Genomic DNA, 54,371 nt, shown 5'->3' on the forward strand with positions numbered 1-54,371 from the left:
GGGCGGTGGTCAGGGCCACGACGCTGGCGGTGGTCAGCGCACCGATATCCGCGGTTTCCATGGCCGCCACTTGTGTGGTGGTCAGCGCTGCGACTTGCGTGGTTTTCAGCCCGGCCACCTGAGCGGTGGTCAATGCCACGACCTGGGCGGTGGTCAGTGCGGCGGTCTGGGCCGTGGTCAGGCTAACGAGCGAGGCGACAGGCAGCACAGCAATATCCGCTGTTTCGAAGGCAGCGACTTGCGTCGTAGTCAGCGCAGCGATCTGCGTGGTTTGCAGTGCGGTGACCTGAGCGGTGGTCAGGGCTACCACCTGCGCGGTCGTCAGTGCCGGTACCTGCACGGTCGTAAACGCGGCAATGTTGGGCGCGGTGATGACCGCGATCTGCGCAACGGTCATCTGGGCGATCTGAGCGGTGCTCAAGGCAACAATGTCCTGGGTCGCAAGCCCGGCAATGGTGGTTGTACTCAAGGCAGCGACTTGCGCTGGGGTCAACGAAGAAATGAAGCTCATGGACGCATCCTGTATAGGGGTCATTTACGGCGCTGCCAGCGTTGTCGCCGTAGCCTTGGGCGAAAATTTGGTAGCCCTCGTGTCATTAGCGACACATTCGGTAAAAACATTAAGAATCTTTTTTGATGGCTTTTTGCCTTTTATAAAATTTTAGTTATAAAAAAATCTGGCTTTATAGGCTTAGATAGTAAAGCGACAATATCATATAGCCACTACTCGTGGATTACGCCACTCCTTGCGAGCGACCAAGCGGCACGCCATTGTGCTGCCATGACCTTGACCCTTGCCCAACACTTCCCCTAGTGTGCGCGGGCGTCCGTTGGCAGGCATTGGTCAGCGGAACATGCCCCCATTTCCCCTTTTGCCATCCGGCAAGGGCCTTGATCGAGTAACTGATTGTGAAAACCTTCCTCCATGTAGGTTGCGGTCCAAAGAGCAAGAACAGCACGACCAAGGGCTTCGCCTCAGAGCAGTGGCAGGAGCTGCGCTTCGATATCGATGAGAGTGTCAACCCGGACATCGTCGGCACCATGACCGACATGTCCCAGGTCAAGGACGCTTCGGTGGATGCGCTGTTCTCCAGCCACAACATCGAGCATCTCTATCCCCATGAAGTGCCGGTAGCCCTGGCAGAGTTCAAGCGCGTCCTCAAGCCTGGCGGCTTCGTGATCATCACCTGCCCGGACCTGCAATCGGTGTGCGCCCTGGTGGCCGAAGACAAACTGACCGATGAGGCCTACCTTTCGCCGGCGGGCCCGATCGCGCCCATCGACATCCTCTACGGCCATCGCCCGGCCATGGCCAACGGCAACGTGTTCATGGCGCACCGTTGCGGTTTCACCAAGAAGGTCCTGACCGGCTCCCTGCAAGCGGCCGGCTTCGACATGGTCCTGCCGATCCAGCGTGCCCATCCGGCCTATGACCTGTGGGCGGTGGCGGCACTTGCGCCGATCTCCGAGCAAGAAGTAGTGGCGATCGCCAACCAGCATTTCCCTGCCTGACCCCTGCTGAACCACGGGCCTGGCATGCCGGGCCCGCCTCGTCTCAGAGCTCCGGCAGCCTGCGCCCCTCCCCCCTCCATCAGCGGCCTTGGTGACTTTGGCGGCAATCAGGTGTTGCTGCCTGCCACCCAGGTTGTACGTAATAGACTTCATTCTCGAGCTGCGTGATGGATCTGTATCTACAATCACAAGCGGATAAACATCGCCCTTGGTGGCATCCCCCCAAAAAAGAAACCGCACGTAACTGTTAACAGGGTTCCGGAAAAAATGAGTGAACCGATCGAGCCCGACGCAGCAAGGCATGTCGCTCAACAACGCCAGCGTGCCGGCCATCTGGCCCAGGCCGTACGCAAAGAATTGCAAAAAGCCGTGATTGGCCAGGACAGCGTGATCGACGACGTGCTGACCGCGCTGATCGCTGGCGGCCACGTATTACTCGAAGGCGTGCCGGGTTTGGGCAAGACCCTGTTGGTACGCGCCCTCGCCCGTTGCTTCGGCGGTGAGTTCGCGCGCATCCAGTTCACTCCGGACCTGATGCCCAGCGACGTCACCGGGCACGCGGTGTATGACTTGCAGACCGAGCAATTCAAGCTGCGCAAGGGGCCGCTTTTCACCAACCTGCTACTGGCCGACGAGATCAACCGCGCCCCGGCGAAGACCCAGGCGGCGCTGCTCGAAGCCATGCAGGAACGGCAAGTCACCCTCGAAGGCCAGCCATTGCCGATCGCGCAACCCTTCATGGTGCTCGCCACGCAAAACCCGATCGAACAGGAAGGCACTTACCCGCTGCCGGAAGCCGAACTGGATCGCTTCATGCTCAAGGTGCGCATGGATTATCCGGACGCCGAGCAAGAGCTGAACATGGTCCGTCAGGTCAGCCGCTCGACCCGGGCCGACATGCTCGATGTCCAACCCATGCGCACCTTGTTGCAGGCCAGGGATGTGCTGGCCCTGCAACGCATTGCCAGCGACCTGGCGCTGGACGATCAGGTGCTCGATTACGCCGTGCGCCTGGCCCGCTCCACCCGCAGCTGGCCAGGCCTGACCCTCGGCGCCGGCCCGCGCGCGTCCATCGCGCTGGTGCGGTGTGCCCGTGCCCGTGCGCTCCTGCGCGGCGGGGAGTTCGTGATTCCGGACGACATCAAGGGTTGCGCCCTGGCCGTGTTGCGTCATCGTGTGCGCATCGCACCGGAGTTGGACATCGAAGGGCTGGATGTCGATCAGGTGCTCCGGCAGATGCTTGACCAAGTACCGGCGCCGCGGCAGTGAAACCCTCGCGCCTGCTATTGATCTGGTTAACCTCGCTACTGGCCATCGGCATCGTGCTCGGCAGTCTGCAGGCACTGGAGCTGGCGATGCCAACGACTGTCACGCAGATCAATTGGGGACTGCTGCTGGCATTGCTGCTCCTGGCCCTGCTCGATGCCTTTCGGCTGAAGCGACTGCCCTCGCCCCGGCTGAGCCGTGAGATACCCGGCAGTCTGGCCCTCGGTCGCTGGAGCGATGTGCAACTGATCCTTGAGCACGACTTTTCACAACCGCTGAGCGTACAGATCTTCGACCATGTCCCCTCGGGCCTGGACTTCGAACACCTGCCGCTGATTGTCGAATTGCAACCGGGCCAGCACAGCCGAATCGACTACCGGCTACGTCCGCTCAAACGCGGGTACTTCAGTTTTGAGCACTGCGAAATCAACCTGCCGAGCCCATTGGGTTTGTGGTCCGACAAACGCATTCTCGATGTCGCGGACCACACCCGCGTCTATCCCGACTTCGCCCGCCTCTATGGCGGTCAGCTACTGGCTGTGGATAACTGGCTCAGCCAGCTCGGCGTACGTCAACGCCAGCGTCGTGGCCTGGGTCTGGAGTTTCATCAGCTACGGGAATTTCGCGAAGGCGACAGCCTGCGCCAGATCGACTGGAAAGCCACCGCCCGCCAGCGCTCGCCCATTGCCCGGGAGTATCAGGACGAACGCGACCAGCAGATCATCTTCATGCTCGACTGCGGCCGGCACATGCGCAGCCAGGACGGCGAGCTGTCGCACTTCGACCATGCACTCAATGCCTGCTTGCTGCTCAGCTACGTCGCGCTACGCCAGGGCGACGCGGTGGGCCTGAGTACCTTTGCCAGCGAGCAGCCGCGCTACCTTGCGCCGGTAAAAGGCACCAGCCACCTGAACACACTGCTCAATAGCGTCTATGACTTGAACAGCAGTCAACGCAGCGCCGACTACCAAGCCGCTGCTACCCAATTGCTGGCACGACAAAAACGCCGGGCGCTGGTGGTGCTGGTGACCAACCTGCGCGAAGAGGACGACGATGAGTTGCTCCCGGCGGTCAAGCGCCTGAGCCAGCAGCACCAGGTGCTGGTCGCGAGCCTGCGCGAGGACGTGCTCGACACCCTGCGTCACTCACCGGTACAGACCTTGCCCGAGGCACTGGCCTATTGCGGAACCGTGGACTACCTCAATGCACGCGCCGAACTCCATGAGCGCTTGAACGCTCATGGAGTATTGGTGATGGATGTGCGGCCCGGGGATCTGGGGGCCGAGTTGGTGACAAGGTACCTGCAGTGGAAGCGTGCCGGTGCGGCATAACTGACGCCTTGCAGGAACCGGCAAGCCGGGCTCCTGCGAAAAGCGATGTGTACACCTAGCCGACATAGACCCTGTCATCAACCTGGACACAGCGTGTCCGCAACGGGGCAAGATGCAGTTGTACGTCAATGTCAGTTATCCGTAAGCCGCTTGATCCTAACAAACTTGAACCATGCAGCTGGACCTCAACGTCCATATCAGCCTCCACGACCCCAAACTTATAAGGATCTAAGGGATTCCAATCTGCTTGAGGCTGATCCGGAATTTTGCCGCTAAGATCAATTTCATCTTGTAAGCCGGTGGTGGTCTTGATGATCACCTTTGAGTTGAGACCGTCATTATAGTTTTCATATTGAAAACTCAGTCGATACTCGACGTTTGTCAGTTGAGCCGTGGTCAGCGGAGCCGTATAGAATGTCTGAGTCACGGCCGCTTCGCCATTCATTATCAGATAAAAACCATAGTCCGGATCCGCATTTACCCGGGCAATTCCCTTGCCATTGAAATGCGTCCAGTGGGTCTTCCAGTTGGAGGAAAACCTGCCGTCCTTGATCAGGTTGCGTCCTTGAATTTCATCTAAGTTCATAATGCGTTCACACCTCTGTTTATCGATGACACCTGAGCAGACACACCGTCCCCCAGGCACTCCACGCCCATAACCGTCCCGGGCGGCCTTACCTCAATCATCCAACCTGGCGATCACCGCGTCCGTGTAAGCCGTGCCACCAGCCTTGGCCAGATAACGCACTTGCACGATGATGTCCGTGAGGCTGTCAATCAGGGCTTTTTGTTGTTCTGACGTATGCCGCGGGAAATGCAGTTGCCATCTCGAAACGGCCCCTGTGCCTTCAAACGGCAGGTAGCGTTCATCGCCGAACATCAACTGATGCAGGCCGGCATCATCCAGGCCGCTGCTGATGCCCACTTGCTGATGACTACGCAGGTTGAGCAGGATGTCGACCGGCGGCATCTGGTTGCCATCGCCATACAAGTAATCAAGCGAGTCCACATTGGCCTTGAGCACCGTGGTACTGCCGGTTTGCGTCAGGGTTGCGCGTACATCCTGGTAAGGCCCCAACACCACGGGCAAGGACAGGGCCACCGTGGTGATCTGGCGGCAGTAATGGCCGGGGTAATCGCTGTCGAACAGCTTCTGCGACAACTCGAAATCAAGCTTGCCCTTGTCGAGTTCGATTAATACCTCCGTCCAGGTTTTAGCGGGCGTGAACTGTCCCTTCTCGAACAGCTGGCGCAGGGAAATGGTCTTGGTGAGTTCCAGGCGTCGCTCGTTGCGATTGAGGAAGTCCCGTTCGAGACGCATCAGGTCGAGCAGCATCGATTCACCGGCGCTCAAGCCATGACGGTTGTCCATCCAGACATTGGGGCGAATGACGCGAGTGTCGAAGTCGCCCATTTCGTACTGCCAACTGGCTTCGGCGCTCAGGCACAAACCGACCACGGCGTCATAGGCCTGGAAGTACAGCGTGGCCATCTGGCTGAGCAGCCAGCGGTAGAGCTCGACGTTGGTGGCGCGGGTTTTGTAGAAGGAATAGAGCTCTTGGGCCTGTTCGTTGGCTTTTTGGGTTTGTTCAAGGCTGGCTCGTGCGGCCTTGAGTGTGTAATCGTGGGCTTTGAGCTGTTCGTCGATGACCCGTAGCTCACTATTGGCCTGGGCTTCGGCGAAGCTCCATTCCTCGACTCGGCGCAGGTAAGAAGAAGCTCGCTGGCTCATCTCGCTCGCCTGTAACAGAACGTCCCCGGCGAAGTTCGCGATCGTCGATACATTCTCAAGTGTGCTCCCAGGTTCCCCACCACCATTTGCCATGCCAATAATACGGGGAAGAATATTCGCAACTGCGGAAGCGACTAATGGAACCCCCGCCGCCAAATGTAGGCCTTTGCCCGCCAATGCAAGCGAGTCCCCCAGAATTTCCGGAAGCAGCATCCCGTTGTCGTTAAGATCTTGGTAATATTTGGCGCGTTCTTGAATTATTTTCTGACTTTCTTTCAACGCCGCTTCCGACGCCTCCAACTGCTTGATCGTCTCCTCCTGAATGATCTTGGCATGCCCGCCCAAGGCGATCACATGACTTTGCTGCAATTCTTCCAGTTGCCCGCGGTCACGGGATTCCATCAACTGACGAACCTCGCGACCAAAGCCGATAAGCGTCTGCACCGCGTTCTGTGCGGTGGACAGCATGGTGCGGAACCGATAGTGCGGAATGTTCAACCAGCCACCGGCACTGCGCGCCGCCCCCGAAGATCCCCCCGCCTGGGCCCGCAGCAAATCCAGCGGGTTGGTCGGTGGCGCATACAACGCCAGTGACATGGGTTTACCGTCGATGGTCAGGTTATGCCGCATGTTCCACAGGCACTCCTCGATGTACTTCCAGATGCCCAGCAACTGGTCGTTGGTGGGCGGACGGAACTCATCCAGCTTCAGAATTTCGAAGTCCGGCTCGCCCTCTACCCTGGCGGGCAGGTTCGCGACATTGACCTCCAGAGACTGAGCGAACGTCACGAGTGACGAACTGCCGGACGCCGCCCTGGATGTGATGATCCCGTCGGCAGATTTCGGCACCCAATGGCTCATCGCCTTGGCGGTGGGAGCATTGCCCATCAGTGACAGCGCACGCACGTATTGCAGTTTCGCCGCGGTCAGGCTGTCACGGGTCAGGCGCCGATAGAGTGAATCGGCATGGGCAATGATGCAGCGCACATAGGCGACAAAAATGGTTTTGCGGTAGTGGATGCGATTGGAAAAGGCGATCGCGTCGGGGTCCACCAACCCCATCGCTTCAAAACCAATATCGCCTTTTTCCCGCAACGGTCGGCACAACCAATAGCGATCAGCGTCATCGTGCGGTTCACGAATATGCGGGTTGAAAATGTACTGATACCAGCGCTGGGATTCATGGTACTCGCGCGTCTCGCACAGTCGATGGGCGATCAGGAACGGCAGATGGAAGAACAACTCCCAGTAAAAGGTGCCGTGAGCGCTGTTGAAGTCGATGGGGGCCGTCGCTGGTGTAACACCCGGTGGTGAAGGCTCATGAGTGTTTTGAGTATTCCAGGACAGTATCTCGTCGATGGACAGGGCGGCTTTAGCTACCAGTTCGGGGCCAAACAAGGAGTTGAGACGTATATAATTGAATTGCACTCCCAAAGAAGTAATATTCAGAAACTGCGCGCCGGTGGGTTGTTTGCTGATCAGCGGTACGTTGCTTACATTGGGAGTTTGTTTGATGGTGATGTCATAACGGTCCCGACCCAACTTACCGTCCGGATTTTCGCCCCATACAACACTCAGTTTTTTACCGACGGGGTTACCCGTCCAGGTATATTCTATCCATGGAGTTTGGAACCAGCCGTTTAATGTGCTCTGTGACTCCCAGCGGCCTGGTAAAACTGAATTGCCATCCATAATCTTAAGAGCCAACGCCGCTATTTCTTTGTATCTCGACAATACAAGTCTGTTTTCAGCACCATTAAATTGAAAATACTTTCCTTTCGCCAACAAAGTAAAGCCTGCCCCCGTAGCTACAGAGGAGCGCGCACGCAACCAAAGCGCCGCTAGCTGCTCGCTTGAAAGAACAATTTGTTTAGCAATATAAAACTCACCACTATCTTCTGGAATCTCATCTTCCGTAAATGAAACTATCACTACAGGCTTGCCACCTGCATCATCCAAACATACTTCGAACCCATGAAAATCCCCAAAATCCGCATAAGCCTCAACACGAACATCAATACCCCTCGCACTTTCTTTTGTCACTTTAAAAGTATATCTCGCACCCGGCGAAGCAATTATCTCTTTAACAAAAGACAGCTCATCCAATAAAAAAGCATTTAACGAAAGATCACAGACACCCTGCACCCGCAAAACATTGACAACTTCAAGCGCATTCGAAGTCAAATTTTGCCGACTGCTTAGATTTACATTCAAAGAAATGAACTTACTTAACTCACCGTCCCGCGTCTGATCAATTGCAGCAACGCCCGTAGGCGGCAACCGCTCCTGAGTCAACACCACCCGCTCGGTGGACAAAAGCTTATGCTGCAATCCGTAATGATTGGCAAAACGCCCATTGGCCAACACTTTAAGCGTGACAATGTTGGGCGGCTGCGGCTCAAACAAGGCATTGCACGCGGCAAAGATCCAGCCATGTTCGTAATCATCCGCTGCGGTTGCGGCTTGCTGACTCGTGGGCAAATCCGTGGTGGTGAAACACACCGCCAACAGATCATCGACATCCGGTTTAGCGCCAGCGTAGGTCACGGCAACCAAACGCGCGGACTCCACCGAAACTTTGGCGAACTCCTTTTTCCCAAGGAGGGATGGCGTCGACCAGATTCCGTTAACGGCAAGGTAAGAGAGCTTGACTTCAACTTGCCAAGTCCCCTCGACAACCACTTCATTGCCGTCGTTGTCCTTCTCCTTGGTGTCCTGGGCTTTGATCCCCTCAACCTGAACCACCATCAAGCGACCGGCGAAAAACACCGGCCGGATCGCCAGTACGGTCGGCGCACCGGGAATACCGATGGGTTTCCACTCAGTCCAGGCCGCCGGGTTCAGAAACTCACTTCCGGCATTTAACTCAACGTGAGCCTTGCGCCAGAAATAACCAAAGGGCTGAACCCGTTGCCGGCCGATGAAGTAGTAATCGGCATTTTTGAAGTTCGTACCCTTTGCAGTCCCAGCGCCATCGAAACTGTTGATGTAAGCCGAGATCAAATCGAGGTTGCACACTTCTTCAAACTGTTTCAGGTGCTCGTAAAGCGCCATTTGCACCGATGCTTCGTTGAGGCTCGCTTGGCCGAGGTTGTTTTCCAGTTCCTGGAAGGATTCCGACTTATTGAGGCGTAGTGTTGGGTTGATGTAATTTTCCGGGTAATCCAGAAGCATCTGGTATCCGGCCCAGTCACTGATGTTGCAATAACGCTGGTGCCAGGCTTGCAGTTCTTCCTTTGAAAACAACTCTGTGTAGCCCGGTTCCATTCCGCTGTAGATGGCACCGATGTATTGCTGCGCACAAGCGATCGCCTCTGCCAGCCGCGCCGTTTCCAACTCCTGACCGACCTGGCTGTCCATCAACAGGTAACGATACAGGTCATCGGGCGATGTCAGTTTCAGCTTATCCTCTTCTTCTCGAGCTTCGTCTTCTTTGGGCGCCACTTGTCCCAGGTAGAAGTCTGCCAGTGCCATACAACGAGTTTCTTCTAACGTGCCGATAATTGACTTGTTCATTGTTTTCTCCTGTGCACGGAAACCAGAACACTTAAGGAACGAATACTAAAATAATCGAGATGCGCAGCATTGCCCTGCAGCAAAGACCAGCTACCAAAGCAAACCAGCAAAACTTTAAAGAATTAAAACAAACCAAATAAATCTCAGTCGACTACATTCAACTTAAACGGATTTGAAGCACCATCATACAACCATGGAGATTTCAATACCCCATCTTGAAAAAAGCCCGCATTTATATTGTATGTACCGACCCCTACATTCGGCTTCAACTGTATCCGCCAGCGTCCGTCCTTATCCACCATTCCTTGGGCATAAATAGTTGTCGAGTCTCCCGTTTTTACCACTCGAACTTCCAAACCGGGTAAACCCACGCCTTCAAACCAGGAACTACGTTTAAAGTTGACAGCTACATTACGGATAAGAACAGGTCTGATAATCGGCACTTTGCCAACATAGTCGTCCCTCACGGTAATCCGCACATCCGTCGCCCATGCTTCGGTCGTATCAATATGCCGCTGCTTCACCGAAATCACATGTGGCCCTACCGATAGCGGCTCAGAAACTCTGACGGACCACTTCCCGTCATCCCCCACACTGGTACGTGCCAACAAGGATCCTTCGCGGCCTTCGAATACATAAATTTGTGCCGAAGAGCTGCCTATACCAGCAAGCCAGGACTGAGTTTCAATTACGTCGTTTTCAGCGGGGTACAACACCACCGGCGGCGGTGCATCCAGCCGCCCTGGCAACACCAGGCGCTGATCGAGGCGATTGCAGTAGAAGGTCAAATCGAATGCACCGTTGCGCAGGTCCCTGCAGTCGATTTCCCAGACAAGCGACTGTTTATCCCCGATCAAGACGTAGGCCCCGGTGGCCGGCTTAAAGATCATACCCAGGCCTTTGGCGGAGAAGTCGCCCGTCCAGGCCAGCATCGCCCGGGCATCCTTGAGGTCTACCGATGCTGGCAGGTCGATTTCGAGCCTGTAGGTCCGACCGCGGATAAATTGCAGAGGCAACGTTGCTGCAACGACATTGGAACCGGTATCGGTCAATGTGTAGCTCCACTGAATGGCCGGAACAACTTTGAGATCGAACGTTTGTGGTTGCTCCGGGTCACTCTTAAGTGTGGCAGTCACCACATAATCACCTTTTGCATCTGCCTCGAATGGAAAAGTCGAACGCCCCAGCGCATCGGTGGAAATGTCGACCTTAGTCAGGAATTCGCCAGACTTTTCCACCTTCCACTCAATCGGACTATTGGCTATCACTCGTGACTGGTTGTTCGCTTCCTCCCGGACGGTGACCCAGAGCAAGGTCGGCGTACCCGAGCCTGCTACCGGGTACGTGTAGTCGGTAGACTTGCCGTGGATCACTGCCGCGCGAGCCACGTAAACATCAAGTTGTTGTTCGTTCATGGGAACCAGGACAGGTTTATTGTTTTCACTTCGTGGGACGCCCTTGGCGGAGTACTTCTGATTTCCGGCAATTGCTGGGGTCAGAGTGAACTCGGCGATGCCTTCTGCCGACGTCATACGTGTTCCGAGTGCTGTCTCCCCCTCGAAGAAGGTGACTTCCACGTCCTTCGACGGCTGTTTACCCAAACCTACAACAAGGCATCTGAGTACCAATGGTTGCCCGACAACAGCCATCGAAGCCACCTCCAGAAGCTTGATCGAAGGGCTGTCGACAAACGTAATGTTGTTGATGAGCAGTGATTCCTTGTTGCTGTAACTCGCCATTAGGCTCGCGTTCTCCACTGGCTCCATGCTCCTGACCCTGGTATGGGCAATGCCTTGTTCGTCGGTCATGACCACCAGTGGATCGGCAACCACACCTTTGCCGGCGAACGTCACGGAACGACCTCTGCCTGGGTTCAAGCGCTCGTCGAGAAGCTGCACATGCACAGGGAAGTACGCTTGTCCGCCCGCCAGGAAGGCATCGTCGGGATCCTGCGTACTGTCGAGGCTGAACTGCAGTGTTAACTCGTCGCAATCGATCAGAATCTTCGGCGCATAGACCGTTTGCGCCAGACCATAGGTACCTTTCACCTGCACGGCCCCCATCCATGGCCCTTTCTCAGGCTTGAAGCGGATCACTGCGCGCCCCTCATGATCAGTGACGGAAACCGAATCCATCAGCCCTGGGCGATCACTGCTCCAGGTCACGGTGACGTTCGGCAGCACCTGGTTGGTCAGGTCGCGCAACGTCAACTCAATCAGTGCGACCTGATCCGGCGCATTGGCGATCAGGGTGTCGTTGATGCACCTGATGTCGTGGGTCACGCTCTGGCCAATTTCGCCGAATGTCTGCGACTGGCCCTGTACGGCGGACTCGGACAGGCATTCCACGACATGCTCGGCCGCACTTCGACAGGCAAACTTGTCGCTGTCCGGGGTGAGCGCGCCCAGGCCGATAATGGCCTTGGCATCCAGCCCGCTATTGGCCGCCAGCCCGCGGATGCGAATCACGGCGTCGAGGGTGACCAGGTCGCACACCACCGGCATCGATGGGTTAAGGTAGAGAATGCACTCCAGCACTTCCCGTACGCCCCACTTCACCACCTCTGCCAGTTTGCTCGCTGCCGAATCGCGAATCAGGCGCAGATCCTCCGGCGTCAGATAGGTCGGCAAGGCGTTTACCAGCTCCAGATACTGCAACAGCTTTTCGGCAGGCTGCCCGGTGTAAGTCACTACCCGCTGGAACAGGGTCAGGTAATACAACGAACCGAGGGACAGGTCTTGCGCGTGCCGCAGGCCAAGCCATTGCCAGTTCCGGCGGGTGGTCAGGGCGACCAGCATCGCTGAACTGAGCGCCAGTTTTTGCACAATGTCTGCGCGCCGTACCAGGTGTGCCAGCAGGTTCAGCACCTCATCGCCGACATTGACCTTGTCCGACCCTGAAGTCACCGCTTCCAGCGCACGCGTGGTTTCCAGGAGCAAAATGTGGACGCCGCCGTTGTCAACCCATTTGAGCAACGGCAGCACCAGATCCTGAGACAGGCTCAGGTACACCGACAAGCTCTCCTGAACCACCGCGCTCTGGGCGTCCCGGGCCTGTAGCAGCAAGGCCAGAATCACCTCGCAAGTTCGCTCGAAGTCCTTCTGCGCAATATTCGCCGAGGTGACTGCCGCCTCGACTTCCCCCCGTGCCCAGCGCTCGTATTCGTCCGTTTCGCCGGTCGGAGTCAACACCAGGCCATCCAGATCGACCACCTCTTCGAGCAGTTCCAGCCACCCTGAGTAATCACTGTTATGGGCGGGCACACCCGCCGCCCGTAGCGCCTCTTCAGAGAGGCGCACCGGTTGCAGACGCTTGTGCAACTCCTGCAATAGCGTCGCGTCCGCTGGCGTTGCCATCGGCGGTGCAATCAACGGGGTCACATGCTGGATCAGCCAGGACACGCTCAGTTCATTTTCCCGGCACCATAGAACACAGGATTGCGCGGCATGCATCACACTCAAAATGTCGCCGTTACTGCTGGCGCCACTGACCCGCAAGTAGGATTCGCCCAGCACTCGCTGCAACAGTTCGCTGCCACCCTTGTCACTGAATGCCTCCAGCAACGCCCCCAACTCGATAGCGCTGATACCGAGAAAGGAGGCCAGCAGCACATGACGATACAGGGACGACAGAATGGGCAGGCTGCAGGTTAACTGGTCCTCCAGGTTGTGACTCTTGGCCACGAACCGCGCGAGGTACCGCCACGATTCCTGATTGATACCCAGACTGGTGCAGATATGGTCGATGATGCGTTTGTCGGCGCGGGTCTGCGGGTCGATCGAGAAGGGCGCGTCATCCACTTGCAAAGGCGTATCGAAGAGTGCCTGGGCATTGAAGATCCGGTCGAACTGCGAAGGCTCTTCACCTCGCCCATAGGGGGAAATTTCGTCGATCAACGCCGCAAATTGCTCGGCCGAGCACTTGAAGCGCAGGCGAAATTCCTGGAACAGACCGATGGCTCGCAGGCTGTTGTTGGTGATCCTCAAAGGTGTTGTCGTTAACGACTGCCCAGAGCGTTGAGAATCCTTTATATCGGACCTTCGCTCTGCACGGATCGCGGCGATGACCAGGCGATCGGTTTGATCCGGCGGCAATTTCAACCAGCGGCTCAGGCGCAGCATCCGGTTCATGCGTTCAAAGCGGTTGTGGGTGCTGTTGGTGAATTGGCGTGTACCAGTGACCGGCACGCTCAGGTCCATCGCAGCGGTTTCACCGTCATTGATGAACACTGAGCCGAATATTTTGGCTGAGGCGGTGGGGGCTACGTGCGCCGTAACGTTGCTTGAGCGCTTGGGCAGACAATCTTCGATCGACAAAAAAGACGTGAGCGTTTGTGCGTCGATCGAGGTCTGGGCGCAGAAGTGCACCGAGTCCTGCAATGCCTCATTGGTTGAGCCAAAGTTTTTTCTGTAGAACGCCAGAAGGTCCTCGGGTTTGGGGGTTCCGGGGCCGGCAAACAAAAAATTCTCCAGCAAAATCCCCTGGCCTTGCGGCCCGAAATTGCACGACTGTCGCAGCGCAATGTCCGAAAGACTTCCGTGAACGCCTGTTTGCTTGAAATACGGCGCCGTCAGGTCGATGGCCCGCACCACCTCACCCAGCGAAAGCTTGTTTTCTTCCAACACTTGCTTCCACTGTTCGGCATACCATTCGAACGGCATGCTGCGAAATGGAAAACGCGTTTCCAGCAAGCGGTCATCGACCACTGTGTCATCCGCATCCGCGGAGACAGGATTTCTGGAGATAAATTTTTTGATGATGTCTTCCAGCACCTCATTGACCAGAGTCACTGTCGGCTTGATCTGGAACATGCTCACGGAGTCGATGATGAGATCGTCGAGGTCTGGCCGCCGATCATTCAAACTGATGCGCCCATTTCCAGCGCGCGCCTCCAGCTCCCGCGCCATGAGCACCAGCCTTACAAAATAAGCCGCTGGCGAGATGGTCGAATCCGGGCTGTGCGAGGGACTGGCCCCCTCCCAGTCAGGGTCGAACAGGTCGTCGAAAGTAGGCGCATCCCCGGAGAGTGCCTGGACGCCGGTGCGATGCAATGGATTGCGCGGCGAATGATTCACCAGACGCTGCTCACGAAACTCGCGAGCGGTATACACCGCCAGGCTCTGGGCCCTGTCCATCAACATTTGCGCGGTACGACTGTGCAGCCCGAACGTCTGTACCACCTCTTGACGCCCCAGTTTCAACAGGTCGAAAACCGAACCGCCATCGGCGACGAATTTCTCGAAGTTGCTTTGTACGGCCGGCTCATCGGTGTTGGGCGTCAACGCCAGAAGCTGTTTGAGTGGCGAGGTTGAGTCATTGCTCATCATTGGATCTCCTGCAAGCCAGGGAGTAGCGTTGAGGGCGGCACGCAACGTAGGAAACAATGCAATCGCCTGTTGCCGGTTTTTGTACGCTAACGAGGCGCAAGCTGACACCTGTCAGTATTGACAGCTCCGACGAACGGCAAATGCGGAGTAACATCTCAGGTTGACTGTGCTGCGGATATCCAGCTCGCGAGGACCGCGGCTCCGCCAGATCGGGGGAGGACGGATTCAAGGGGTGAGTGCTTTGTTTTGCCGATGAATTATCAAGATTTTTCAGAATACGGATGCTGTAGCACCACCGCATGCCGACGATGGCATCAAGGAAATCACCATCACCAGCAGCGGTGCTCCTGCAAAATATTTATGCCGAAGCCGGCAACGACTGAAAACTGAAGTACTGCTTCAACGCCTTCACCAATTGCCCATACTCCGGCGGTGCCCGTTGCAGGCTGAAACCGGCGTCGTAATGTTGGGGAGTCGCGTCTTCGTGGCACCACAGGCAACAGGCCTGCAGGTCGATGATCCGCTGGCCGCCTTCGGTGGCTGGAATTTTCAGGCGCAGGTTGAAGTCCGCGCCGATCATCATCGGCAGCTGGCTGATCAGCATCAGCCCGTCTTCGGAGACATTGCCCAGGTAGCCGATGGGTTTGCCGGTGATGCCGTTGAACACTTTGAGGAAATACGGCAGTTGATGCCGCTCGATTCGGCGGTCGGTGAACATGTGCGTTTTCGCTATGCAAGGCTCTTAAGCAGAGCCGCACTACTGCTTCGGAACGGGTGCGCATTGAATAGTGGCCCGCTCTCCCCGTTTCCGGTGCGCCAGTCCTTACGGCGCTGAGTCCCGCTAATGCCGGTCACAGGTGTTGCCCCGGTTCAGAGGCAAGGCTCTAAAACCGGTTCATTGGACTATAGCTCACCGCCGCCGGGGAGCCAGCGATAGACTGCTCGCCGGCCATCAGAACTGTGTCGGTTTTACCGCCGCGGCACTGCGTAACGGGTAGTGGCCCAGGCTCTGCAAGGTTTCCAGGCGGGCGCGGGCGCGGTAGGCGTATTCGCTTTGCGGATAGGAGGCAATAATGAACTGGTAGGTCTGGGCCGCGTCGATAAACATCTTCTGCCGCTCCAGGCACTGGCCGCGCATCATTGACACTTCCGGCCACACGTAAGGCCGCGCACGGCTGTCGCGTTCGACTTTGGACAGCTCGAGCATCACCTGCTCGCAATTGCCCCGGTCATAGGCGCTGTAGGCATTGTTCAAGTGATGGTTCATTGCCCAACGGGTGCAGCCCGTGGCACTGAGGACGCCGACGGCAAGGGCAGCAATGAGTACGAATCGCATGGGGATCTCCTGTCTTGAACGCTGTATCGACCCGTGGGCGGAAATCTTCAGGCGGCCTGGCGCAAAGTTGTCAGGTTCAATAAAGAAAGAAAAAAGTAGTGCATACGAACAATGACTACACCTTCGGAGCATAGTAGCCTCACTCAGCGCTTGAACTCAGGAGTCTTTGCATGTCCGTCCGTCGTACCAAAATCGTCGCCACCCTTGGCCCGGCCAGTAACTCGCCGGAAGTTCTCGAACAGCTGATTCTGGCTGGCCTGGACGTCGCCCGCCTGAACTTCTCCCACGGCACCCCCGACGAGCACAAGGCTCGCGCGAAGCTGGTGCGTGACCTCGCTGCCAAGCACGGCCGCTTCGTCGCCCTGCTGGGTGACCTGCAAGGCCCGAAAATCCGTATCGCCAAGTTCGCCAACAAGAAGATCGAGCTGAAGATCGGTGATCAATTCACCTTCTCCACCAGCCATCCCCTGACCGAAGGCAACCAGCAAGTGGTCGGCATCGACTACCCGGACCTGGTCAAGGACTGCGGTGTGGGCGACGAGCTGCTGCTCGACGACGGTCGCGTGGTGATGCGCGTCGATACCGCCACCGCCACCGAACTGAACTGCACCGTGACCATCGGCGGCCCGCTGTCCGACCACAAAGGCATCAACCGTCGCGGTGGCGGCCTGACCGCTCCGGCCCTGACTGAAAAAGACAAGGCCGACATCAAGCTCGCTGCGGAAATGGAAGTCGACTACCTCGCGGTGTCCTTCCCGCGTGACGCCGCCGACATGGAATACGCCCGTCAACTGCGCGACGAAGCCGGCGGCACTGCCTGGCTGGTGGCGAAGATCGAACGCGCCGAAGCCGTGGCCGATGACGAAACCCTCGACGGCCTGATCAAGGCCTCCGACGCGGTGATGGTTGCCCGTGGTGACCTGGGTGTGGAAATCGGCGACGCCGAACTGGTGGGCATCCAGAAGAAGATCATTCTGCACGCACGCCGCCACAACAAAGCAGTGATCGTCGCGACCCAGATGATGGAGTCGATGATCCAGAACCCGATGCCGACCCGCGCCGAAGTGTCCGACGTGGCCAACGCCGTGCTCGACTACACCGACGCCGTGATGCTCTCGGCCGAAAGCGCCGCTGGCCTGTACCCGCTGGAAGCCGTTCAGGCCATGGCGCGGATCTGTGTCGGTGCCGAAAAGCACCCGACCAGCAAGACCTCCAGCCACCGCATCGGCAAGGAGTTCCAGCGCTGTGACGAGAGCATTGCGCTGGCGACCATGTACACCGCCAACCACTTCCCGGGCGTGAAGGCGATCATCGCCCTGACCGAAAGTGGCTACACCCCGCTGATCATGTCGCGTATCCGTTCCTCGGTGCCGATCTACGCGTTCACCCCGCACCGCGAAGCCCAGGCTCGCGCGGCGATGTTCCGTGGCGTGTACACCATCCCGTTCGACCCGGCTTCGCTGGCGCCGAACGAAGTCAGCCAGAAGGCGATCGACGAGCTGGTCAAGCGCGGCGTAGTACAGAAAGGCGATTGGGTCATCCTGACCAAGGGCGACAGCTACCACACCACCGGCGGCACCAACGGCATGAAGATCCTGCACGTTGGCGATCCGATGGTCTGAGTGACCGGTTGCTGAAAAACAAAAGCCCCGCCATGTGAATGGCGGGGCTTTTTGCTTTCTGATCCATTTTTTGTTTTGCCTGATCCGTCCCCTTCGCGGGCAAGCCCGCTCCCACAGGGTTTTCCGTTGGACACAGGTTTTGTGAACAATACCGAATACTGTGGGAGCGGGCTTGCCCGCGAAGGGGCCGGCCCTGACACCGCAAGTTCAATGCCGCTTGATGAACCCGGTCAACGCCGCCAAGGCTTCCGGCGAACGCAACCGCTGGGTGAACAATGCACCTTCTTCTTCGATCACCTTGCGCAACAGCGCCCGATCCGGCGCTTTCATCAGTTGCTTGCTGATCCGCACCGCTTCCGGCGGCAGCGACTCAAAGCGCAAGGCCATCTCCCGTCCCTTGGCCAGGGCCTCTTCGCCACTGCCCAAGGCCTCATTGGCAATGCCCCAGGCCGCCGCCTGTTCACCGCTGAAACCTTCACCCAGCAGCAACAACTCCGCCGCTTTGGCCTGCCCGAGCAAGCGCGGCAGGATCAGGCTGGAACCGAACTCAGGGCATAACCCGAGATTGACGAACGGCATGCGCAGGCGCGCATCGCGGCTGACGTAGACCAGATCGCAGTGCAGCAGCATCGTCGTGCCAATGCCCACCGCCGCCCCGGCCACGGCGGCGACCACTGGTTTGCGGCATTCGAGCAGGTTGAGCATGAACTGGAACACCGGGCTGTCGAGGCCGGTCGGCGGTTGCTGGATGAAGTCGGCGATGTCGTTGCCGGCGGTGAAGCATTCGGCGGAACCGCTGATCAGTACGGCATTGATCCCGGGGTCGTTGTCGGCCTGTTTCAGCGCCTCGGCCAGGTGACTGTACATGGCGCGGGTCAGGGCGTTTTTCTTGTCCGGGCGATTCAGGCGCAGGGTCAACAGGCCGCGTTCGCGTTCAACTTGGATGGCATCGGTCATGGCAGGTCTCGCGTCTGAAAAGTCAGCGCTCAACCACGGGGCAGGAACACATCGGCCAGCAGTTGATTGCGCGGCAATCCCGCCAGGTACAGGCGCCGGGCAAAGGCATCGACACTGTCGGGGGCTCCGCAGAGTAAGGCCAGGGTTTGCCGGGAAACAAGCCGCAGTTGCGCCAAAGCCGCTGGCAACTCGGCCGGGGTCCAGAGTTCGACACTCAGGTTCGGGCGGCTGGCCACCATGGCCTGCAGAGGCTTGGCCAGGTAGTGCTCATCGGCATCATGGGCCAGGTGAATGACACGGATGGCGCCCTGGTGATCCTGGCGCAGCGCTTCGCGCAACACACCAAACAATGGCCCCAACCCGGTGCCGGCCGCCAGCAACCACAACGGCCGGGTGTGCCAGTCCGGATCGTAATGCAAGGCGCCGCCGCGCAATTCACCGAGTCGGATCGGATCGCCGATCTGCATTTGCCTGGCTACATTGCTGAACTCCCCGGGCTGGCGGCAATCGAGATGAAACTCCAGAAAACGGTCTTCCTGCGGCAGGCTGGCGAGGGAATACGGCCGCGCCACGTTGCCCGCCCACAACACCAGGTGCTGGCCGGCGCTGTAGCGCAACGGTCGCTGCGCGATCACCCGCAAGCGCAGCACCGTGCTGCTCAGCCAATCGACGGCGGCAACTTCGGCCGGTTGACCATCGACCTGCGGGTCGAAAGCATGCACCTGCAAGTCCTCGACCACCTGGCACTGGCACGCCAGGCGCCAACCCTGTTCGCGCTGCTGCGCACTCAGGGCATCCGGCCGGCAGTCGCTCGGCAGGCCCCGCACACACTGCACCAGGCACGCATGGCAACTGCCGGCGCGGCAACTGTAAGGCACCGGTACGCCGTTCTGATTCAGCGCGTCGAGCAGATTGCTGCCCGCCGCTACCGACCAGTGGCGCTCGCCAACCCGCAACTCAGGCATCGACGTTCTCCCACGCCGCCGCGCATCGGTTACGGCCGTCACGCTTGGCCCGATAGAGCGCCTGATCGGCCCGTTGCAGCGCGTCATCGAGGTCGTCGCCCAACTCCAACAGGGTCATGCCGGCGGACAGGCTGAGGTTGCGCACATTCAGACCGATCAACTCGACATCGGTGAAGGCGATGCGCAGCCGTTCGCAGCACGAAGTCAGACTGTCGGCATCGCAATCGGGCAGCAGCACCACGAATTCTTCGCCGCCGTAGCGAGCCAGCACATCGCTGTCACGCAGGCATGCGGTGGCAACGCCGGCAAAGGCCTGCAGCACCTGATCGCCGGCGGCATGCCCGTGCAGATCGTTGATGCGTTTGAAATGGTCGAGGTCGATCAGCGCCAGGCCATGGACGACACCGGCTTCCATGGCATTCAACTCGCGGGAAGCCAGGCGCAGGAAATGCCGGCGATTGAACAGGCCTGTGAGCTCGTCGGTGGCCACCAGGTCTTCGAGCTGGCGCATCATCCCGCGCAAGGTGTCCTGGTGCGCCTGCAAGGCAAAACGCCGCTGACGCATGCGTTGTCGTGAAGCCTGGACGTAGCGGGCATACAACACCAGCCACACCAGCACGATGAACAGCACGCAGACCTGCAACACCGCCATGGCCGGGTCGGGCAACTGGAAGTGGTAGCCCTCCCACAGGGTAATCGCACTAAAGCTGAAGAACACCAGCAAGGCGCATCGCACAAAGGACCGGCGTGACAGATGGAACAGGCCGAACAGCAAGACAAGGACATAAAACACCAGGAACGCACCCCGGGCTTCGTCCAAATGGGCGATCAGCCAGGTTTGCCAGCCAAGCCCCAACAACACTTGCGCCTCGGTCAGGCTGGGGTCGGCGAAACGCAGGTTGCAGCCGCTGTAGAACACCGCGAACAGGATGGCCTGGCTGGTCACGACCAGTGCGCTGCCGATGGCGACACTGGCCAGCGGCGCGTCGTAGTGACCGGTAAAAAACGCCAGCCACAGCAACAGCAATGCCAGGGCATAGGTGCCGGCCGCGAGGGCGAAACGTTTGAGCAACAGGCGCTGGATGGCGTTATGGGTCAATCGTTGACTCACCAAATGAAAGGAGACTGACAGAGCGTCCTACTCTACAGACCGTATGTCACTTTAGTGGCGTGGCCGATAAATGACCATTCAATTTTCGGCATGACCCGATTCCCCTGGAGCTGCCGCAGGCTGCGATCTTTTGATCTTGATCTTAAAGGATCGCAGCCTTCGGCAGCGCCTACAGGGACCGGGTGCGAAGATGCGACCAAGGTTTGACCACCGGCGGGTGTTTACGGAACCGAGGCGCGGTATACTGCCGCGCCTTTTTAGCGTCGCGCCAGCATGCCCGGCGTGCCTTGAAAGGTGCTTGCAACCGACCGATGCACCCAAGCTGCAAGCACCTTATTGAATGTTCCCGTCTTTTAGAGGAGCGCGACTCATGACCGTGATCAAGCAAGACGACCTGATTCAGAGCGTTGCCGACGCCCTGCAGTTCATTTCCTACTACCACCCCGTGGATTTCATCCAGGCGATGCACGAAGCCTACCTGCGCGAAGAATCGCCAGCGGCCCGTGACTCCATGGCGCAGATCCTGATCAACTCGCGCATGTGCGCCACCGGCCACCGCCCGATCTGCCAGGACACCGGCATCGTCACCGTGTTTGTCCGTGTCGGCATGGACGTGCGCTGGGATGGCGCCACCATGGGCCTGGACGACATGATCAACGAAGGCGTGCGTCGCGCCTACAACCTGCCGGAAAACGTCCTGCGTGCTTCGATCCTCGCCGACCCGGCGGGCGCTCGCAAGAACACCAAGGACAACACCCCGGCCGTCATCCACTACTCCATCGTTCCGGGTAACACCGTGGAAGTGGACGTGGCGGCCAAGGGCGGCGGTTCCGAGAACAAGTCGAAGATGGCCATGCTCAACCCGTCCGACTCGATCGTCGATTGGGTGCTGAAGACCGTCCCGGAAATGGGCGCCGGCTGGTGCCCACCGGGCATGCTCGGCATCGGCATCGGCGGTACCGCCGAGAAAGCCGCCGTCATGGCGAAGGAAGTGTTGATGGAATCCATCGACATTCACGAGCTGAAAGCTCGCGGCCCACAGAACCGCATCGAAGAAATGCGCCTGGAGCTGTTCGAGAAGGTCAACCAGCTGGGCATCGGCGCCCAGGGCCTCGGTGGCCTGACCACCGTGCTCGACGTGAAGATCATGGACTACCCGACCCACGCCGCTTCGCTGCCGGTGTGCATGATCCCGAACTGCGCCGCCACCCGTCACGCACACTTCGTGCTCGACGGTTCCGGCCCGGCCTCGCTGGAAGCGCCACCGCTGGACGCCTACCCGGAAATCGTCTGGGAAGCCGGCCCGTCGGCCCGTCGCGTCAACCTCGACACCCTGACCCCGGAAGACGTGCAGAGCTGGAAGCCGGGCGAAACCGTCCTGCTCAACGGCAAGATGCTCACCGGTCGCGACGCTGCGCACAAGCGCATGGTCGAGATGCTGAACAAGGGCGAAACCCTGCCGGTGGACCTCAAGGGTCGCTTCATCTACTACGTCGGCCCGGTCGATCCGGTCGGTGACGAAGTGGTTGGCCCGGCAGGTCCTACCACCGCGACGCGGATGGACAAGTTCACCCGCCAGATCCTCGAGCAGACCGGCTTGCTGGGCATGATCGGCAAATCCGAGCGCGGCCCGACCGCGATCGAAGCGATCAAGGACAGCAAGGCCGTGTACCTGATGGCCGTCGGCGGCGCCGCTTACCTGGTCGCCCAGGCGATCAAGAAGTCCAAGGTGCTGGCGTTTGCCGAACTGGGCATGGAAGCGATCTACGAGTTCGAGGTCAAGGACATGCCGGTGACCGTAGCGGTCGACAGCAAGGGCGAGTCCGTACACATCACAGGTCCTGCCATCTGGCAGAAAAAGATCAGTGACAGCCTGGCGGTGGAAGTGCAGTAAGCACTTGACCGCTGATTAAAAAAAACCGCGCTGTTTGTATGACAGCGCGGTTTTTTTTTACCTTCTAATCACCAACCCCCGGGGACTGGCCTACCATCACTTGCAGTGAGTGGTTTTAAGCGCACGAAGCCCCTATCGTGCCTCGCCAAAGGCCTAGTTTTGAATGTCCGTTACCTACCTGCCGCTGGAAGCCTGGAATAAGCATTGGACGCTCGACGGCCCGCTGGTGCGCTGTCGGTTGTGCGGGAGCGTTCAGGACCTCATGGACGCCGGAGCCTTTCAACATGCACTCGGCTGTAAAGCATGGGAGCTGCAAGCCCAATACCCCTGCCGTGAACTCGCTGCGCTGCTGCAGCAGAAAATCCAAGCGGGGTTATTTTGATACGCGCCATTCTCGATGGCGGTACCATGTGTGAGTGCTGGTCAGTCGAAGCGTTTCGCAGTGAAACTGCTTGGGAATGTACTCGGGATAACGCCGTACAAGGCGACTCATAAGCAGCCATTTACCCACCGAACTTCCCCCTGTGCATGTAAAACGTTTCTCCGTGAAACACTCATGCGTTTTCACCGGTTCACCCTCTAGCGAACCCGTGGAGCCAATCAGGATACTGGTGACCAACCGTCTGACCAGACCGGGCTAGCCAACAGAATGCATGAAGCACACCTGAACTATGATGATCTGAGCAACTCCAGGAGCTCGGTAGTTTCGTTGGGGAAACTGACAGATGAACTGGAACAGATAAGACCAAACATAAATCGTTGAAAGCTCAAGGTATCCACTCGGGCGCAGTGAGATGAGATCTGGCGCAAGATAGTCCGCATGCTATCTTGCGCCTCCTATCTTTTCTTTTGTCCGATTTACGTTCGATGCTCCCGACCTCCAGATCCCTGCGCCTGGCGCTCTATACCTTGCTGATCATCGCCGGCGCCGCCATCGCCGCGACCCTGGCCATGCGCCACGCCGTCCGTCAGTCAATGGTCGAAGACGCCGCCCGAGCCAATCAGCAACTGGCGCTCTATGCCACGTCGCTGCATACCCTGATCGAACGTTACCGCGCCCTGCCCGCCGTGCTGGCGCTGGACCCGGAGTTGCGCTCGGCGCTCAAGGGGGCGGTGAGCCCAGGGCAGCAGGATGCGTTGAACCGCAAACTGGAAAAGATCAACGGCGCCGCCGAATCCTCGACCCTGGAACTGCTCGATCGCACCGGCCTCGCCGTGGCGGCGAGCAACTGGCGTTTGCCCAGCAGTTATGTCGGCCATAACTACGGTTTCCGCCCCTATTTCAACCAGACCCGCACCCAGGGCACCGGGCGTTTTTACGCGGTCGGCGTGACCAGCGGGATTCCCGGCTACTTCCTCTCCAGCGCGGTCAGCGATGACGACGGGCAGTTCCTCGGCGCCATGGTGGTGAAACTGGAATTTCCCGAGCTGGAACGCGAGTGGCGCCAGGGCAGCGATACGCTGTTGGTCAGCGACGCGCGCGGGATCATCTTCATCGCCAACCAGCCGGGCTGGCGCTATCGCCTGCTCAAGCCGCTGAGCGACAGCGATCACGCCGAACTCAAGGCCACCCGCCAGTACGACAAGCAGCCGCTGACGCCGCTGGAGTTTCAATCGTTGCGGCGTTTCGACGACAACAGTGACCTGGCTCGGGTCGATGGCCCGGACGGCAAGGCGGACTACCTGTGGGAGTCCCTGCCGCTGACTGCCGAGGGCTGGACCCTGCATCTGCTGCGGCGCCCGCAAGTCGCCTTCGAAGACAGCCGCAATGCCGCCCTCGCTGCGGCCGGATTGTGGCTGACCCTGGTGTTCCTGCTGCTGTTTCTCAATCAGCGCTGGCGCCTGGCCAGGCTGCGCCAGCGCAGTCGTGAAGAACTCGAACAACTGGTGGAAGAGCGTACCCGCGACCTGCGCACCGCCCAGGAGGGCCTGGTGCAGTCGGCCAAACTCGCGGCGCTGGGGCAGATGTCCGCCGCCCTGGCCCATGAGATCAACCAGCCGCTCACCGCCCAGCGCATGCAGTTGGCGACCTTGCGCCTGCTGCTCGACCACGGCCGGGTCGACGACGCCTACAAGGCGCTCAAACCGGTGGATGAAATGCTCACGCGCATGGCGGCCCTCACCGGCCACCTGAAAACCTTCGCCCGCAAAAGCCCCAGCGGTTTGCGCGAACGCCTGGACCTGGCGGCGGTGGTGGACCAGTCGCTGCAACTGCTCGACACCCGGCTGCGTGACGAACAGGTCAGCACCGTGTTGCACCTGACCCGCCCGGCCTGGGTGCGCGGCGATGCGATTCGCCTGGAACAGGTGCTGATCAACCTGCTGCGCAACGCCCTCGATGCGATGCAGGACAAACCCTGCAAACGCCTGGAAATCCGCCTCGAAGCCGACGAACAATTGTGGCGCCTGAGCGTGATCGACAACGGTGGCGGGATCGCCGAAGAGAACCTGCCCAAGGTGTTCGATCCGTTCTTCACCACCAAACCGGTGGGCGATGGCCTGGGCATCGGTTTGGCCGTATCGTTCGCCATCGTTCACGAATCCGGCGGGCGCCTGAGTGCCGGCAATCATGACAAGGGTGCCGTGTTTACCCTGACCTTGCCCATCGACCAGGAGGTGCATGAACCATGCTGAACTCAGTGATGGTGGTCGACGACGAAAGCAGCATCCGCAGTGCCGTCGAACAATGGTTGAGCCTGTCGGGATTCGAGGTGCAGTTGTTCAGCCGCGCCGATGAATGCCTGGCGCAATTGCCCAGGCACTTTGCCGGGGTGATTCTCAGCGATGTGCGCATGCCCGGCATGACCGGCCTGGAACTGCTGGCCGAGGTGCAACGCCGGGATGCCGATTTGCCGGTGATCCTGTTGACCGGCCATGGCGACGTACCGATGGCCGTCGAGGCCATGCGCGACGGCGCCTACGATTTCCTCGAGAAACCCTTCAGCCCGGAAACCCTGCTCGGCAGCCTGCGCCGCGCCCTCGACAAACGCCGGCTGGTGCTGGAAAACCGCGCACTGCACGAACAGGCGGACAACCGCGCCAAGCTGGATGCCACGCTGCTCGGCGTGTCCCGTTGCCTGCAAACCCTGCGTCGGCAGGTGCTGGACCTGGCAGCCCTGCCAGTGAACGTGCTGATTCGCGGGGAAACCGGTAGCGGCAAGGAACTGGTCGCACGCTGCCTGCATGACTTCGGGCCACGAGCCGACAAGCCTTTTGTCGCACTCAATTGCGCGGCCATCCCCGAGCAACTGTTCGAGGCCGAACTGTTCGGTCACGAGAGCGGCGCGTTCACCGGGGCGGCCGGCAAGCGCATCGGCAAACTCGAATACGCCGACGGCGGCACGCTGTTTCTCGATGAAATCGAAAGCATGCCGCTGGCCCAGCAGGTGAAATTGCTGCGAGTGTTGCAAGAGCAAAAGCTTGAGCGACTGGGTTCGAACCAGAGCATTCGCGTGGATTTGCGCATCATTGCCGCGACCAAACCGGACCTGCTCGACGAAGCGCGGGCCGGACGTTTTCGCGAAGACCTGGCCTATCGCTTGAACGTCGCTGAACTACGCCTGCCGCCCTTGCGCGAACGCCGTGAAGACATCCCGTTGCTGTTCGAATCCTTTGCCCAAAACGCGGCTGAACGGCTGGGACGTAAATTTCCACCGCTGAGCGGTGCGCAGTTGAGTCACCTGCTGAGCCACGACTGGCCGGGCAATGTGCGCGAACTGGCGAACGTCGCCGAGCGCCAGGTGTTGGGGCTTGGTGAGCCTGTACCGGCAGGGATCGAGCCCGGTCAGTCGCTGGCGGCGCAGCAGGAGGCCTTTGAAGCACAGTGCCTGCGCGCGGCGTTGACCCGGCATAAGGGTGACGTCAAGGCGGTGCTTGAAGAGCTGCAACTGCCACGCCGGACCTTCAATGAAAAGATGCAGCGGCATGGGTTGAGCCGGGAGATGTTCCTTCAAGAGAACTGAGTTTTTTGTGGTGCCTGTTCTGGCCTCTTCGCGAGCAAGCCCGCTCCCACAGTGGATCTGTGTACGCCGAACATTGTGGGAGCGGGCTTGCTCGCGAAGAGGCCGGCAAAGGCAATACAAATACCCCTCCAGGTAAGCAAATTTCCGCTCATCACCCGCCACAAATAAGCGGATTTCCGCTCACCAAAACACCCAAACCCCTCTAAACCGGCCCTCTCCCCCTTGGCACAGCTCCTGCTATAGCCCCTGCAGGCTGCGTTTAACCGCGCTCCACAAAAACAATTAAATGAAGGATCCTTCAATGGATAACTCCAACTCCCTGCCGCTTGGGTCGGCTGCCGTGCCGGCCAAAGAAAGAACCACGTCCAGCCGCATCAAATCGATCTTCAGCGGCTCCGTTGGCAACATGGTCGAGTGGTACGACTGGTACGTCTACGCCGCTTTCTCCCTGTACTTCGCCAAGACCTTCTTCCCCAAAGGCGACACCACCGCCCAATTGCTCAACACCGCCGCGATCTTCGCCGTGGGCTTCCTGATGCGCCCGATCGGTGGCTGGCTGATGGGGCTGTATGCGGACAAAGTCGGGCGCAAAAAGGCGCTGATGGCCTCGGTGTACCTGATGTGCTTCGGCTCGCTGCTGATCGCCCTGAGCCCGAGTTATGAAGTCATCGGCATCGGTGCGCCGATCCTGCTGGTGTTCGCGCGCTTGCTGCAAGGCCTGTCGGTGGGTGGCGAATACGGCACCTCCGCCACTTACCTCAGCGAAATGGCGACCAAGGAACGTCGCGGCTTCTACTCCAGCTTCCAGTACGTGACCCTGATCTCCGGCCAGCTCATCGCCCTGGCGGTGTTGATCGTGCTGCAACAACTGCTGACCACCGAAGAGCTGTACGCCTGGGGCTGGCGCATCCCGTTCGCCATCGGCGCGCTGTGTGCAGTGGTTGCGTTGTACCTGCGTCGCGGCATGGAAGAGACCGAGTCCTTCACCAAGAAAGAAAAAGCCAAGGAAAGCGCGATGCGCACCTTGATGCGTCACCCCAAGGAACTGATGACCGTGGTCGGCCTGACCATGGGCGGCACCCTGGCGTTCTACACCTACACCACCTACATGCAGAAATACCTGGTGAACACTGTCGGCATGAGCATTTCCGACTCCACCACCATTTCCGCCGCCACGCTGTTCCTGTTCATGTGCCTGCAACCGATCGTCGGCGGGCTGTCGGATAAAATCGGTCGCCGGCCGATCCTGATTGCCTTCGGCATCCTGGGCACCCTGTTCACCGTGCCGATCCTCACCACCCTGCACACCATCACCACCTGGTGGGGCGCGTTCTTCCTGATCATGGCGGCGCTGATCATCGTCAGTGGCTACACCTCGATCAACGCCGTGGTGAAAGCCGAACTGTTCCCGACCGAAATCCGCGCCCTGGGCGTGGGTCTGCCGTACGCACTGACCGTTTCGATCTTCGGCGGCACCGCTGAATACATCGCGCTGTGGTTCAAGAGCATCGGCATGGAGACGGGGTACTACTGGTACGTGACCGCCTGTATTGCCGTGTCGTTGCTGGTGTACATCACCATGAAAGACACCCGCAAACATTCGCGGATCGTCACCGACTGATCGCCGACCGGCGCTCACTGCAACGGTGAGCGCCAGGCCCTTCGCGAACGGGTTCGCGAAGGGCACCATTCGTCTCCCCCTCCACCCGGATAATCATCGGTTAATGCACCGGCAGCAGCCTGCAGCTGAGTGCATCCAGATCGACAGGACGCACGTATATCCGTTACAGGCCTCGAAGGAGTGCCTGAACGTACCCATTGCGAACGTACCTGGAGTACCTGCCATGAAAACCCGATTGATCCTTGCCCTGACCCTTTCCGTGCTGGCTGCCAATGCCTTTGCTGCCGACGGCTACGACAAGACCGGTTCGGCCTCCTACGGCTCTGGCACCAGCGCGGCCATCGAACGCAGCCACTCTGACGCCTATGCCTCTGACGGTTTCGACAAAACCGGCAGCGCAGAAGCTATCGGCTGAATGTGGAAGGAAATTCACAGCCCGGCTTCGGCCGGATCTGGTCGTTTTTGGAGGAACACAAAGTCTGGCAATCACTTAAAACCTGTGGGAGCGAGCTTGCTCGCGATGACTGACATTCAGTCAACATCTATGCTGAATGTCGGTCCGCAATCGCGAGCAAGCTCGCTCCCACATTGGATCCCATCATTCCAGGTACCGAATCCGACTGGAAATCTGCGGCGCGTGCTTGCACCATGCACGTCTCCCCGAAAGCTCTGGAAATCCCACCTGATGCCCGACGATATCCACTTCTACGAACCCGCCAACGGCCACGGCCTGCCCCACGATCCGTTCAACGCCATCGTCGGCCCGCGTCCCATCGGCTGGATCTCTTCACAGGATGCCGAGGGCCGCTTGAACCTCGCGCCCTACAGTTTCTTCAACGCCTTCAACTACATCCCGCCGATCATTGGTTTTTCCAGCGTCGGACGCAAAGACAGCCTGAACAACATCGAACAAACCGGCGAGTTCGCCTGGAACCTGGCCACACGGCCGCTGGCCGAGCAGATGAACCAGAGCAGCGCCATGGTCAGGCCTGAGGTCAACGAATTCGAACTGGCCGGCCTGACGACCGTTGCATCGAGGGTCATTCAGGTGCCACGGGTGGCCGAAAGCCCGGTGTCCTTCGAGTGCAAGGTCACGCAGATCATCCAGTTGCAGCGGGCGGACGGCAATGTGGTGCCGAGCTGGCTGATCCTCGGCGAAGTGGTCGCCGTGCATATCGCCAAATGGCTGTTGAAGGATGGGGTATACGACACCGCCGCGGCAGAACCGATTCTGCGCGGCGGCGGGCCGGCGGATTATTTCCAGCTGGGGCCTGAGGCGTTGTTCAAGATGTACCGCCCGGGGGCGGTGAAGTGATCACCAGAGCAGGTCGGTGTTTTCCTTGACGTCCTTGAGGCGGGTCAGCTCCCTGGCGGCTGCTTCATCGGCCTCGTGGGCCGTCTTGAAGGTCTGGCCTTCCAGCACTTTGTGAAACCGCGGGGCGCCGGCACCACCCAGCGCTTTGACGGCGATAGCGGCGTGGTAACCCCCCTCGCCCGGTACAACAGCGGAAACAGCTTCGAAGTGATCAAAGGCTTTACGTGCCATGTCGCGAATCCTGGCTGGTTGAGAATGCCGTCATTAAACCCTCAACCGGCCAGTTTGTGTACCGTCAGTCCGGACTGACCGAGGGCCTGCGCCGCCGACACCTCCTTGAAGGTGTGGAAATCCAGACTGTTGACCACCAGCTCCTGCACCAACTCGGCAAAAATCTCCATCGCCGGTGTGCTGAAGTAGGCGGTCATGGCCTGTTGATCGCTCCAGAAACCGGACACCAGCCACAGTTCCGGATCGCACTGCGAATGCTGCAAGGCGAAGCTCAGGCAGCCCGGTGCTGCGCGGGACGGTTCGATCAGGGCGCTGAGGCGCACACCGAGTTCCGTCGAGCGCCCGGCGCGCGCCCGAACGAAGGCCATATGACTGACGGGGATCTGCTTGGACATGTTCAACCCTCCCGGGGAGTCGCGTGGCAGCCGTGGGACGGGCTGCGACAGGATCAAAGGTTAAGGGCCACGACGCCTGTCTCGTTAGTCGATTCCTGCCGGTGCATTGCACAATCCTGCGAAACTTCCTGTAGGAGCTGCCGAAGGCTGCGATCTTTTGATCTTGAAAACAAAATCAAAAGATCGCAGCCTTCGGCAGCGCCTACAGGGGTTGGGGGATGGCAGGGACTGCCTGTGATGCGCTGGCTGGAAGTCACCCCAGGCAGAATCAGGCAAGCATCCGGCAGGATGTGTCTACCGCTGCCACTTGCACAAACTTATGCTCTGCTCCATTCCCTCCATGCCTGCCGAGGATGCCGCGCATGACGTCGCTCGATCACTTTCAAGCCCCGCTGGACACCGACATGGAAAAGCAGCGCGCGGAACTGGCGGCGATCATCCGCCGTAACACCGCCGAAGATGGCAGTTATGCCACGGCCATCGGCTCGCTGTTCATGTCCCGCCACAGCCAGTCCCACGAGTTTGCCCCGGTGCTGGCGCAACCGGCACTGTGCATCATGGCCCAGGGGCGCAAGGAAGTTCAGTTGGCCAACGAGTACTTCAACTACGACCCGTTGAACTACCTGGTGGTCTCGGTCTCGATGCCGCTCAGTGGACGGGTGGTGGATGTCTCGGCCGAGGAACCGATCCTGGCCCTGCGCCTGGACATCGATCCGGCGGAAATCACCGCGCTGATCGCCGACGCCGGCCCCCTCGGCGTGCCCTCCCGGCCGACCGGGCGCGGGCTGTATGTCGAGCGGCTCGACACGGCCATGCTGGATGCCGTGCTGCGCCTGGCACGGCTACTGGACACGCCGAAAGACATTGCCATGCTCGCGCCGCTGATTCGCCGGGAGATCCTCTATCGACTGTTGCGCAGCAAGCAAGGGCATCGACTGTACGAAATCGCCATCGCCAACAGTCAGAGCCATCGCGTCAGCCAGGCGATCAAATGGCTCAATGGCAATTTCGAACAGCCATTGCGCATCGATGATCTGGCGAAAGAAGTGAACCTGAGCGTGTCGACCCTGCATCACCGCTTCAAGGCGATGACGGCGATGAGTCCGTTGCAGTATCAGAAGCAGTTGCGCCTTCAGGAAGCGCGACGGTTGATGCTGGCCGAAGGGCTGGAAGCTTCGGCGGCGGGGTATCGCGTAGGGTATGAAAGTCCGTCGCAGTTCAGCCGGGAATACAGCCGGTTGTTCGGGGCGCCGCCGCTAAGGGATCTGGCGCGGTTGCGGTTGTCAGTCTGAACTTGTTTCTTTGCAAGCAGTACTGGCCTCATCGCGAGCAAGCTCGCTCCCACAGGGTCCAGCGTACACCGTCCAATGTGGGAGCGAGCTTGCTCGCGATGAGGCCAGTACAAACAGCATCAAACCGGGATCAGGCCCCCAGTACCCGGCAAGCCTCCGCCGGCAAGGTCACCGACACCGGGTGACCGACGCTCAGGCCAAAGCCCTGGCACGGCGTGCTCAGCGCGGTAAACGACACCCCGGAACACTCCACCGTGGTCTCGATGGTCGCGCCGATATCGCGCACGAAGGTCACCTTGCCCAGCAAGCGGTTGCCCGCCGTCGCCTGCGGCGCCGACAGTTGCAGGTCTTCGGGACGAATCAGCATCTTCACCTTTTCCCCTGCCGCAACGCTCGTGCAGATCGGCACTTGCAGCGCATCGCCACCCGGCAGGCTGACCTTGCCGTTGCCCAGCGCCGTGGCCGGGAAGATATTGCCCGAGCCGATGAAGTCCGCAACGAACTCGTTGGCCGGGTGCCGGTAAATTTCAATCGGCGTGCCGACCTGCTGCACCCGATGTTCACCGAGCACGACCACGATATCGGCCATGGTCATGGCTTCACGCTGGTCGTGGGTCACCATGATGGTGGTGATGTTCAGGCGCTGTTGCAGTTGACGGATTTCCACCTGCATCGACTCGCGCAGCTTGGCGTCCAGCGCCGACAACGGTTCGTCGAGCAGGAGGATTTTCGGGTGGTTGGCAATCGCCCGGGCAATCGCCACACGCTGGCGTTGTCCGCCGGAGAGCTTGGCCACCGGACGATCGATCATCGGTTGCAACTGGATCAGTTCCAGCAACTCCACCACCCGCGCCTGCTGGTCAGCCTTGCTGACCCCGCGCAGTTTCAGCGGATAGGCGATGTTCTCACCCACGGTCATGTGCGGGAACAGCGCCAGGGACTGGAACACCATGCCGAAGTTGCGCAGGTGCGCCGGGGTGTGGCCGATGTCTTCACCGTCCAGGCGGATCTCGCCGCCGGTCAGGGTTTCAAGGCCGGCAATCATGCGCAGCAGCGTGGTTTTGCCACAGCCCGAAGGGCCGAGGAAACACACCAGTTTGCCCTCGGGCAAGTGCAGGTTCACATCGGTTACCGCGCAGGCCGAGCCGTAATGTTTCTCGACGTTTTCCAGAATCAGACCAGACATTTGAAGTACCTCAAGAAATCAGAACGAAACGCCACCTTCACCAACCAGCTTCTCCAGCGCCCAGATCAGGACGAAGTCGATCAGCACGATCAGCACGGCAAACGAAAATACGGTTGGGTCGAGCGAAGACACGGTGCGGCTGTACATCCAGATCGGCACGGTCATCACATCGATGGTGTAGAGGAAGTAAGTCACGGTGAATTCGTTGAACGAGACGATGAACGCCAGCAGCATGCCCGCCAGGATCCCCGACTTCATCAACGGCACCACCACATCGACAATCGCCCGCAGCGGTGAAGCACCGAGCATCTGCGCGGCCTCCTCGACTTCGCTGCCGATGGAGAGCATCGCCGCCGTGCAATTTTTCACCACGAACGGCAGTGCCAGGATCACGTGTGCAATCACCAGGCGCGAGGTCGTCATGTGGAACGGCAGGCTGTCGAACACCAGCAGCAACGCCAGACCCAACACCACCATCGGGAACACCAGCGGCAACGACATCAGTTGCAGGGCCACGGCCTTGCCGCGGAACTCGCAACGGGTCAGCGCGTAGGCCGCCGGCACTGCGATGATCGTGGCGAAAATCATGGTCAGGCACGATACCAGCAGGCTGGTGCTCATTGCCTGGCCGAGGCTCAGCACATCGCTGGCGTCCGGCGACACGAAGGTGTGCCAGGCGGCCTTGTACCATTGCAGGCTGTAGCTGCTCGGCGGGAAGTCGAGGTTCGACGCGCCGCTGAACGACATCACGATCATGGTCAGGATCGGCAGCACCGCCAACAGCAGGATGAAGCCCGAGAGGATGCCGGCGAACTTGCCGGTCTCGCCAGGCAACAGCCCATAGCGCTTCTTGGTCAGGGTACTCATTGGGAAGCCTCCAGCATGCGACGACGACGGCCAGTGATGTATTCGGACAGGGTCATGATCGCGAGTGTGGTGACGATCAGCACCACGCCGGCAGCGGATGCGGCAGGCCAGTTCATCAGCGGGGCGATCTGGTCATGCACCATCACCGCCAGCATCGGCACGCGGCGGCCACCGAGCAGCAAGGGCACCACGAAACTGCTGGCGTTGTAGGCGAACACCAGGGTCGCACCGGTAATGATCCCCGGCAGACTCATCGGCAAGACCACCTGGCGGAACACCTGGAAGCGACTGGCGCCGAGGGTGGCCGCGGCTTCTTCGTAGCTGCGGGCGACGCCGCGCATGGCGCTGGCGATCGGCAACACGGCCAGCGGGAAGGCGGTTTGCACCAGGCCCATCAACACGCCGTTCTGGTTGTACAACAGCATGATCGGGCGCTTGATCAGGCCCAGGCCCATCAGGGTCTGGTTGAGCATGCCGCCTGGGCCGAGGATCACCAGCCAGCCGTAGCTTTGCAGCAGCAGGTTGACCAGCAACGGCAGCAACACCGCCGCCAGGAAAATCCGTCGCACGAACGGCGAGGTCAGGCGCGACATGGTGTAGGCCACCGGGATCGCCAGAATCACGGCGATCACCGCGCTGATCAGCGCCAGGCGCAGGGTCAGCATCAGGGATTTGAGGTAATAGGGTTCCAGCAACTGGGCGTAGCTGGCCAGGCTGAACCCGGACCATTCCGCGCCTTTGGTGCCCACGCTCATGCGCAGTACCAGCAGGCTCGCGGCAATCAGTACGCCAAGAAACAGCATCGACGGCGTGAGGAAAAACCAGGCGCGCGTCGTTGGCGAAACACCCCGAGCGGCGCGCACGGGGGCGGCACTCACCGGATGGGTCAGAGGTTGGTGTTCCATAGCAAAGGGTCTCGTCAATGGAAAGCAGCTGACAGACACAAGACCTGAAAGCACAGCGTTTCTAATGTGGGAGCGGGCTTGCTCGCGAAGAGGCCGTGTCAGCCGACATCAATGTTGAATGTCACACCGCATTCGCGAGCAAGCCCGCTCCCACATTTGATTTGTGGTGCTTCAAGGGCTTGCGAGCGTCACTCGATCAGGAAGAAAAGATTTCCGTGTAACGACGAATCCATTGGTCATGCACAGTCGCCAGGAAGGCGTTGTCGTGCATGATCGCCTTCTCGGCAATCTGCTCCGGCGTGAGGATGTACGGGCTCTTGCGCGCTTCGGCGGAGATGATCGCCTTGGCGTTGACCGGGCCGTTGTAGATGTCTTCAGCCATCTTGCCCTGCACCAATGGGTCCAGGGAGTGGTTGATGAAGGCATAGGCCATGTCGGTATCGCCCGGACGGTTCTTCGGCATCACCGACAGCATCAGGTCGGTGTAGAAACCTTCCTTCATGCCAAAGGTCGCGCCCAGACCGTAGTTCGGATCGCGGATCTGTTTCGGGAAGAACGCCGGTGCATACAGGCCACCCATGTCCAGGGAGCCGGTGCGGAACAGTTCGGCAATCTGGTTCGGGTTTTCACCCAGGGTCACCACACGATCTTTCAGCTCGGCGAGTTTCTTGAAGCCAGGTTCGATGTTGTGCTCGTCACCACCGGCCAGTTTGGCGGCGATGATGATCAGGTCCATGGCCTCGGTCCAGTTCGGCGGCGGCAGGAAGATGTTCGGCGCCGCGTCGGCATCCCACAGGGAGGCGTAGCTGGTCGGGGCTTCTTTCTGGGTGCGGGTGCTGTAGACTAGGCTGTTGCACCACAGCAGGTAACCGATACCGTGGCCATTGGCGCCGGTGCGGTACTTCTCCGGGACATCGACCAGGTTGGGAATGCGGTTGAGGTCGGGTTTTTCCAGCAGGTTGGCGGCGGCCAGACCTTCGGCGCCGACGCCTGCCAGGGTGATGATGTCGTACTGCGGACGATCACCGCCGGCCTTGAGTTTGGCGACCATTTCCGAGGTACTGCCAGTGCGGTCAGCGATGACCTTGCAGCCGTACTTGTCTTCGAACGTCGCGGCGATGTTGCGCAGTGCAGCCAGGCCGGTGTCGTCGGACCAGGTCAGCAAACGCAAGGTCTTGCCGGCAAAACGTGTGTCGCTGGCATTGGCCTTGATGAACGGCATGCTCATGGCCGCTGCTGCAACCGAGGCTACGCCCACGGTCTTGATAAATTGACGTCTGTTCAGATCATGCTCGCCCATTACGGACTCCCTTTGTTTTTGTAGGTATAAGGCAGGTCGAAACTGTTGCATCCGCGCGACTGGATTAGCGTTGGCCCCTCTATTTTCGGGGGGTTGGCTGAACCAGTGAGTTCATCCTGAGGTTGTGTAAAACACCTGACTATCGATAAAAATTCATTGAAGCCATGACGCCAATGCATGCCTTCTTTCGGGGCATGCGGATGGGTTTTCTGTAGGAGCGAGCCTGCTCGCGATGGACGCAAGGGCACCGCTCTCATTCAGGTACCCCGCGTTATCGTTGACGTCCATCGCGAGCAGGCTCGCTCCTACAGTGATTGGTGTCAGACAGCCCGGATCACGTGTTTGATTTCCTGGAAAGCCTGCAAGCCCCACGGCCCCAATTCACGGCCTATGCTGCTCTGTTTGTAGCCGCCCCAGGCGGTCTGCGGGAAGATCACCTGCGGTGCGTTGATCCACACAAGCCCTGCCTGCAAAGCGTTGGCGACGCGGTCGGCGGTCTCGGCATTGCGCGTGACCACACTGGCGACCAGGCCGAACTGGCTGTCGTTGGCCAAGGCAATCGCCTCGGCTTCAGAGGCGAAACTGCGTACGCAGATCACCGGGCCGAAAATCTCTTCACACCACAGTGCACTGTCGAGGGGCACTTCGGTGAAAACCGTCGGCCGCAAAAAATATCCGCGCGGCAGGTTCGCCGGGCGATTGCCACCGCAAACCAGCTTGGCGCCAGCGCTCAAACCACGATCGATGTGACCCAGGACACGCTGGTATTGCGCCTGATTGACCAGCGCGCCCATTTCCACGTTCGGGTCGAACGGGTCGGCCACGCGAATCGCTTCGGCACGGGCCTTCACGCGGCTGAGGAATTCGTCGGCCAGTTCATCGGCCACCAGCACGCGACTGGTGGCGGAGCACATCTGCCCGGCGTTGAAGAAACCACCGCCGCAAGCCACTTCCACCGCCAGGTCGAGATCGGCATCGGCCAGCACCAGCAGCGATGATTTGCCGCCCAGTTCCAGGCTCACGCCTTTGACGGTTTCCGCCGCCCGCTGCATGACCTGCACACCAACGGCATTACTGCCTGTGAAGGAAATTTTCGCGATACGCGAATCCGCCGACAATGGCGCGCCAACAGCCAGACCGGTGCCACACACCAGGTTGAACACGCCTGCCGGCAAGCCAGCCTCAGCGATGATCGTTGCCAGCTCCAGTTCTGGCAGCGGCGTCACTTCCGAAGGCTTGAGCACCACACAGCAACCGGCGGCCAGGGCTGGGGCGAGTTTCCAGGCGGTGGTGACCATCGGGAAGTTCCACGGCACGATCAGGCCGACTACGCCGCACGGCTCACGGCGCAGGCGCGCACTGAAGTCGTCGCTCGGCAATTCGATGGCGTTGTCCTGCTTGGCGTCCAGCCCTTCGGCCAGACCGGCGTAATACTCGAACGTGGCGATCACATCATCGACGTCGATCGCGGCTTCGAATTGCGGCTTGCCGTTGTTGCTCGACTGCAAGTGCATCAGTTTTTCACGGTTGGCCTGCACGCCCGCGGCGATTTTGCGCAGGATGGCAGCGCGTTCGGCGCCGGTGGTTTTCGACCAGACGGCGAACGCCCGGGTCGCCGCGCTCACCGCTTGATCAACCGCACGCTCATCGCCGCCATTGACCGTGGTCAACAGGGCTTCGGTCGCCGGGTTGATCACCCGCAGGTGTTCATTGCCGGCCGACCATTGGCCGTTGATGTACAGGCCATCCAGGGTAGTCGGGAAAGTCATTTCGACACCGCCTTCATCCACTCGGCCTGGTCGATTTCAATCAGGGTCGGGCCCTGGCGATCGTGGGCCACACGCAATGCGCCGCGCAATTGCTCGACACTGCTGACGGCTTCGGCCGCGCAACCCAAGGCCTTGGCCACACCGATGAAGTCCGGGGTGTAGATGTCCACGCCGACCGGCTCGATGGCACGGTTGACCATGTATTTCTTGATCTCTTCGTAGCCCTGGTTATTCCACAGCAGCACGATGACCGGAGTGCGCGCTTCAACGGCGCTGGCCAGTTCCGGCAGGGTGAACTGAAGGCCGCCGTCACCGATCAGGCACACCACGGGCGGGCGAGCACCGTCTTTAGCGCTGCCGCCGAGCCAGGCGCCAATCGCCGCCGGCAAGGCGTAACCGAGGGTGCCGTAACCGGTGGACGAGTTGAACCAACGACGTGGACGCTCCGGGTTGAACGTCAGGTTGCCGGTGTAGACCGGTTGGGTCGAATCACCGACGAACACCGCGTCCGGCAGCTCGTGCAGGACGGTTTCGAGGAAACGGGTCTGTGCCAGGGTCGGTGCGTCCCAGGTCATGGCCAGGTCTTCACGCAGACGAGCGGCCCGTACCTGGCCCCAATCGTTGCGGCGTTCGGCCAGGGATTTGTGCGACAAGGCGCTGAGCAAAGCCTGGGCAGCGTTGCGCGAGTCGGCCACCAGCGCCACGTGCGGCGGGTAGTTACGCACGGTCTGGTCCGGGTCGATGTCCACGCGCAGCAACTTGCCAGGAATTTCGAAGCCACCGGCGAAGGTCACGTCGTAGTCGGTCTCGGCCAGTTCGGTGCCGATGGCCAGGACCACGTCGGCCTCGGCGACCAGCGCACGGGTGGCGACCAGGCTCTGGGTCGAGCCGATCAGCAACGGGTGGCCGGAGGCGAGCATGCCCTTGGCATTGATGGTCAGTGCGACCGGCGCGTCCAGCAGTTCGGCCAGCTCGGTCAGCTCGGGCGCCGCGTCGATGGCACCGCCACCAGCGAGAATCAGCGGACGCTTGGCGTTGGCCAGCAATTCGGTCATGCGCGACACGGCACTCGGCGAAGCACCGGCGCGGTCGATGTTGACCGGCAGGCTGCTGAGCAGCTCGTCAGCGTCTTCGACCAACACGTCCAATGGAATTTCAATGTGCACCGGACGCGGACGGCCTGCCTGGAACAGCGCAAAGGCGCGAGCCAGCACAACCGGCAATTCCGACGCCGACATCAGGGTGTGGGAGAACGCCGCGACACCGGCGCACAGTGCGCCCTGGTTCGGCAGTTCATGCAGCTTGCCGCGACCGCCGCCCAACTGGCTGCGCGATTGCACGCTGGAGATCACCAGCATCGGGATCGAATCGGCGTAGGCCTGGCCCATGGCGGTGGTGATGTTGGTCATGCCAGGGCCTGTGATGATGAAGCACACGCCCGGTTTGCCGCTGGTGCGGGCGTAGCCGTCGGCCATGAAGCCGGCGCCCTGCTCATGGCGAGGCGTCACGTGGTTGATGCTCGAACGGGCCAGCCCGCGATACAGCTCCACGGTATGAACCCCCGGAATGCCGAACACCTGCTCGACTCCGTAGTTTTCGAGTAACTTGACCAATACTTCGCCGCACGTCGCCATGTCTTTGCCCTTTTTGTTCGTTTGAGACGCCGGGCATGCGCTGTGTTTATGATGGATTGGCAGGCCCGGGAATGGCCTCATTGGAACGGGCGACACGTAGCCGCAACAATGGATAAAAAGTCATACTAGCCATGTCCTCACGTCATACCTTGGATCCCAATGAAACGACTGCCTCCCCTGCCGGCGCTGCACACTTTTCTGATTACCGCGCAGTGCTGCAATTTCACCCGGGCCGCCGAACAACTGCACATCACCCAGGGCGCGGTCAGCCGGCAGATCGCCGGGCTGGAAGATCACCTGGGTTATGAGCTGTTCATCCGCCAGGCCCGAGGCCTGGACCTGACCGCCGAAGGACGGGAGTGGCTGCCACGGGTGCAGCAGATTTTCGGCCTGATCGACGAGGCCGTGGAGCAGATCGGCGAGAAGCGCGAAACCCTGCAACTCAAGGCACCGACCTGCGTCATGCGCTGGTTGCTGCCGCGCCTGCTGCAATGGCAAAGAGAGCGCCCGGACGTGCCGGTGGAACTGACCACCACGGTCAAGCACGGCGTGGATTTTCATCTCGAGCAGTTCGATGCGGCGGTGATGTACGGCGCGCCGCCGGACAATTCACTGATGTCGCAAAAACTCTTCGACGAGCAACTCACGCCGGTGTGTTCCAGACCGATGCTCGAAGGCCCCATGCCCCTGCAGACACCTGCCGATCTGCAACAACACCTGCTGCTGCACCCGACCCGCGATGAACGGGACTGGAAGGCCTGGCTGAAGGCCGCGGATGTGAATTTGACCAATGTCGGCAAGGGCCAGCATTTCGAAACACTGGACCTGGCGATGTCGATGGCGTCCCAGGGTACGGGGGTGGCGATTGGCGACTGGTCGCTGATCGGCGATGACCTGAATGCCGGGCGGCTGGTCATGCCATTCGAATTGAAGGTCACGACAGGGCTGGCGTATTACCTGGTATTCCCCGAAAAACCCGGACCTTCGCCGAAGTTACGTGAATTGATGGGGTGGCTGGTGGAGCAGGCGCAGTCTCGCTGAGCCGCCACCTGTAGGAGCTGCCGAAGGCTGCGATCTTTTGATCTTGTTTTTAAAAAAGCAAAATCAAAAGATCGCAGCCTTCGGCAGCTCCTACAGGGGTTGCGGTGTCAGTAGCCGACTGTAAAGCGCTGCCGCGAATGCTTTGGCGCTTCGACTTCGTCGAGCATTGCAATCGCATAGTCAGCGAACGTAATCCAGCTACGCCCTTCGCTGCTCACCAGCAAATCATCCTGGCCGAGGCGGAATGTCCCGGTGCGCTCACCTTCGACAAATTCGGCCGAAGGCGACAGGAAGGTCCAGTCCAGATCCCGCTCTTCACGCAAGTTTGCGAGGAACTCGGCACCAGCGCTGGCCTCTGCCTTGTAAGCCTCAGGGAAGCCTTCGCTGTCGATCACTCGAGTGCCATCGGGCAACAAGAGCGACCCGGCGCCACCCACTACCAGCAAGCGTTTGACTCCGGCTTTCTTCACCGGCCCGATGACGGCGCTGGCAGGCAGCGTTGCGAAATGTGCGGCGCTGATGACTGCGTCATGCCCTTCGAGGGCCGCTTGCAATGCACTGGCATCCAGAGCGTCGACGTTGCGCGTGACCACACCGGCACGCTGGCCGATTTTCGCCGTGTTGCGAGCGATCGCGGTAACGCTGTGACCGCGACGCAGAGCTTCTTCCAGCAGTTGGCTACCGGCACGACCGGTGGCACCGATGATTGCGATGTTGCTCATGACGTACTCCAGTTGGCTTGAAAGTATCGGTATCAATTAGCGCATGTCTTTGTGGCGAGGGGGCTTGCCCCCGTTCGGCTGCGCAGCAGTCGTAAATCCGCTTCATGCGATGTAGCTGAAAAATGCAGGGGAGCGCTTCGCACTCCAACGGGGGCAAGCCCCCTCGCCACAGGCAAGCTCCCTCGCCACAGGAATTCCTATTGACCCTTAAATTTATTCACCCCACTTCATCTCGCCCTTGGCGACTTTGGCGCTCAGCTCCAGGGAGCTTTCATCACCCAGGGCCGGGAAGCGTTTCTTCATTGCCGCAATCAGTTCAGCGGAATTCCTGGCCTTGGCGGTTTCTTCGTCGAAGGCCTTGATGTAAGCGGCGGTGAACTGCACGGCTGCCAGGGAGCGACCGCTCTCGCCGAGGTAATGCCCCGGCACCACGACCTGCGGTTTCAGGGTTTCAATGGAATGCAGCGTAGCCAACCAATCGGCATGGGACTGCGGCGTTTGCGTGTCGGCCATCCACACGTGGATGTTTTGCGCCACCACGACACCACCGACGACCGCCTTGATCGACGGAATCCACACAAAGCTGCGATCCGGCTGCGGCCCCTCAAGTCCAAGTACCTGCAACTTCTGCCCTTCGAGAATCAGGCTGTCGCCCTTGAGAACGTCCGGCACGACGGTTTTGGTCGGCACATCGGCGCCCATTTTCGGCCCCCAGAAGGCCAGTTTGCCGTCGACGGTTTGCTTGATGTGGTCGACAGTCGGCTGCGAGGCCAGAACCTTGGCCTTGGGGAAGGCGGCCGTCAGGGTGTCGAGGCCGAAGTAGTAGTCCGGGTCGCCGTGACTGATGTAGATGGTGGTCAGTTGCTTGCCGCTGGCGCGGATTTTTTCCACCACCTGCTCGGCCTGGGATTTGCCGAATTGGGCATCCACCAGGATCGCTTCTTTTTCGCCGCTGACTAGCACCGAGGTCACCGGGAAGATGGCTTTTTCGCCAGGGTTGTAGACATCCAGCGTCAGGGTCGAGGCGCTGGCGTGGGCGGCAAAAACGAAGGTGGTGGCCAGCAAAACTCGCTTAAGTGAGGTGAAACCGATCATCTGTTGCTCCGTGATCCCGATGCCATATTTGGCGATGCCTTTTGTAGGAGCGAGCCTGCTCGCGATGGACGTAAACGATGACGCGTACTTATCGGATATTCGCGTTGTCTGCGAGTCCATCGCGAGCAGGCTCGCTCCTACATGAACCCAGAGCTTAATTGCCTGACTCGGTACAAAAAATGCGATGCTTGAACATAGTTTGTTTCTGAAAGCGGGCAAATCATGGATCGTCTTCAAGCAATGCGTGTGTTCGTCACGGTGGTCGACCTCGGCAGCCAGTCGGCTGCCGCCGATCACCTGGAGCTGTCACGGCCGGTGGTGTCGCGGTATCTGGCGGAATTGGAAGATTGGGTCGGTGCGCGCCTAATGCACCGCACCACACGCAAGTTGAGCCTGACCGCCGCCGGCAACGAAATCCTGCCCCGCTGCCGGCAGATGCTCGACTTGTCCAGCGACATGCAAGCCGCCGTCAGCGAACCGGATGACGCACCGCGCGGCCTGCTGCGGATCAGTGTCAGCACCTCGTTCGGCCAGGCGCAACTGGCCGATGCCATGGCCGCGTACGTCAAGCGCTACCCCGGCGTCAGCGTCGACATGCAGATGCTCGACCGCACCGTGAACCTGGTGGACGAGCGCATCGACCTGGCGATCCGCACCAGCAACGATCTGGACCCGAACCTGATCGCCCGCCGCCTGACAGTTTGCCGCTCGGTGATCTGCGCTTCCCCTGCCTACTTGCGCGAACATCCGGCGCCGCAACGGGTCGAGGACCTGAGCCTGCACAACTGCCTGACCCACTCCTACTTCGGCAAAAGCCTCTGGCATTTCGAGCAAGACGGCGAGCAGGTTTCAGTACCGGTGCAGGGCAACATCAGCGCCAACGAGGCCAGCACGCTGTTGCGCGCAACGATCGCCGGCGCCGGGGTGGCGATGCTGCCCACCTACCAGGCCGGCGTGCACATTCACAGCGGCGAATTGATTCGCCTGCTGCCGGCAGCCGAACCCCGGCAAATGAACGTGTATGCGGTGTATGCCTCGCGCAAGCACATGCCGGCGGCGCTGCGCAGCTTGCTGGATTTTCTGGTGGTGAGATTTCCGGAAGAACCGGAGTGGGATATCGGGTTGTAATTGAAAGCCCTGTGGGAGCGAGCTTGCTCGCGATGGCTACCGAACATTCACCAATGATGTCGACTGATCCACCGCTATCGCGAGCAAGCTCGCTCCCACAGGAGGCATCAGCGTTCTGAATGTCGCGGTACATCCATGACGCGCTATTGCTAGCAACTCACCAGCGCTGACCTATGCTCAATGTAATACCGAAAGGTATTCGTTCAGAGGTCAACGCCATGAACATCAGAACAAGAAGATACCTCGCGATCTTCATCACCTGCGCGGTCACGCTCGGGCTGTATGGCGCTGCCGCCTGGCGCGTCGAGCAACTGCGCAACCTGCCCCGTGAAGCTGCGAGCTGCAACTTCGAGCGCTGCATCCCCCACAACGCTACCCTCAACGCCCTCCGGTAACGAAGGGAGTCAGGCTTCGTTGTCCTGATCGGCCTTCAAGCGGTCGCGGAAGGCCTTGGGCGAAATCCCCACACGACGCCGGAACAGGCGCGTGAAGTTGGTCGGATCGGAAAACCCCAACACGTCGGACATTTCATAAATGGTCATGCTGGTGTAGGTCAGCAAGCGCTTGGCCTCCAGCAATTGCCGTTCGTGCATGATCTGCAACGCCGGTTGCCCCGCCAGCTCACGACAGGTGCCGTTGAGGTGCGACACGGAAATCCCCAGCCGGTGCGCCAGATCCTCGACCTTGACGTGCTGGCGATAAGTCTCTTCCACCAGTTGAATAAAGCCGTTGAGGTATTCCCGGGCCCGCTGCGGTCGCGCCATGGCGGTGCGCCGCTGGATCACCTGGCGGCTGACCCACACCACGATCACGCTGACCAGCGAATGCATGAGCATTTCCCGCGCCGGTTGATGGCTGGTGTATTCGCTCTGCAAGGCACTGAACAGGCTGTAGAGGTACTCGGCGTCCTTGCCTGCCGGGTAACTTTCGGCCTGCGCCAGGGCATTGACCGATTGTCCCAACTGCATCTGCAGGTGGGCGATCAGCGGCGCGGCCAGGGTCACGACAAAGCCTTCCACGTCTTCGGAAAAGCGAAAGCCATGCACCGACAGCGGTGGCAGGATCTGGATCCCCGGTTCCACCAGTTGCGTACGTTTGCCTTCGATTTCAAGCTCTGCCTGACCTTTGAATACGAAGAGCAGTTGGCATAAATCAGCGTGGCGGTGGGGTTTGATTTCCCAATGATGTTCGCGGCTGCGTTTGGAAATGGTCTCACAGTGCAGCAAGTCCGGGGTCGGCCAATCCAGGCTTTCACCGTAGAGCTTGAACACCGGAATCGAAGGCAGGTCAGGCTTGTTCATCACTTCAATCCAGGCCTCGGAGTTTGATGGCGGGCGATAATCGCACCGATTGGCAGAATGTACAGCTTTCGGCTCAGTTTTCACCTTCAATTGACAGACTCGCAAGGGAAAAATGCAAGCACTCGATCCATAAAAATCATTCACCGCCCCTGGTCGCGTGAAGCTTGCGAGTCATAAAAACAATGAAAACGCTGAAAACCCAGGTCGCCATCATTGGTGCCGGCCCCTCTGGCTTGCTGCTCGGCCAATTGCTGCACAACGCCGGTATCGACACCCTCATTCTCGAACGTCAGACCCCGGACTATGTACTCGGCAGAATCCGCGCCGGCGTGCTTGAACAAGGCATGGTAGAGCTGTTGCGCCAGGCCGGCGTGAGTCAGCGCATGGACGCCGAGGGACTGGTGCATGGCGGCTTCGAAATGGCCCTCGACGGGCGCCAGGTGCACATCGATCTGCACGCCCTCACGGGTGGCAAAACCGTGATGATCTACGGCCAGACCGAGGTCACCCGCGACCTGATGGCCGCCCGTCGGGAGGCCGGCGCGCAAACGATTTACCAGGCAGCCAACGTCGTTCCCCACGGTATGAAAACCGACGAAGCCTTTGTCACTTTTGAGAAGGATGGCGAGACCTGGCGACTCGATTGCGACTACATCGCCGGTTGCGACGGCTTCCATGGCGTGGCGCGGCAATCGATTCCCGCCGACAGCCTGAAAGTCTTCGAACGGATCTACCCCTTCGGCTGGCTCGGGATCCTGGCCGATACCCCGCCGGTCCACGACGAACTGGTCTACGCCCGCCATGAGCGCGGTTTTGCCCTGTGCAGCATGCGCTCGCCGACACGCACCCGTTACTACCTTCAAGTACCCACCAGCGATCATGTCGATAACTGGTCGGATCAACGCTTCTGGGATGAACTCAAGACGCGGTTGCCACAAGCGTTGGCAGACAAACTGGTAACCGGCCCGTCCATCGAAAAAAGCATCGCACCGCTGCGCAGCTTCGTGGTCGAACCGATGCAATACGGGCGGATGTTCCTGGTCGGCGATGCCGCGCACATCGTTCCGCCCACCGGCGCCAAGGGCCTGAACCTGGCAGCCAGCGATGTGAGTACGCTGTTCAACATCCTGCTCAAGGTTTACCGTGAAAACCGCGTTGATCTGCTGGAGAAATACTCGCAAATCTGCCTGCGCCGGGTATGGAAGGCCGAGCGGTTTTCCTGGTGGATGACCTCGATGCTGCACCGTTTCGAGGAGCACGATGCCTTCAGCCAGCGCATTGCCGAATCGGAACTGGAGTATTTCATCGGTTCCGAGGCGGGTCGAAAAACCATCGCGGAAAACTACGTCGGGCTTCCTTATGAGGCTATCGAATAGCCTGCTATCGACTTACACTGGCGAGCATCCCCGCTCGCCTTGCCTCGTGCGGGTCAATCAATGCCCGCAGGTTTTCCCGTGACCAATCTCCATCAGCCTGAAACGCCCAAACCCGCCATCCGCAGCGTGCTGATCGCGCTGATGCTGGCGATCTTTCTCGGGGCGCTGGACCAGACCATCGTCGCCGTGTCGATGCCGGCCATCTCCGCACAGTTCAAGGACGTCAGCCTGCTGGCCTGGGTGATTTCCGGCTACATGGTGGCCATGACCGTGGCGGTGCCGATCTACGGCAAACTGGGCGACCTGTACGGGCGGCGCAAGTTGATGCTGTTCGGCATGGGCCTGTTCACCCTGGCGTCGGTGTTCTGCGGCATGGCCCAGAGCATGGAGCAACTGGTTCTGGCGCGGATCATCCAGGGCATCGGGGCCGGCGGGATGATTTCGGTAAGCCAGGCGATCATCGGTGACATCGTGCCGCCACGGGAACGCGGTCGTTATCAGGGTTATTTCAGCAGCATGTATGCCGTGGCCAGCGTGGCCGGCCCGGTGCTCGGCGGCTACATGACCGAATACCTGTCCTGGCGCTGGGTATTCCTGATCAACCTGCCGCTGGGCCTGGGTGCCTGGCTGGTGGCTTATCGCACGCTGGTGGGCCTGCCGGTTCCGCAACGCAAACCGGTCATCGATTACCTGGGCACCGTGTTGATGATCATCGGGCTGACGGCATTGTTGCTGGGCATCACGCAGGTCGGTCAGGGTCATTCCTGGCGCAGTGCCGAAGTGCTGGCGCTGCTTGCTTGTGCGGTACTGGTGCTGGGGCTGTTCGTCGTTCACGAACGGCGGGCACGGGAGCCGTTGCTGCCCATGCATCTGTTCGCCAACCGCAACGCGATCCTGTGCTGGTGCACGATTTTCTTCACCAGTTTCCAGGCCATCTCGCTGATCGTGTTGATGCCATTGCGCTTCCAGAGCGTCACCGGCGCCGGGGCCGACAGCGCCGCCCTGCATCTGCTGCCGCTGGCCATGGGCTTGCCGATTGGCGCGTACTTCGCCGGCCGCCGCACCTCGGTGACCGGGCGCTACAAACCGATGATCCTCACCGGTGCCGCGCTGATGCCCATCGCGATAATCGGCATGGCGTTCAGCCCGCCGCAGGCGTTCGTCGTGAGCAGCTTGTTCATGCTGCTCTGCGGGATTTCCTCCGGCATGCAGTTCCCTACGTCATTGGTCGGCACGCAGAACTCGGTGGACCAGCGGGACATAGGCGTTGCCACCAGTACCACCAACCTGTTCCGTTCGCTGGGCGGTGCCGTGGGTGTGGCGTTGATGTCGGCGCTGCTGTTGGCCTTGTTGCAGGATTCAAGTTTTGCGCACCTGGCCGGCTCGTCGCTGATTGCCGAAGGCAGTTCGGGGAATGTGCTGCTCGACGGATTAAACGCCGCACCGGGTGAGGCGCAGAACGCCTTGCGTGCTGAATTGTTGCTGACGTTCCGGCACTTGCTGACGGTCAGTGCGGTGGTGTCGTTGCTGGGGCTGGCGGCGGCGATTGCCATGCCGAACATGTTGTTGCGCGGGCGTGAGGACAAGGTTCGATAGGTAGACCGCGTTGCCTGTATTCGCGAGCAAGCCCGCTCCCACATTAGACCGAATTCTTTATCAGCACGCGGTCAACTGTGGGAGCGGGCTTGCTCGCGAAGGCGTCCTCATTGAAACCCTAAAATCAAGGGCTGTAATACCCCACTGCCACCAGAAAATGCCCGACCTTCTTCAGGTAGGCATGCTTGTTCTCGACCTTGCCGGTCACCGGGTTTTTCCAGCGGTATTCGTATTCGCCGTAATCCTGTTTGGCCATCAACGCCAGAATCGGCTCGCCCACCGGCTTGCCTTCCGGGTCTTCGATCTTGCTGAAGTCGGTATTGATCAGCCGCAGGTTGGTGCCGTGGGCCACATAACGCCGGGTGTCCAGGTCGACGACAAACACATACAGGTCATCCTGCAGGTAGCCGCCCTTGAGGGAATTGATCGCCGTCAGGGTGCCCTTTTCGTCCTTGGCCAGATCGGTTGCCGCTTTGTTCAGCAAGGCCATGGCCTGTTCAGCAGAGGCCCGGGGCAGGTAATAACCGACCGCCAGAATCCGTTGGCCGATGCGCTGGTAGTAGACATGCTTGCGCTCGACCTTGCCGTCGTTCCAGTTCTGCCAGCGATACTCCGCCTGCTGAATGCCATTGCCTTCCGGTACTTTCAGGGCGTCCTTGAAGGTTTTCTGCAAGTCCGGCCCAAGCACCTCCGACACGTCCCGGCCAATCAACGCCGACGACGGTCCGCCGCTGGCAAGCATCACGCCCTTGGTGTCGAGCACAAAGACGTAACGGTCCTTGTCGACAAACTCGCCCTGGCGACTGAACGCCGCAAAGGCCTTGTCGCCGTTCTGGTGGTAGTAGGCCAAGGCTTTTTCCAGCAGGGCGATGGCCGCCTTGCTGTCGTCCTTTTCCGTCCCGGCGGCTTGTGCCTGGCCCAGGGACAGTAAAAACATGCCGCATAGCAAGGCGGCCTTATGCAGAAACCCCATTGCGCATCCCTCGTTCCTGATGGTGTTTCAAGAGCGTAGACGGCAATGGGGGGAGGCATGGATATTCAGGAAAACACGGAGTGCTGTGGTGCGATGGGCTTTTGTGGCGAGGGGGCTTGCCCCCGTTCGGCTGCGCAGCAGTCGTAAATCAGGTGCCGGGATTTATCTGGCAAACCGCGGCGAATGGATTTGGGGCGGCTTCGCCACCCAGCGGGGGCAAGCCCCCTCGCCACAGCAAACTCCCTCCCCACAGCAAGCCCCCTCGCCACAAGTGCTTGTTTTACTGCCGGGCGCGCAGTTGCTGTTGCAGGTTCTGGATCTGCGCCTGAAGGGTATTGATGTTGCGGGTGACCTGGCTGCGGAAGGCATCGAACTCGGCGGTATTGGTCGCGCCCGGTGCGGCGGCCGGACGGTTGTCCTGCACGCTCTTGAGCACGACGATGTCTTGCTCGAGACGTTCGATGGCAGCGCTCGGGTTGCCTTGCTTCTTCAGAGCGACGATGTCGGCCCCCAGGCTTTTCAACTGCGCATCGAATTTTTCCGCGTCGGACGGGGCACTTTTCAGGGCGGCCACTTCAGCACTCAAGGCTTTGACCTCGGCCTGCAACTGGGTATTGACCGCCTGATGTTCGGTGCCCTGGGCAGTCATCAGTGCAAGGCGCTTGTCCACTTCGGTGGTTTGCGCGGTCATTTGCGCCAGTCGCTTGTCCAGGTCCGAGGCCTGGCCGGCCACACCTTGCTGCTGGGTGCTCTGGTCCTGGAGCTTGCCTTCCAGCTGGCGGATTTGCAGCTTCAAGGCCTCGCTGTCGGTGGTGACACTGGTCTGGCTGGCCACAACCTTTCCGGAAATATCCTGCAGGCGCCCTGCCGCTTCCTCGCTGATTCGCGCGAAACTTTCCTGGGTCGCCACCAGTTGCTGTTCCATCAGGGAGATCTGCTGAAAGCTCCACCAGGCCAGGCCCGCGAACGCAATGATCAGCGCCCCGACCAACGCCCACAGGGGGCCGGTGCTCGCCGCCTTGACCTTCACCACCGGCGCCGTGCGCGAATGCACGACCGTGCGAGCAGTCGGCGGAAAATCGTCATCGAGAACGTCTGCACGCAGGCTCGGTACATCGTCGAAGTCGTCGTTGGCATCGTTTCGCATGGACATTGAATCAACCTTAGTGTGAATCAAATAATGGCTTTATGCCGCGCAGTATAAACCCCACGGCCGCAACCATTGACCCCCAAGCCCGTATCCGGTTCAGAAATGGCGCGTTGTTCGAGCCTCAGCGAATATCCTGCGCCTTCCACCAGCCACAGAATTCATCGAGCGCCGTCCACAGGCTGACCTTGGGATCGTAATCCAGATAATGCCGGGCGCGGCTGATGTCCAGGGTGAAATTTTTGTTCATGACTTGCATGCCCAGACGCGACAGCGTCGGTTCGGGACGCCCCGGCCACACCTTGCACACGCCCTCGTTGAGCGCCGCCACGCTGTAGCCCAGGCCGTAGGAACGGTAGCGGGTGACCTGTGGGACGTCCATTTTGCGCATGACGTAATTGACCACGTCCCACAAAGGAATCGGCGTGCCGTTGCTGATGTTGTAAGCCTTGCCCAGCGCGGAACCGCCGGCCAGCAAACTGCTGAGCAACGCCTCGTTGAGGTTTTGCACGCTGGTGAAATCAACTTTGTTCAGACCGTTGCCGATGATTGCCAGGCGCCCCTTGCGCTGCATGTTCAACAGACGCGGGAAGATGCTCATGTCGCCGGCCCCGGTCACGAAACGCGGGCGCAGGGCCAGGGTTTCGAGACCGAACTCCTGGGCGCCGAAGACTTTTTGCTCGGCCAGGTACTTGGTGGCGGCGTAAGGGTGTTTGAAGCGCTTGGGCACCTGCTCTTCGGTCAGGCCCAGGTGATCTCGACCATCGAAATAGATCGACGGCGACGACAAATGCACCAGCCGCCGTACCCGTTGCTTCAGGCAGGCCTCGACCACGTTCTCGGTGACCTGGACGTTGCCCTGATGGAAGTCCTGATAACGTCCCCACAAACCGACGGCACCGGCGCAATGCACCACGGCCTCGACGTCCGAACACAGTTCACGCGCCAGTTCCGGGTCGCTCAAATCCCCTTGGATGAACTCGGCTCCGCGGCGAACCAGATGCTCCACACTTTCGGCCCGGCGACCGTTGACCCGCACGTCCAGGCCCTGCTCCAGGGCAAAACGCGCAAAGCGTCCGCCGATGAAGCCGCTTGCGCCGGTAACCAGAATTTTCATGAATTGCTCCGAATATTTCGTTTTGCGTATTACGTGAGGTCTTGACGCTGCGCGTCAGTCCAAGGGCACCAGCCATTGCTTCGATGCGCTGACCAATTGATCGGTGAGCAGCCCCAGCAATTGACCGCCATTACGCCAATGATGCCAGTACAGCGGCACATCGATCGGCTTATCTGGCAATAACTCCCGCAATACGCCCCTTTCAAGCTGCTCGCGTACCTGCAGTTCCGGAACCAGGCCCCAGCCCAGACCGGCTTCGGTCAATCGAATGAAGCCTTCCGACGACGGGCATAAATGGTGTTCAAAACCACCCTCGACACCGAGGGACGCAAGATACCGATGCTGCAGAAAATCGTCCGGGCCAAACACCAGCGCCGGGGTGCGGGCCAATTGATCGGCGCGTACGCCTTGCGGAAAATGCCGGGCAATAAAGGCCGGGCTGGCCAGCGCACGGTAACGCATGGCCCCCAGCAACACGCTGCGCGCGCCCGCCACCGGACGCTCGCTGGCGCAGACACAGGCTGCGACCTCGCCAGCGCGCATGCGCTTGAGGCCGACGGTCTGGTCTTCGACCACCAGATCCATCAACAGATGCTGTTGCGCGCAAAACTCCCCCACCGCCTGCGCCCACCAGGTGGCCAGACTGTCGGCGTTCAGGGCGATCCGCAGGCGTTCGGGCAGGCCCTCTTCATCCAGTGCCGGCACCAGGCTTTGCAAATCCCGCTCAAGCAAGCGCACCTGCTGCACGTGGTTGAGCAACCGCCGACCGATTTCCGTCGGCGTCGGCGGTGTGGCGCGCACCAGCACCGGCTGGCCAACGCGCGCTTCCAGCAGCTTGATGCGCTGGGATATCGCCGATTGCGACAGGCCCAGCACCTGGGCTGCCCGTTCAAAACCGGCCTGTTCGACCACGGCGGCCAGGGCAGAAAGCAATTTATAGTCGAACATCAGTTTTCCTAATGAGCGATCAGCAAGATTGGTTTTTCTTATACAGCCTTCACAGGGACAATGACCAGCAAGAACTCTTGAACAAGGATCCCCCACATGGCTGGCGAAACTTCATTGGCAACGCTGCTGCGCAGCATGAGCCCGCAACTCAATGCCGGCGAATACGTGTTCTGCACCCTGCGCGACGGCCAGTTCCCTGCGGGCCTGGAGATTGTCGGCAGCTTCCGCGAGCAGGAAGGCCTGACCGTGATTCTCGAACGCTCCCAAGCCGAAAAAGCCGGATTCAACTTCGACTACGTCGCCGCCTGGATCACCCTGAACGTGCATTCGGCACTCGAAGCGGTTGGCCTGACCGCCGCATTCGCCACGGCATTGGGCAAGGCCGGCATCAGTTGCAACGTGATTGCCGGCTACTACCACGACCATTTGTTTGTCGGCCAGGCCGACGCCGACCGAGCCCTGCAAGTACTGCGGGATCTGGCAGCCAACGCGGAGTAAAAAATCATGTGGCAAAGTTATATGAACGGCCTGTTGGTGGCCTTTGGCCTGATCATGGCGATCGGCACCCAGAATGCGTTTGTCCTGGCGCAAAGCCTGCGGCGTGAACATCACCTGCCGGTCGCGGCACTCTGCGTGGCCTGCGACGCCCTGTTGGTGGCAGCCGGGGTGTTCGGCCTGGCGACGGTATTGGCACAGAACCCAACATTGCTGGCCATCGCCCGCTGGGGCGGTGCAGCGTTTCTGTTGTGGTATGGCAGCCAGGCACTGCGCCGGGCCTTTTCGAAACAGAGCCTTGAGCAGGGCGAGGGTCAGACCGTACGCTCGCTGCGGGCGGTGATGCTCAGCGCGCTGGCGGTGACCTTGCTCAACCCGCACGTCTACCTGGATACCGTTTTGCTGATCGGCTCCCTGGGTGCACAACAAACCGAACCCGGCGCTTATGTGGTCGGCGCGGCCAGTGCCTCGCTGCTGTGGTTCTTCACCCTGGCGCTGGGTGCGGCATGGCTGGCACCCTGGCTCGCCCGCCCCGGTACCTGGCGAATTCTCGATCTGTTGGTGGCGGTGATGATGTTTGCCGTAGCGCTGCAGTTGATCGCGGCCATCTGATTCGCGGAACCTCTATTCCACACAGTTGTTGCGTGGTTATGCCGCCCCCCCGGTGCTATGATCCGTCTCCCTGCGCCGCAAAGAGTACAAACTCCCCGGCGCTTGTCTGGCCGCCCGTGATCGGCCTTGCGCTCACCGCAACTGACCTGATTAGGAGAATCATCATGGCTTTCGAATTGCCGCCACTGCCGTACGCACACGATGCCCTGCAGCCGCACATTTCCAAGGAAACTCTGGAATTCCACCACGACAAGCACCACAACACCTACGTCGTGAACCTGAACAACCTGGTGCCAGGCACCGAGTTCGAAGGCAAGACCCTGGAAGAAATCGTCAAGACTTCCTCGGGCGGTATCTTCAACAACGCCGCACAGGTCTGGAACCACACTTTCTACTGGAACTGCCTGGCGCCAAACGCCGGCGGTCAACCAACCGGCGCACTTGGCGACGCCATCAACGCAGCTTTCGGTTCGTTCGACAAGTTCAAGGAAGAGTTCAGCAAGACTTCCATCGGCACCTTCGGTTCCGGCTGGGGCTGGCTGGTGAAGAAGGCTGACGGTTCCCTGGCCCTGGCCAGCACCATCGGCGCCGGCAACCCGCTAACCAACGGCGACACCCCGCTGCTGACCTGCGACGTCTGGGAACACGCTTACTACATCGACTACCGCAACCTGCGTCCGAAGTACGTCGAAGCGTTCTGGAACCTGGTCAACTGGAAATTCGTGGCTGAGCAGTTCGAAGGCAAAACCTTCACCGCTTAAGCTCGACGCCAGTCAAAAAACCCGGCTTTTCAGCCGGGTTTTTTTATGCGTTCGGGAAAGTGGCCACATCAATGAAAAATGTGTCGATTATCCGGCCGTCTTCGCGAGCAAGTCGGATCGCCGCACCGCCGCTCCCACACTGGATCGTGTCGTATACAGATCAAATGTGGGAGCGGGCTTGCTCGCGAAGAACGATGACGCGGTCAACCTGAATGAATACCTATCCCTGGGGATCGAGGTTATCCAACGCTCGACTCACCGCCAGCTCCGCCAACATGACAATCTGCGAAATGGCCAGCGCTGTGTTGCGCTGGGGGCCATTCAGGTAGGTCGCGAAATCACTCGCCAGGACATTGGCTGAAGCCAGTGACTCACAGGCGTGGGCAAGAAGGGTTTCAGTGTCCATGTCGGGAACGATCATGAACATGGTGTGGGGGCTGTAGGGTTTGGTGGTGCTGCTGGGGGGATCGGGGATTAACTTATCCACTGAAATATTCCTATGCGGTGGGTGCCACCCATTGCCGTTCTCACACGGCAAAGAGGTGGCAGCTATGTGCGAGGTGAGAAAACCGGTCATAGGCACCCGGCCAGACAAAAGTCTGCCCGCACACAGCCGCCATAACGCACTTACAGACAGCGGATAAGCTGGCGGCAATTATGCGGATACTGGCACTGGATGACTATGACTTGCCGGGTTCTCACACCCGGTCGCTGAGTTTTCAGCGACAGTCAGAGGCTATTGAGTCCACTTCCGACGGGCAACCTGAAAACAGCGTGGGAAACTTCTGGCGCTTTCCTACACCGCGCCATCTCGCAGAAACGTAACGCGGAGCGTCCCTGGCATCACTCCCACGCGGGCGCGTGGGAGTGATCAGCTTGGAGGCGTGGGAGATTGGTCGGCTGACAGGCCGCCATCGCAGGCAAGCCAGCTCCCACAGGGTCAAAGTACATCCGCCAGATTCAGGTCGGCTGTCAGGCCGCCTTCGCTGGCAAGCCAGCTCCCACAGGGTCAA

45 protein-coding genes are annotated in these 54,371 nt (G+C 59.9%); 20 read left to right on the plus strand and 25 right to left on the minus strand.

The genetic code is table 11. The annotated features are described in order from the left end of the window. Positions 1–511 (minus strand): hypothetical protein (locus PMI26_RS05555; protein WP_007978446.1); only part of this gene is annotated, 511 nt, incomplete at its 3' end. 398 nt (positions 512–909) lie between these two features. Between PMI26_RS05555 and PMI26_RS05550 the strand changes: the two genes are divergently transcribed. The 3 genes from PMI26_RS05550 (at position 910) to PMI26_RS05540 (ending at position 4,109) form a co-directional block, all read left to right on the plus strand. Next, on the plus strand, positions 910–1,512 hold the full coding sequence (locus tag PMI26_RS05550) for a class I SAM-dependent methyltransferase (protein ID WP_007978448.1): 603 nt from the start codon (positions 910–912) through the stop codon (positions 1,510–1,512). A 267-nt stretch (positions 1,513–1,779) separates the two neighbouring features. Continuing rightward, positions 1,780–2,781 (plus strand): AAA family ATPase, encoded by a 1,002-nt coding sequence (locus PMI26_RS05545; protein ID WP_007978450.1) that lies wholly within the window; start codon positions 1,780–1,782, stop codon positions 2,779–2,781. Continuing rightward, positions 2,778–4,109: a DUF58 domain-containing protein gene (locus PMI26_RS05540; RefSeq protein ID WP_007978452.1), complete on the plus strand. Its 1,332-nt coding sequence runs from the start codon at positions 2,778–2,780 to the stop codon at positions 4,107–4,109. Before PMI26_RS05545 ends, PMI26_RS05540 begins: the two co-directional genes overlap by 4 nt. A 55-nt stretch (positions 4,110–4,164) precedes the next feature. Here PMI26_RS05540 and PMI26_RS05535 read toward each other — a convergent pair whose 3' ends face one another. The 5 genes from PMI26_RS05535 to PMI26_RS05515 all read right to left on the minus strand — a co-directional run bounded on the left by PMI26_RS05535 (position 4,165) and on the right by PMI26_RS05515 (position 16,020). Further along, entirely contained in the window at positions 4,165–4,695 is a 531-nt protein-coding gene (locus PMI26_RS05535) for a hypothetical protein (RefSeq protein WP_007978454.1), read from the minus strand. A 93-nt stretch (positions 4,696–4,788) separates the two neighbouring features. Further along, complete coding sequence (locus PMI26_RS05530; RefSeq protein WP_007978455.1) at positions 4,789–9,357, minus strand: neuraminidase-like domain-containing protein; 4,569 nt, start codon at positions 9,355–9,357, stop codon at positions 4,789–4,791. A gap of 143 nt (positions 9,358–9,500) precedes the next feature. After that, a complete protein-coding gene (locus tag PMI26_RS05525) occupies positions 9,501–14,684 on the minus strand; it encodes a Tc toxin subunit A (protein WP_007978458.1) in 5,184 nt (1,727 codons plus the stop codon). Positions 14,685–15,042: 358 nt separating this feature from the next. Continuing rightward, positions 15,043–15,402, minus strand: coding sequence for a PilZ domain-containing protein (locus tag PMI26_RS05520; RefSeq protein WP_007978460.1), 360 nt, complete (start codon positions 15,400–15,402; stop codon positions 15,043–15,045). A gap of 234 nt (positions 15,403–15,636) precedes the next feature. Continuing rightward, positions 15,637–16,020 carry a tetratricopeptide repeat protein gene (locus PMI26_RS05515; protein ID WP_007978462.1) on the minus strand — a complete coding sequence of 128 codons (384 nt, stop codon included), beginning with the start codon at positions 16,018–16,020 and terminating at the stop codon, positions 15,637–15,639. A 170-nt stretch (positions 16,021–16,190) separates the two neighbouring features. Here PMI26_RS05515 and pyk point away from each other — a divergent pair, with 170 nt between their 5' ends. Continuing rightward, positions 16,191–17,642: a pyruvate kinase gene (gene pyk, locus PMI26_RS05510; RefSeq protein ID WP_007978464.1), complete on the plus strand. Its 1,452-nt coding sequence runs from the start codon at positions 16,191–16,193 to the stop codon at positions 17,640–17,642. Positions 17,643–17,849: 207 nt separating this feature from the next. Here pyk and PMI26_RS05505 read toward each other — a convergent pair whose 3' ends face one another. From PMI26_RS05505 to PMI26_RS05495, 3 genes are read right to left on the minus strand one after another with little or no spacing between them, the layout of a single operon-like run. Continuing rightward, the gene (locus tag PMI26_RS05505) at positions 17,850–18,599 is read right to left on the minus strand and encodes an enoyl-CoA hydratase-related protein (RefSeq protein ID WP_007978466.1); all 750 of its coding nucleotides are present in this window, start codon (positions 18,597–18,599) and stop codon (positions 17,850–17,852) included. Between the two features lie 29 nt (positions 18,600–18,628). Continuing rightward, positions 18,629–19,564: an iron-sulfur-binding ferredoxin reductase gene (locus PMI26_RS05500; RefSeq protein ID WP_007978468.1), complete on the minus strand. Its 936-nt coding sequence runs from the start codon at positions 19,562–19,564 to the stop codon at positions 18,629–18,631. Beyond that, positions 19,557–20,663 (minus strand): GGDEF domain-containing protein, encoded by a 1,107-nt coding sequence (locus PMI26_RS05495; protein ID WP_007978470.1) that lies wholly within the window; start codon positions 20,661–20,663, stop codon positions 19,557–19,559. Before PMI26_RS05495 ends, PMI26_RS05500 begins: the two co-directional genes overlap by 8 nt. Positions 20,664–21,045: 382 nt before the next feature. Here PMI26_RS05495 and PMI26_RS05490 point away from each other — a divergent pair, with 382 nt between their 5' ends. The 7 genes from PMI26_RS05490 to PMI26_RS05460 all read left to right on the plus strand — a co-directional run bounded on the left by PMI26_RS05490 (position 21,046) and on the right by PMI26_RS05460 (position 29,467). Further along, positions 21,046–22,569, plus strand: a complete 1,524-nt coding sequence (locus tag PMI26_RS05490) for a fumarate hydratase (protein ID WP_007978471.1) — start codon at positions 21,046–21,048, stop codon at positions 22,567–22,569. 163 nt (positions 22,570–22,732) lie between these two features. Beyond that, complete coding sequence (locus PMI26_RS05485) at positions 22,733–22,951, plus strand: hypothetical protein (RefSeq protein WP_007978473.1); 219 nt, start codon at positions 22,733–22,735, stop codon at positions 22,949–22,951. A gap of 485 nt (positions 22,952–23,436) precedes the next feature. Then, positions 23,437–25,203 carry a sensor histidine kinase gene (locus PMI26_RS05480; RefSeq protein ID WP_007978475.1) on the plus strand — a complete coding sequence of 589 codons (1,767 nt, stop codon included), beginning with the start codon at positions 23,437–23,439 and terminating at the stop codon, positions 25,201–25,203. Continuing rightward, positions 25,197–26,531: a sigma-54-dependent transcriptional regulator gene (locus PMI26_RS05475; protein WP_007978477.1), complete on the plus strand. Its 1,335-nt coding sequence runs from the start codon at positions 25,197–25,199 to the stop codon at positions 26,529–26,531. Before PMI26_RS05480 ends, PMI26_RS05475 begins: the two co-directional genes overlap by 7 nt. 301 nt (positions 26,532–26,832) lie before the next feature. After that, the gene (locus tag PMI26_RS05470; RefSeq protein ID WP_007978480.1) at positions 26,833–28,152 is read left to right on the plus strand and encodes an MFS transporter; all 1,320 of its coding nucleotides are present in this window, start codon (positions 26,833–26,835) and stop codon (positions 28,150–28,152) included. 223 nt (positions 28,153–28,375) lie between these two features. Then, positions 28,376–28,567 carry a hypothetical protein gene (locus PMI26_RS05465; protein WP_007978482.1) on the plus strand — a complete coding sequence of 64 codons (192 nt, stop codon included), beginning with the start codon at positions 28,376–28,378 and terminating at the stop codon, positions 28,565–28,567. Between the two features lie 270 nt (positions 28,568–28,837). Continuing rightward, the gene (locus PMI26_RS05460) at positions 28,838–29,467 is read left to right on the plus strand and encodes a flavin reductase family protein (RefSeq protein WP_007978484.1); all 630 of its coding nucleotides are present in this window, start codon (positions 28,838–28,840) and stop codon (positions 29,465–29,467) included. Here PMI26_RS05460 and PMI26_RS05455 read toward each other — a convergent pair whose 3' ends face one another. Both PMI26_RS05455 and PMI26_RS05450 read right to left on the minus strand, forming a co-directional pair. Beyond that, the gene (locus PMI26_RS05455; RefSeq protein WP_007978486.1) at positions 29,468–29,698 is read right to left on the minus strand and encodes a hypothetical protein; all 231 of its coding nucleotides are present in this window, start codon (positions 29,696–29,698) and stop codon (positions 29,468–29,470) included. Between the two features lie 41 nt (positions 29,699–29,739). Then, positions 29,740–30,093: a putative quinol monooxygenase gene (locus PMI26_RS05450; RefSeq protein ID WP_007978488.1), complete on the minus strand. Its 354-nt coding sequence runs from the start codon at positions 30,091–30,093 to the stop codon at positions 29,740–29,742. Between the two features lie 362 nt (positions 30,094–30,455). Here PMI26_RS05450 and PMI26_RS05445 point away from each other — a divergent pair, with 362 nt between their 5' ends. Further along, entirely contained in the window at positions 30,456–31,385 is a 930-nt protein-coding gene (locus PMI26_RS05445; RefSeq protein ID WP_007978490.1) for an AraC family transcriptional regulator, read from the plus strand. A gap of 130 nt (positions 31,386–31,515) precedes the next feature. On the opposite strand, the gene PMI26_RS05440 is transcribed toward PMI26_RS05445, so the two are convergent. The 6 genes from PMI26_RS05440 to PMI26_RS05415 form a co-directional block, all read right to left on the minus strand. Continuing rightward, positions 31,516–32,571, minus strand: coding sequence for an ABC transporter ATP-binding protein (locus PMI26_RS05440; protein WP_007978493.1), 1,056 nt, complete (start codon positions 32,569–32,571; stop codon positions 31,516–31,518). Positions 32,572–32,589: 18 nt separating this feature from the next. Continuing rightward, a complete protein-coding gene (locus tag PMI26_RS05435) occupies positions 32,590–33,438 on the minus strand; it encodes an ABC transporter permease (protein ID WP_007978496.1) in 849 nt (282 codons plus the stop codon). Next, positions 33,435–34,343, minus strand: coding sequence for an ABC transporter permease (locus PMI26_RS05430; RefSeq protein WP_007978497.1), 909 nt, complete (start codon positions 34,341–34,343; stop codon positions 33,435–33,437). Before PMI26_RS05430 ends, PMI26_RS05435 begins: the two co-directional genes overlap by 4 nt. A 196-nt stretch (positions 34,344–34,539) precedes the next feature. Beyond that, positions 34,540–35,643 carry an extracellular solute-binding protein gene (locus PMI26_RS05425; protein ID WP_007978499.1) on the minus strand — a complete coding sequence of 368 codons (1,104 nt, stop codon included), beginning with the start codon at positions 35,641–35,643 and terminating at the stop codon, positions 34,540–34,542. Positions 35,644–35,963: 320 nt separating this feature from the next. Beyond that, positions 35,964–37,412, minus strand: a complete 1,449-nt coding sequence (locus tag PMI26_RS05420; protein ID WP_007978502.1) for an aldehyde dehydrogenase family protein — start codon at positions 37,410–37,412, stop codon at positions 35,964–35,966. Further along, positions 37,409–39,046 carry a 5-guanidino-2-oxopentanoate decarboxylase gene (locus tag PMI26_RS05415; RefSeq protein WP_007978504.1) on the minus strand — a complete coding sequence of 546 codons (1,638 nt, stop codon included), beginning with the start codon at positions 39,044–39,046 and terminating at the stop codon, positions 37,409–37,411. The genes PMI26_RS05420 and PMI26_RS05415 overlap by 4 nt, the downstream gene beginning before the upstream one ends. Positions 39,047–39,205: 159 nt before the next feature. On the opposite strand from PMI26_RS05415, the gene PMI26_RS05410 reads away from it, so the two are divergent. Beyond that, positions 39,206–40,087 carry a LysR substrate-binding domain-containing protein gene (locus PMI26_RS05410; protein ID WP_007978506.1) on the plus strand — a complete coding sequence of 294 codons (882 nt, stop codon included), beginning with the start codon at positions 39,206–39,208 and terminating at the stop codon, positions 40,085–40,087. A 107-nt stretch (positions 40,088–40,194) separates the two neighbouring features. On the opposite strand, the gene PMI26_RS05405 is transcribed toward PMI26_RS05410, so the two are convergent. Then, positions 40,195–40,809: an NAD(P)-dependent oxidoreductase gene (locus tag PMI26_RS05405; RefSeq protein ID WP_007978509.1), complete on the minus strand. Its 615-nt coding sequence runs from the start codon at positions 40,807–40,809 to the stop codon at positions 40,195–40,197. A gap of 213 nt (positions 40,810–41,022) precedes the next feature. Next, complete coding sequence (locus PMI26_RS05400; RefSeq protein WP_033048223.1) at positions 41,023–41,904, minus strand: MBL fold metallo-hydrolase; 882 nt, start codon at positions 41,902–41,904, stop codon at positions 41,023–41,025. 222 nt (positions 41,905–42,126) lie between these two features. Between PMI26_RS05400 and PMI26_RS05395 the strand changes: the two genes are divergently transcribed. Then, positions 42,127–43,032, plus strand: a complete 906-nt coding sequence (locus PMI26_RS05395; RefSeq protein ID WP_202949425.1) for a LysR family transcriptional regulator — start codon at positions 42,127–42,129, stop codon at positions 43,030–43,032. A 218-nt stretch (positions 43,033–43,250) separates the two neighbouring features. Next, positions 43,251–43,427: a hypothetical protein gene (locus PMI26_RS31665; RefSeq protein WP_007978514.1), complete on the plus strand. Its 177-nt coding sequence runs from the start codon at positions 43,251–43,253 to the stop codon at positions 43,425–43,427. A gap of 9 nt (positions 43,428–43,436) precedes the next feature. Here PMI26_RS31665 and PMI26_RS05390 read toward each other — a convergent pair whose 3' ends face one another. Beyond that, positions 43,437–44,333: a helix-turn-helix domain-containing protein gene (locus tag PMI26_RS05390; RefSeq protein ID WP_007978516.1), complete on the minus strand. Its 897-nt coding sequence runs from the start codon at positions 44,331–44,333 to the stop codon at positions 43,437–43,439. A gap of 191 nt (positions 44,334–44,524) precedes the next feature. On the opposite strand from PMI26_RS05390, the gene pobA reads away from it, so the two are divergent. Further along, positions 44,525–45,709, plus strand: coding sequence for a 4-hydroxybenzoate 3-monooxygenase (pobA, locus tag PMI26_RS05385; RefSeq protein WP_177323538.1), 1,185 nt, complete (start codon positions 44,525–44,527; stop codon positions 45,707–45,709). A 78-nt stretch (positions 45,710–45,787) separates the two neighbouring features. Beyond that, positions 45,788–47,305 (plus strand): MDR family MFS transporter, encoded by a 1,518-nt coding sequence (locus tag PMI26_RS05380; protein ID WP_007978520.1) that lies wholly within the window; start codon positions 45,788–45,790, stop codon positions 47,303–47,305. Positions 47,306–47,429: 124 nt separating this feature from the next. Here the strand turns inward: PMI26_RS05380 and PMI26_RS05375 are convergent, their stop codons facing one another. From PMI26_RS05375 to PMI26_RS05360, 4 genes are all read right to left on the minus strand, one after another. Then, the gene (locus PMI26_RS05375) at positions 47,430–48,278 is read right to left on the minus strand and encodes a cache domain-containing protein (protein ID WP_007978522.1); all 849 of its coding nucleotides are present in this window, start codon (positions 48,276–48,278) and stop codon (positions 47,430–47,432) included. 280 nt (positions 48,279–48,558) lie between these two features. After that, entirely contained in the window at positions 48,559–49,431 is an 873-nt protein-coding gene (locus tag PMI26_RS05370; RefSeq protein WP_007978525.1) for a hypothetical protein, read from the minus strand. Positions 49,432–49,549: 118 nt separating this feature from the next. Next, positions 49,550–50,542: an NAD-dependent epimerase/dehydratase family protein gene (locus PMI26_RS05365; protein ID WP_007978527.1), complete on the minus strand. Its 993-nt coding sequence runs from the start codon at positions 50,540–50,542 to the stop codon at positions 49,550–49,552. A gap of 54 nt (positions 50,543–50,596) precedes the next feature. Then, positions 50,597–51,490, minus strand: a complete 894-nt coding sequence (locus PMI26_RS05360; protein ID WP_007978530.1) for a LysR family transcriptional regulator ArgP — start codon at positions 51,488–51,490, stop codon at positions 50,597–50,599. 96 nt (positions 51,491–51,586) lie between these two features. Between PMI26_RS05360 and PMI26_RS05355 the strand changes: the two genes are divergently transcribed. From PMI26_RS05355 to PMI26_RS05345, 3 genes are all read left to right on the plus strand, one after another. Further along, complete coding sequence (locus tag PMI26_RS05355) at positions 51,587–51,988, plus strand: ACT domain-containing protein (RefSeq protein WP_007978533.1); 402 nt, start codon at positions 51,587–51,589, stop codon at positions 51,986–51,988. A gap of 6 nt (positions 51,989–51,994) precedes the next feature. Continuing rightward, positions 51,995–52,597: a LysE/ArgO family amino acid transporter gene (locus tag PMI26_RS05350; protein ID WP_007978535.1), complete on the plus strand. Its 603-nt coding sequence runs from the start codon at positions 51,995–51,997 to the stop codon at positions 52,595–52,597. A 164-nt stretch (positions 52,598–52,761) separates the two neighbouring features. Beyond that, complete coding sequence (locus PMI26_RS05345; RefSeq protein ID WP_007978537.1) at positions 52,762–53,358, plus strand: superoxide dismutase; 597 nt, start codon at positions 52,762–52,764, stop codon at positions 53,356–53,358. Positions 53,359–53,578: 220 nt separating this feature from the next. Here PMI26_RS05345 and PMI26_RS05340 read toward each other — a convergent pair whose 3' ends face one another. After that, a complete protein-coding gene (locus PMI26_RS05340) occupies positions 53,579–53,845 on the minus strand; it encodes a DUF6124 family protein (RefSeq protein WP_007978539.1) in 267 nt (88 codons plus the stop codon). Between the last annotated feature and the right edge of the window lie 526 nt (positions 53,846–54,371).

It is taken from the genome of Pseudomonas sp. GM33 (assembly GCF_000282295.1).
GTDB lineage: Bacteria > Pseudomonadota > Gammaproteobacteria > Pseudomonadales > Pseudomonadaceae > Aquipseudomonas > Aquipseudomonas laurylsulfatiphila.

Bases quoted from the DNA above. Each gene is read 5' to 3' on its own strand.
- PMI26_RS05545 (WP_007978450.1), top strand. From the start codon at position 1,780: ATGAGTGAACCGATCGAGCCCGACGCAGCAAGGCATGTCGCTCAACAA.
- PMI26_RS05535 (WP_007978454.1), bottom strand. From the start codon at position 4,695: ATGAACTTAGATGAAATTCAAGGACGCAACCTGATCAAGGACGGCAGG.
- PMI26_RS05530 (WP_007978455.1), bottom strand. From the start codon at position 9,357: ATGAACAAGTCAATTATCGGCACGTTAGAAGAAACTCGTTGTATGGCA.
- PMI26_RS05525 (WP_007978458.1), bottom strand. From the start codon at position 14,684: ATGATGAGCAATGACTCAACCTCGCCACTCAAACAGCTTCTGGCGTTG.
- PMI26_RS05520 (WP_007978460.1), bottom strand. From the start codon at position 15,402: ATGTTCACCGACCGCCGAATCGAGCGGCATCAACTGCCGTATTTCCTC.
- PMI26_RS05515 (WP_007978462.1), bottom strand. From the start codon at position 16,020: ATGCGATTCGTACTCATTGCTGCCCTTGCCGTCGGCGTCCTCAGTGCC.
- pyk (WP_007978464.1), top strand. From the start codon at position 16,191: ATGTCCGTCCGTCGTACCAAAATCGTCGCCACCCTTGGCCCGGCCAGT.
- PMI26_RS05505 (WP_007978466.1), bottom strand. From the start codon at position 18,599: ATGACCGATGCCATCCAAGTTGAACGCGAACGCGGCCTGTTGACCCTG.
- PMI26_RS05500 (WP_007978468.1), bottom strand. From the start codon at position 19,564: ATGCCTGAGTTGCGGGTTGGCGAGCGCCACTGGTCGGTAGCGGCGGGC.
- PMI26_RS05490 (WP_007978471.1), top strand. From the start codon at position 21,046: ATGACCGTGATCAAGCAAGACGACCTGATTCAGAGCGTTGCCGACGCC.
- PMI26_RS05485 (WP_007978473.1), top strand. From the start codon at position 22,733: ATGTCCGTTACCTACCTGCCGCTGGAAGCCTGGAATAAGCATTGGACG.
- PMI26_RS05480 (WP_007978475.1), top strand. From the start codon at position 23,437: ATGCTCCCGACCTCCAGATCCCTGCGCCTGGCGCTCTATACCTTGCTG.
- PMI26_RS05475 (WP_007978477.1), top strand. From the start codon at position 25,197: ATGCTGAACTCAGTGATGGTGGTCGACGACGAAAGCAGCATCCGCAGT.
- PMI26_RS05470 (WP_007978480.1), top strand. From the start codon at position 26,833: ATGGATAACTCCAACTCCCTGCCGCTTGGGTCGGCTGCCGTGCCGGCC.
- PMI26_RS05465 (WP_007978482.1), top strand. From the start codon at position 28,376: ATGAAAACCCGATTGATCCTTGCCCTGACCCTTTCCGTGCTGGCTGCC.
- PMI26_RS05460 (WP_007978484.1), top strand. From the start codon at position 28,838: ATGCCCGACGATATCCACTTCTACGAACCCGCCAACGGCCACGGCCTG.
- PMI26_RS05455 (WP_007978486.1), bottom strand. From the start codon at position 29,698: ATGGCACGTAAAGCCTTTGATCACTTCGAAGCTGTTTCCGCTGTTGTA.
- PMI26_RS05450 (WP_007978488.1), bottom strand. From the start codon at position 30,093: ATGTCCAAGCAGATCCCCGTCAGTCATATGGCCTTCGTTCGGGCGCGC.
- PMI26_RS05445 (WP_007978490.1), top strand. From the start codon at position 30,456: ATGACGTCGCTCGATCACTTTCAAGCCCCGCTGGACACCGACATGGAA.
- PMI26_RS05440 (WP_007978493.1), bottom strand. From the start codon at position 32,571: ATGTCTGGTCTGATTCTGGAAAACGTCGAGAAACATTACGGCTCGGCC.
- PMI26_RS05435 (WP_007978496.1), bottom strand. From the start codon at position 33,438: ATGAGTACCCTGACCAAGAAGCGCTATGGGCTGTTGCCTGGCGAGACC.
- PMI26_RS05430 (WP_007978497.1), bottom strand. From the start codon at position 34,343: ATGGAACACCAACCTCTGACCCATCCGGTGAGTGCCGCCCCCGTGCGC.
- PMI26_RS05425 (WP_007978499.1), bottom strand. From the start codon at position 35,643: ATGGGCGAGCATGATCTGAACAGACGTCAATTTATCAAGACCGTGGGC.
- PMI26_RS05420 (WP_007978502.1), bottom strand. From the start codon at position 37,412: ATGACTTTCCCGACTACCCTGGATGGCCTGTACATCAACGGCCAATGG.
- PMI26_RS05415 (WP_007978504.1), bottom strand. From the start codon at position 39,046: ATGGCGACGTGCGGCGAAGTATTGGTCAAGTTACTCGAAAACTACGGA.
- PMI26_RS05410 (WP_007978506.1), top strand. From the start codon at position 39,206: ATGAAACGACTGCCTCCCCTGCCGGCGCTGCACACTTTTCTGATTACC.
- PMI26_RS05405 (WP_007978509.1), bottom strand. From the start codon at position 40,809: ATGAGCAACATCGCAATCATCGGTGCCACCGGTCGTGCCGGTAGCCAA.
- PMI26_RS05400 (WP_033048223.1), bottom strand. From the start codon at position 41,904: ATGATCGGTTTCACCTCACTTAAGCGAGTTTTGCTGGCCACCACCTTC.
- PMI26_RS05395 (WP_202949425.1), top strand. From the start codon at position 42,127: ATGGATCGTCTTCAAGCAATGCGTGTGTTCGTCACGGTGGTCGACCTC.
- PMI26_RS31665 (WP_007978514.1), top strand. From the start codon at position 43,251: ATGAACATCAGAACAAGAAGATACCTCGCGATCTTCATCACCTGCGCG.
- PMI26_RS05390 (WP_007978516.1), bottom strand. From the start codon at position 44,333: ATGAACAAGCCTGACCTGCCTTCGATTCCGGTGTTCAAGCTCTACGGT.
- PMI26_RS05375 (WP_007978522.1), bottom strand. From the start codon at position 48,278: ATGGGGTTTCTGCATAAGGCCGCCTTGCTATGCGGCATGTTTTTACTG.
- PMI26_RS05370 (WP_007978525.1), bottom strand. From the start codon at position 49,431: ATGTCCATGCGAAACGATGCCAACGACGACTTCGACGATGTACCGAGC.
- PMI26_RS05365 (WP_007978527.1), bottom strand. From the start codon at position 50,542: ATGAAAATTCTGGTTACCGGCGCAAGCGGCTTCATCGGCGGACGCTTT.
- PMI26_RS05360 (WP_007978530.1), bottom strand. From the start codon at position 51,490: ATGTTCGACTATAAATTGCTTTCTGCCCTGGCCGCCGTGGTCGAACAG.
- PMI26_RS05355 (WP_007978533.1), top strand. From the start codon at position 51,587: ATGGCTGGCGAAACTTCATTGGCAACGCTGCTGCGCAGCATGAGCCCG.
- PMI26_RS05350 (WP_007978535.1), top strand. From the start codon at position 51,995: ATGTGGCAAAGTTATATGAACGGCCTGTTGGTGGCCTTTGGCCTGATC.
- PMI26_RS05345 (WP_007978537.1), top strand. From the start codon at position 52,762: ATGGCTTTCGAATTGCCGCCACTGCCGTACGCACACGATGCCCTGCAG.